The following is a 56756-nucleotide window of genomic DNA, read 5'->3' on the forward strand; positions in this document are numbered from 1 at the left end:
CGGTTTTGATGGCATTGTCCGGGCCTCCACCGCGATCGTGATGGAGAACCCCGTTCCGCTGCGGATCATCCCGCTGGTGGAACAGGCCGCCGAGGACGCACGGGAGTAGGACCCAGTCGATCCAGTCGATGTCGGGCGGTGAGCGCGTGTGAGCTTCTGGGAGTACCTGGACAGCCGTCACCAGCAGCTGCTCACCGATGCCTGGCAACACGCCAGCGTCGTCTTCCAGTGCATGGTCGTGGCGACCGTGGTGGGCGTGCTGATCGGGGCCGTCTCCTACCGCAGCGACTGGGGCGGCAACCTCGCCACCACCGCCACCTCCACGATCCTGACCGTCCCGTCGCTCGCCATGATCGGTCTGCTGATCCCGGTGGTGGGCCTGGGCGTGCCGCCGACGGTGATCGCGCTGACCCTGTACGGGCTGCTGCCGATCGTGCGGAACTCCATCGTCGGACTGCGCGGCGTCGACCCCGCCCTGGTGGACGCCGCGACGGGCATCGGGATGTCCCGGCTGACCCGGCTGGCACGGGTCGAGCTGCCGCTGGCCTGGCCGCCGATCCTGACCGGGATCCGGGTCTCCACCCAGATGCTGATGGGCATCGCCGCCATCGCCGCGTACGCCTCCGGGCCCGGCCTCGGCAACGAGATCTTCCGTGGTCTCGCCTCGCTGGGCAGCAAGAACGCGCTCAACCAGGTCCTCGCGGGCACGCTCGGGATCATCGCCCTGGCCCTGCTGTTCGACGCCGCGTACGTCCTGCTCGGACGGCTGACGATTCCCAGGGGGATCCGTGTCTGACGCCCGGTCCGCATCGCATGGCGCGTCGATCGAGCTGGAGAACCTCAGCAAGCGGTATCCCGGCAACCCCCACCCGTCCGTCGACAGCGTCAACATGGAGATCAAGGCCGGCGAGACGGTCGTCTTCGTCGGGCCGTCGGGGTGCGGGAAGTCGACCACCCTGAAGATGATCAACCGGCTGATCGAGCCGACCGGCGGGCGGATCCGGATCGGCGGCGAGGACGTCACCGACATCGACCCGGTGAAACTGCGCCGCAAGGTCGGCTACGCGATCCAGTCCTCCGGGCTCTTCCCGCACATGACGGTCGCGCAGAACATCGCCCTCGTGCCGAGGATGATCGGCTGGCCCAAGACCCGGATCCGGGACCGCGTGGAGGAGATGCTCGACCTGGTCGGGCTCGACCCCGGCGAGTTCCACGGCCGCTATCCGCGCCAGCTGTCCGGCGGGCAGCAGCAACGGGTGGGCGTGGCCCGGGCCCTGGCGGCGGATCCGCCGGTGCTGCTGATGGACGAGCCGTTCGGGGCCGTCGACCCGATCACCCGCGACCACCTCCAGGACGAGCTGATCCGGCTCCAGCACGAGCTGCACAAGACGATCGTGTTCGTCACCCATGACTTCGACGAGGCGATCAAGCTCGGCGACCGCATCGCGGTGCTGCGCGAACGCTCGCACATCGCCCAGTTCGACACCCCGGAGGCGATCCTCACCAACCCGGCGGACGACTTCGTCTCCGGGTTCGTGGGGGCGGGGGCCGCCCTGAAGCGGCTCAACCTCAGCCGGGTGCGGGACGTGGAGATCACCGACTACCCGACGGTGACCGTCGACGACCCGCTGCAGACCATCTTCAACCGGCTCCGCTCCAGCGGCACCAACGAGATCCTGCTCCTCGACAAACGGCGCCGGCCCTACAAGTGGCTGCGCCGCGGCGACCTGATGCGGGCCAGGGGCTCGCTGGCGCGGGCGGGAACCCTGGTCAGCGACACGGTGACCCGGGACGCCACCCTGCGCGACGCGCTGGAGGCGGTGCTGACGGACAACACCGGGCGCGTCGTGGTCACCGGGCGGCGCGGCGAGTACACCGGGGTCGTCGACATGGAGACGCTGATGAACTCCGTCCACGAACTGCTGGAGGCCGACCGGCTGGAGGCGCTGGAGGCGCAGGCCGAACTGGAGGAGGCCCGGGCCGCGCAGACGCACGCGGAACAGGAGGGCCCGGCCGGGGAGGCGAAGGCATGAGCACCCCGGAGCTGGACGAGACTCCCGGACCGGACGACGTGCTCGGACCGGACGGCGTGCTCGGGCCGGAGCAGGAGCAGACCGCGGTCCCGCCGCCCCCGCCTCCCCCTCCGCCGCCCCACCGACGCCTCACCTGGCAGCAGCTGACCCTCGTGCCCGCCTTCATCGTCGCCCTGATGCTCGCGACCTGGCTGTGGTTCGAGCAGGCGGACCTGGACGCGATCTCCAAGAACGCGCTGTCCGACGGGCAGGTGTCCAAGGCGCTGTGGCAGCACGTGGAGCTGACGGCGATCTCCACGTTCTTCGTCCTGATCATCGCCATCCCGCTGGGCGTCCTGCTGACCCGCCGGGCGTTCCGCAAGGCCACCCCGATCGTCATGACCGTCGCCAACATGGGCCAGGCCACCCCGGCGATCGGGCTGCTCGCCCTGCTGGTGATCTGGCTGGGCACCGGCATGAAGGCCGCCCTCATCGGCATCATCGCCTACGCCATCCTGCCCGTGCTCTCCAACACCGTCGCGGGACTGAAGGCCAACGACCCGACGCTGCTGGAGGCGGCCCGCGGGATCGGCATGTCCCCGACCGGCGTGCTCAGCAGGATCGAGATGCCGCTCGCCGTCCCGCTGATCCTGGCCGGCGTGCGCACGGCCCTCGTCCTGAACGTCGGCACGGCGACGCTCGCGACCTTCGGCGGGGGCGGCGGCCTGGGCGTGCTGATCACGACCGGCATCACCACCCAGCGCATGCCGGTGCTGGTACTGGGCTCGATCCTCACCGTCGCCCTGGCCCTGCTGGTCGACTGGCTCGCCTCACTGGCCGAACTGCTGCTGCGGCCACGGGGACTGGAGGTGGACCGGTGAAGCGCCCCACGGCCGTGGCGGCGCTGGCGCTGCTCACCGGCTGCGGGCTGACCAGCGGCTCGCCCATGGTCGACGACGTCTCGCCGGGCTCGATCGGCCGGGGCGAGCCGCTCAAGGGCGCCCATCTCACCGTGACGTCCAAGTCCTTCACCGAGAACCTCATCCTCGGCGCGATGATGGGCATCGCCTTCGAGGCGGCCGGCGCGGACGTCCTGGACCGCACCGGCATCCAGGGGTCCATCGGCTCGCGCGAGGCGGTCCGCAAGGGCGACGCCGACGGCATGTACGAGTACACGGGCACCGCCTGGATCACCTACCAGGGCAACAGCAAGCCCATCGCCGACCCCCAGGCGCAGTGGCAGGCCGTGCACGACGCCGACCTGAAGAACGGGGTGACCTGGCTGCCCCCGTCACGGCTGAACAACACCTACGCGCTGGCGATGAACCAGGACGCCTACCGCAAGTACGGCACGAAGACGCTGTCGGAGGTGGCCGCCCTCGCCAGGTCGGACCCCGGCGCGGTGACGCTGTGCGTGGAGAGCGAGTTCGCCAACCGGGCGGACGGGCTGCCGGGGATGCAGCAGGCGTACGGGATGAACGTGCCGGCGTCCCGGATCACGCAGATGGACACCGGGATCATCTACACCCAGGTGCAGAAGGGGAGTTGCACGTACGGGGAGGTGTTCACCACCGACGGGCGCATCAGGTCCATGAACCTGGTGGTGATGGCCGACGACAAGAAGTTCTTCCCCAACTACAACGCGGCCCCCGAGATCAACTCGAAGACCCTGAAGAAGTGGCCGGCGATCGCGGAGGTCCTCAACCCGATCACGAAGAAGCTGACCAACAAGGTGGCGCAGGAGCTGAACGCCAAGGTGGACGTCGACGGGGAGGACCCGCATCAGGTGGCGCTGGACTGGATGAAGAAGGAGGGGTTCGTGAAGTAGGCCCGCTGTCGGCCCGGTCAACAGGCGGGTACCGAGCCGGTCCCCTTCTCCAGCGCGACCAGCGAGCTCACCGCGCCCTCGAGCGTGGTGACCGGGATCAGCCGCAGCCCCTTGGGCAGCTCGGACTTGGCGTCGCCGCACTCGTCCTTCGGCACCAGGAAGACGGTCGCGCCGTCCCGCCGGGCGGCCTGCGTCTTCAGGGCGACGCCGCCGACCGCGCCCACCGTGCCGTCGGCCTCGATCGTCCCCGTGCCGGCGATCGACCGGCCGCCGGTGAGGTCGCCGCCGCTGCCGTCGCCGTCGAGCTTGTCGACGATGCCCAGCGAGAACAGCAGCCCGGCGCTCGGGCCGCCGACGTCGGACAGCTTCAGCGTGACCTTGACGTCGTCGTCGGAGAGCTTCAGATACTTCAGCGCGGCCTCGGTCGCGGCGTCCTGGGACTGCTCCATCTGCTCGGTGTTGTGCTGCTCGATCTCCTTCGTGCTCTCCCCGCTGGGGTAGACGGAGTCGCGCGGCATGATCGCCTGGTCGGCACGGAACCAGCCGTCGATCACATCGCCGAGGGTGACGTCCGTGTCGGGGCCGGTCGCCTCGATCGTCGTCATCCGCAGCTGCCCGCTGGTGTCCCGGGTGGGCGCGCCGGAGATCGTGATCACCTGGGCGCCCTGGTTCTCGCCGAGGACGTTCGCCGTCATGCCCGGCTGCGCCACCGCGAACGGCAGCGGCGCGAGCGCGGCCGTGGCGAGCAGCGCCACGACGGGCAGGGCGCAGACGACGAGGGCCTTGGGGCGTGAGAGGCGTGAGAGCACGGGGTCAATCTAACGTGGCCATGCGTGCGGGCCCGCGGCCGGATGTCGTCGTCGTCCGGCCGCGGGCCGCTGTGCATCTGCGACCGCGCTCAGCGCAGTGCCTCCGCCACCTCCCGTGCCGCGTCCACGACCCGCGGGCCCACACGCTCCGGGACCGCGTCGGCGAGCATGACCACGCCCACGCTGCCCTCGACGCCGGTCACGCCGAGCAGCGGGGCGGCCGCGCCGCTCGCGCCGGCCTCCAGCTCGCCGTGGGTCAGCGTGTAGCCGGGCTCGTTCGGCGGCGGCGCCGGCTTCTGCCGGGCGGAGAGGATCGCCCGGCCGGCGGCCCCCCGGTCCAACGGATGCCGGAACCCGGCCCGGTAGGCGACGTGGTAGTCCGTCCAGGTCGGCTCGACGACGGCGACGGCGAGCGCCTCCGTCCCGTCCACCAGTGTGAGATGCGCGGTCGCGCCTATGTCCTCGGCCAGTGAGCGCAGCGCGGGCAGGGCGGCCTCCCGCACCAGCGGATGCACCTGTCGGCCGAGCCTGAGCACTCCGAGACCGACCCTGGCTCGCCCGCCCAGGTCACGCCGTACGAGTGCGTGCTGCTCCAGGGTGGCGAGCAACCGGTACACGACGGTCCGGTTCACACCCAGTTTGTTGGAAAGTTCGGTGACGGTCAGCCCGTGGTCGGTGTCGGCCAGCAGCTTGAGGACCTTCAGTCCTCGATCGAGCGTCTGGGAGGTCTCCGCGGTCACGACTCCCACTCCTTAAGTGGTGAGGTCGGCAACCCCCGTCGCGGCGGATGCGTCACCGAGTCCCGTCAGTGACGCGCTTCAGAGGCCGCCGATCGACAGATGGGCCCGGCGTGTCCGGGCCCAGTCGCTTCACGGCTGCGCTCCGCGGCGGCGCTGCCACGGGGCGTGTGCGTAGCGGGACAGTAGCGAAGCAGGTTCGCTGAGCGGAAGGCTCCGTCCAGAATCCGGTCATTGGCCGGTATGGACTACTTGTATTTATCCCGATACGTACGGAGCGTGACCCCACTCCGAGCGCCCCCACAGAGGGGTCACTTCATCCGGGTGGCCCACTCCTGCACCTTGGCGATGCGCTGGCGCAGCTGGCCCCCCGTCGCCTCCGCGCTCGGCGGGCCGCCGCACACGCGCCGCAGCTCGGTGTGGATCACGCCGTGCGGCTTGCCGCTCTGGTGGACGTACGCGCCGACCATCGTGTTGAGCTGCTTGCGCAGCTCCATCAGCTCCTTGTGCGAGACGACCGGCCGCCGCTCGGCCGGCAGCTCCAGCAGATCGGCCTCGGCGTCCGGCCGCTTCTTGCTGTGCGCGATCTGCTTGGCCTGCCGCTTCTGCAGCAGCAGCTGGACCTGGTCGGGTTCGAGGAGCCCGGGGATGCCGAGGTAGTCCTGCTCCTCCTCGCTTCCCGGGTGGGCCTGCATGCCGAACTCGGCGCCGTTGTACATCACCCGGTCGAAGACGGCGTCGGACTCCAGCGCCTCGAAGGCGAACTGCTCCTGCTCGCCGGTGTCCTCGTCCTGCTCCTTGTTCGCCTCGTCCATCTCCTGCTCGGACTCGGCGTACGGATCCTCCTCGCCCTCCTTCTTCGGCTTGTCGAGGGCGTGGTCGCGCTCGACCTCCATCTCATTGGCGAAGGTGAGCAGGTCGGGCACGGTCGGCAGGAACACGGAAGCGGTCTCGCCGCGCCGCCGGGACCGCACGAAACGACCGACGGCCTGGGCGAAGAAGAGGGGGGTGGAGATGGTGGTGGCGTACACGCCGACGGCCAGCCGGGGCACGTCGACGCCCTCGGACACCATCCGCACCGCGACCATCCACCGGTCGTTGCCGGCGCTGAACTCGTCGATGCGGTTGGACGCGCCGGTGTCGTCGGACAGGACGACGGTCGCCTTCGACCCGGTGATCTCGCGGATCAGCTTGGCGTAGGCGCGGGCGGAGTCCTGGTCGGAGGCGATGACGAGCGCACCGGCGTCCGGAATGGCCTTCCTGACCTCGGTGAGCCGCTGATCGGCGGCGCGCAGCACGCTCGGCATCCACTCGCCGCGCGGGTCGAGGGCCGTCCGCCAGGCCTGGCTGATCGCGTCCTTGGTCATCGGCTCGCCGAGCCGGGCCGCGATCTCGTCGCCGGCCTTCGTCCGCCAGCGCATCTGGCCGCTGTAGGAGAGGAAGATGACCGGCCGCACGACGTTGTCGGCGAGCGCGGACCCGTACCCGTAGGTGTAGTCGGCGGAGGACCGCCGAATCCCGTCGTTGCCCTCCTCGTACGTCACGAAGGGAATGGGATTGGTGTCGGACCGGAACGGCGTACCGGTCAGCGCCAGCCGCCGGGTGGCGGGCTCGAAGGCCTCGAGACACGCCTCGCCCCACGACTTGCTGTCGCCGGCGTGGTGGATCTCGTCGAGGATGACCAGCGTCTTGCGCTGCTCGCTGCGGTTGCGGTGCAGCATCGGGCGGACGCCGACGCCCGCGTAGGTCACGGCGACGCCGTGGTAGTCCTTGCTGAGCGGTCCGGCGCTGTACTCGGGATCGAGCCGGATGCCTATCCGGGCCGCGGCCTCCGCCCACTGCTTCTTCAGGTGCTCGGTCGGCGCGACCACGGTCACCTGCTGCACGACATGGTGGTGCAGCAGCCAGGAGGCGAGGGTCAGCGCGAACGTCGTCTTGCCGGCGCCGGGGGTGGCGACGGCGAGAAAGTCGCGTGGCTGCTCCTGGAGATACCTCTCCATCGCCCCCTGCTGCCAGGCCCGCAGCTTGCCGGCGGTACCCCAGGGGGCCCGGCCGGGAAACGCGGGCGAGAGGTGATGGGAGTGGGCGGTGGAGGTGGCAGACATAGGTGTGAGCCCGGAGGGCACTCCGTTGAGGGTGGCGGCGGGTGACGGGCGGGCGGTAGTCACGGTCTCCGTGGGGTGGTCGAGCGGCTCGGCTACGTATGACAACCGGGCCACCCTACCGGCGGCCCGGCGTCGTCAACGCGTGAACGAGGCCGGGTCGTCGGTGGTTGGGACCCACGTCACAGCGCCCGCAGCCGCCGCGCGATCGCCGCGACCTCGGACTCCGCGCCGGACGCCACGTCGATGACCAGCTCATACGCCACGTCCTGGTCGCAGGCCGCCAGGTCCACGCCGTGCAGCCCGAGAAACGTCGCGGCGGCGAGCCACGCGGCACGCTTGTTGCCGTCGACGAGCGGGTGGTTCGCGGCGATCGCGTGCAGCAGGGCGGCGGCCTGCTCGTGGACGTCGTCGTAGGCGGCCGTGCCGAACATCCGCGCCCGGGGCCGGTGCACGGCGGAGGCGAGCAGCCCGGGCTCCCGCGCCTCGGGGGCCCGCCCACCGAACGCGATCCGCGCGATGTCGGTGACTTCGGCGACGGTGAGGTGCCGGCTCGGGGGGCCGGTCGGGGGGCCGGTCGGGGGGCCGGTCGGGTGGCCGGTCGGAGGGCTGGTCATTCCCCCAGCCTCCGCAACAGGTCGGCGTGGGCTCCGGCGAGCCGCTCGGCGGCGACCCGCACCCGAGCCTCCTCCTCCCGCAGACAGGTGCGGACGGCGTCCAGCGCGATGTCCTCCGGCGTACGACCGACGGCATCCGCGAGGTCGGCCAGGGCCTGGTGAAGGCCGGGGTCGAGGGGAAGGAGGAGGGGCTGTGGCATGCCGGTGAGGCTAGGGCCTGCTCGCTGCGAGGCCAACGCGTTTTATCGCGCCGGCTTGTGCGCCTGCTCATGCGCCGACTTGTGCGCCTACTTGTGCGTCTACTGCGTCTACTTGTGCGTCTACGTGGCCGACCGCTCCCGCAGCCGGGTCGTCACCCATGCCCCGAACAACGCCACGCCCGCCATCGGCAGGAAGACGGCGACGAACGCGGCCGGATGCGAGGACCCGGCGGCCGTCGTGGCCGTATGCGAGACGGCGCCTCCGCCGAGGGCCGCGAAGGCGGCTCCCCCGACGGCCAGCAGCAGCACATTGGACAGTCCGTCCGAGATCTGCAGCGCGGCGGAGTTGGCCCCCGCCTTCTCGGGAGCGGAGAGCTGCAGCAACAGCACGCTGGTGGAGGAGATGACGAGCCCCATCCCGAAGCACCCGACCCCCCAGGCGACGGCCACGATCCAGGCGGGCACGGAGTGGATCAGCACACTGGGAGCGGAGGCGATGGCGACCGCGGTCAGCACCATCCCGAGCGCCATGAGCCGCTCCCGGTACGGCTCCACCCGCGGCCGCGACTGCACCCACGACCCGAACGCCCAGGTCCCCCCGCCGGCGGCGAGCGAGAGCCCGGCAAGGGTCGGGCTCAGCCCCCGCTGCGTCACGAGCATCAACGGCACGAACGAATCGGCGGCGATGAAGGACCCGGCGGCCACCCCGCGCAACAGCACGACGGACGGCAGCCCCCGGGCGGCCCGCCAGGTACCGCGCGGAAGCAGCCCGAGCACGGCAGGCGCGAGCAGCGCGACACCGGCGGCGGCCGGGATCACCGAGACGGGCCTCAGATCCTGGGCGGCGTACTGCAGCAGCCCGGCCCCGAGAGAGATCCCGAGGGCGAGCCGGATCCGCCGCCGGTCGAAGCCCGCCCCGGACGCCCCCTCCACTGGCCCACCGGCCCGCCGCCGTATCTGAGGCAGCGCGAGCGCAAGCGGAAGCACGACGAGGACGGGTATCCCGAGAAACACCCACCGCCACCCGAGCTGCTCGGTCACCGTCCCGGCGGCAAGCGGCCCGACGACGGACGGCACGACCCAGGCGGCGGCGAACGCGGCCATGATCGCGGGCCGCAGCCGCTCCGGATAGGCGCGCCCGACGACGACGTACAACGCGACGACGACCAGCCCGCCCCCGAGCCCCTGCACGGCCCGCCCGAGAATGAACACCCACATGACCCCTGCGCTCCCGGACAGCAGCAGCCCGGCCCCGAAGGCGACGATCCCCCCGCCCAACGCCCCGAGCGGCCCCCGCCGATCCGACCACTGCCCGGCGAACACCATCCCGAACAGACTGGTCGTGAAATACCCGGAGAACGCGAACGCGTACAACGACACCCCGTCGAGCTCCCGCGCGGCGACGGGCATGGCCGTCCCCACCGCGGTGGCCTCGAACGCGATGAGCAACACGACGGAGACGATCCCGACGCTGAGGGCCCGATAGGACCGCCCGAGGACGGTCTCGGTCTCGGTCTCGGTCTCGGGGTGACTCTCCACTGCGGAGGAAACGGGGTCGTCTGCGACACCGGCGTCGCGGGGTTCGAGGGCAGCCATGGCCGCCAGCGTAAGGTCCACAACCGCCGTTGACCCCTGTCGGAAGACGGGACTCCGTCCGAGACCTTGGTCGTAGGCCCGCCTCACCGCTTCATGAACGGCGTATGGCAGTCCCATTGCAGCGCGCCCGCGCCCCTTGAGCGGCGTCCGGACCGGCCCGTACGGTCGACCTACCAAGTTCGGAACGGGGCCTCAACCCCCACCCCCGACCTGGCCGTGTGCCCGAGTGGCTTAGGGACTCGCCTGCAAAGCGAGTTACGTGGGTTCGATTCCCGCCACGGCCTCTGACCGGCCTGACCAGGCAGAACGAAAGGGCGGCACCCTTCCAAGGGTGCCGCCCTTTCGGTCGTCCGTCTCACTTGCCGTCTCACTTGCTAGCCCGCACCCCTGCCACTCAAGCCCGAACAGACTAGGCCTACGCCCTCACCTGACTGCTCCAGCGGAGGTATGTGTCGCGCGCCGAGACTGGCGATCCTCCCTAATGTGAGTCTATGCACGCCATCCAAGAGGCAGAGGCTTTCGCCACAGAGCAACACGAGATGGGAGCTGCCCTACTGCGGTCGATCCCTCCATCTCGGGCCTACTTCGTATGGTGCGGAGCCTTCACCCTTGCTGTCGCAGTGCTGATCACTCTTCTCGCTCTAATCGAACCCCCGCATACTCCTTGGGCCCGCTCGCTTTACCTCACCGGGTCACTGTCGCTTGCTTTTGGTTCACTGACGCTTCTGTTGAGCTGGGGAAGGCGGCGTCAATATGTGATGCACTTGCACGGCCTCGCCTTGGATGTGCAGGCACACCTGCATTCGCTGTGTACACAAGAAGAACAAATCACGAGTGCGCGCGAACAAACCATGCAGCGATTCGGACGCGCCTATCGGGGCGTACGGCTTAGCAGGCGATGGATAAAGCGCAACAAGCCGCGCAATACCATCGAACGCTATATCATCGAACGCAACGCCCTTGAAGAAGAGCGTGAGCGCGAAGAAGAAGTGCGTGAGCGCGAACGCCTCCACCCCACGAGACTCAGGAAACAGTTGCAGTCAATTGAATCGGTCCGAATGGTTCTTGTACGGGACCTTCTGCAGTACCGGGCCGCTCTAATTGCAGCGGGGGCACACAAGGAGGCTAAAGACCTAGATTCGACGCCGCCCCAGGGTTTGTGCGGGAAGGCAACATGACCCCGCCGTTCCTTCCACAGCCACCACCGTATCCACAAACACGCGGCCAGTGGGTATTCGCAACCACCATTAGCCCTTTAGCTACCATCTTGGCAGCAATCATGGCGACCGCAGCCGCCCTGCAACCTCAACAATCTGACGACCCAAACTGTCTTGCCGAGCTAAAGAATGCACTTTCTATCACTGAACAGTATCCACAGATGCAGGGGAACGTACCAATCACAGATGATGTTGAGCGTCAATGCAAGATCAGACACATCCTAGAACAGAGCCCGCCTAAACAGTTCCCTCCACAACCGTCACCCTCAAAGCCGTAAGAAAGGAAACACAATATCCACGGTGGATTCTACTAATCCACGACAACAGGCGACGGCCGGGATGCCGCAGCCACTGCGACACCCCGGCTTCTCAGGTCTAACTCCAAATTAGACCGTCGACCTGCTTTGCCACCTCGATCCGCACTGCGTCCACCATGTGCTGGTATCGAGCAGCCATAGCAGTGGTTGACCACCCCATAAGGCCCATGACGGCCCGCTCGGGTACGCCAAGGATCAGCAGTACAGTCGCGGCCGTATGGCGCGCGTCGTGCAAACGTCCGTCCCGGACGTTCGCCTCCGCCAGAAGGGACTTCCAATCGGCCCAGTCCCGGCGGTGGGACGGGCTACGTCCGTGTTCGTCCGGGAAGACCAACCCGTTCTCCTCCCAGCGCTTCCCGGCTGCTCCCCGCTCCCCTTCCTGCGCCATGAGGTGGGCACGGAGTAGGTCAACAAGCTGTTCGGGGAGACCGACCGCACGGCGGCCGGCGCGGGACTTGGTGGTGGACAACTCCGGGTTGGTTCGTCGCCTCTGCGGGCAGTACCCGGCCGCCTTGCGTCCGCAGGGCTCCGCGCACCCGTGGGCGTACTGCGGCCGGTGGCGACTACGGCGGACAACGAGGAACCCACCCTCAAGGTCCACGTCCTCCCACTTCAGCCCCAACACCTCGCCCTGGCGCAGTCCGAGGGCAAGGGCGACAGCCCACCGTGCGGAGTTGCGATGCTGGTCAGCGGCCTTGAGCAACCGCTGTACCTCTTGGACGCTGTAGGGCTCCACCTCGTACTCCCCCGTCTTCGGGGCCTTGGCCAACTGAACGGGGTTCTTGCCGAGGTGCCCTCGCCGTACGGCTTCATTGAGGGCGGTTCGGAAAGTGCGATGCACCTGGTGGGCGGTTCCGGGCTTGCTGCCGGTGGCCTGCATGTTCGCGTAGAACACCTCGATGTGCTCGGGCTTGAGCCTGTCGAGACGGTGAGCCCCCAAGCCGGGGATCAGGTGCTTCCGCACGGCGACGCGGTACCCGACCATGGTGTTGTCGTTGACGGCGAGGGGCGCAACGTTCTCGACCCAGTGCGTCAGCCATGTCTTGACCGTCCACGCCTTACCAGGCTTCCGCACGGTCTTGGCATCTCGCTGCTTCTCCAACTCGCGTACAGCGGCCGTCACTTCAGCGCGAGTCTTGCGTTCGACGTGGCGACGGTCCGGGGTGCCGTCGTCGCGAATGCCGACCGTGACGCGGCCGTGCCACTTGCCGTCTTTGCCCAGGTAGATAGAGCTACGGCCGTTGGGCTGTCGGGTGCGCTTCTGTTCCTCTGCCACAGGCAGACTCCTGATTCTCGATGTCGGGATGGGGACCGGGGCGGCGGGTTGTCCTGTCCGGGAGTGCCGCCGCCCCGGGCGTCGTCAAGCGGCGCGGTGGGCAGTGCGGAGACGGGTCACGTACGCGGCCGGCGCGTCGACCGGGACCCTGCGGAGACCGCCGACCATGACGGACTCCAGCTCTCCGGTGCGGATGAGCGCGAAGCACGTCGTCCGGCCGATGCGGAGTCTGCGGGCGGCCTCTTCGACCTTGAGGAGTACGAGGGTCGCGTCGTCGTCGGCGGGGGCGGGGAGGGTGGCGTGTTCGTCCAAGGCTCACTCCGTGGGGCTGAGTTCATGGGCAAGTGCCGTCGCACAAACCGCAATATCCGCAGAAAGGCCGGGGATGGTCTCTGACCTGCGGTGATGGGGTGTGCGGGCGTGATGGGCAGTGCTCCGCAGAAACCCGTGATATTCCGCAAAAATCAGGGGCGGCCGGTCGCCGGTCCCAGCGCGGGGGTGGTGCTCGGCTTTTTTGCGGAATATCGCGGGATTGTGCGGCGGGCCCCTCGCCGGTGTTGCGCGAGGGTCCCGCCGCAGGTCAGCGAGGGGTCCGGGTTTTTCTGCGGATTTTGCGGTTTGTGCGGGAGGGGTTGGGGGCGCGGCCGGTGGTCACCGGTCGCCGTCCCGCAGGCCCGGGTGGGCGAGTAGGCGCGGCGCGGGGGGCCTGCCGCGCTTGCCGGTGCGCTCGGGCTGGTAGGACCGCAGGTATCCGTGGTCTTCCAGCAGCGCGAGGGCGGGTTCGAGATCGGCGACGGTCGGCACCTCGCTGCGGGACAGGGCGGTGAAGACGTCCCGCCGGCTGACGTCCTCCCACCGGTTGTCCCTCAGCACGTCCAGCACACTGCGGGCCCGGCCGATGACCGGGTCCGCCCCCATGGCGTCGAACACAGCGAGGGCGTGAGCGGTGTAGTACTCCCCCAGCTCGATCGCCGCGCACATGGTGTCTTCGGTGACCGGGTGGGCGTAGCCGTTGCCACCGTGTTCGGCGAGGTGCAGCAGCGCGGCCATGCGGGCGGTCGCACCGGCGAGTTTCGCGGCCCAGTTGGTGATGTGGCCCAGCTTGCCGCCGCGCTTCTTGAGCTGCGGTTCGACGCGTTCCTGATAGGCGATCAGGGCCGCGTCCGCTTTCGGGCTGAGCTGGATCATGGCCGGGTCGGTCCATTCCGCGAGGGACAGGGTGAGGTCGATGACCCTCGCGGCGTAGGTGGCGGCCGTCTGCTCGGGGATGGGGTCGGTGACGACCTTCCGTTCGCCGACCATGGACTTGGGCAGGGAGAACAGGAAGCGGGCCAGGAAGCCGCGTCCGTCGAACCCCTTCACCTTGCCGATGTCCTGCAACACCTCGGGTTGCACGGCGAGTCCGATGGTCAGGGCGGGGGCGTCGATGTACTCACGGCGGGACTGCCGGTTGACCCTCAGCCGGTCCCCGGCATGCCCCTTGAGGAAGGCGTCCATGTTCGGGGCCCCGGAGTAGCGGCCCGCGATGATGTCGAAGATGCCGCCCTCCGCGCTCATGACCGACAGCCGGCCGCCCTGCTCTGCCATGAGCGAGGTGACCGTCTCGGGTGTCGAGTCGTCGGCCAGCAGCACCGGTTCGGCGGGGACGGTGAGAGTGCCGGCGGTCTGTGCGAGGCCGACCGCGGTGGCCACCATCTCTTCCCGCTTGTCGCCGTCGGCCGACGCGGCACGGGCGGCGGCCTTGTCGGCCGCTTCCTTCGCGAGTCGGGCGGTCACCTCCGCTTCGACGATGGCGGGCTGCATCGCGGCCTTGAGCTGTTTCTCCGCGTCGTAGAGGGGGTTGGTGAGCAGGGCGAACACAGCGGACTTGCGGTTGCCGGGCGGGAGCGCCACCACGGTGTAGAGGTTGGTGGGCTCGCGCCAGTTGCCGCGTACGTGGACCACGGACCGGCCGCCGGCGGCCGTGGCGAGCACAGCGAGGGCGATCGATCCGGCGAGGTCCACCGGGGTCTGCGTCTCTTCCGCGACGGCCGCCACGAACTCCCCCATCCATGCGGGGAAGACGTGGGCGGGGAACGGCGGAAGCTCGCGGCGGCCGGTGAGGGGAATGGGGTCCTCCCACACGTCCGGGGTCGCGTCGTCCTCGCCGGGCGGTTCTTCCAGGGTGGGCAGTCCCGCCCACAGTTCAGCGTTGTCCACAGGCTGTGTGTTCATGCGACACGCTCCGAGGCCGTCTCAAGGCCGTTGGCGACGGCGCGGCGGGCGTAGACCTCAGGAACCCCGACGGAGACGGCAGCGGCCACGATCTCTTCCCCGATCACGGCCAGTCCGCACGGGCCGGGACACCGGGCGTGCTGAGCGGCGAGGAACCGGGCGACGCCGAACGCCTGCGATCCGGCACCGGATTCGGTGCGGGCTCGTACGAGGGCGAGACCGCGTCCCAGACCGGCGCGGATGTAGCGCTCGGTGTGGCGGCATCCGGCGGCCACCGTCCGGTCCCAGGTGGCGCGTACTGGGAGGGAAGAGGCCACCTCGCTGCACGCGGGGGTGGTGTCTTCCTTCACCGCGAGGGCGCGCACGGCCGCCGGCAGGTCGACCACGCGGCCGGTGCCGGGCCCCAGCCAACGGGCGTACTGCATCAGGGACTTGACGTCCACGCCCGGCCGGACCGCGTTGGATGAGCGCATGGTGCCCCGATAGATCCAGTGCTCACCGCGTGTCGTGGGCACGATGCGGGTGGCGGGCAGTGTCTCGCGGGCCCATGCGACCGCCGCCGCGTTGTCCAGGTCCACCACGGTCACCCCCGCCCCACCGGGGTGGTAGGCGACGGCGACGGCCTGACGCCATGCCGGGGCCCATCCGGGCGAGGTGAGGACGTGCGGGTCAGTGGTGGCGGCAGCCCACCCGTGGCAGGGCCCAGAGCACCGGCACGGGCCCGCCGCTTTCATGTTGGGCCGGTCACCGCAGGCGCTGTCCTTGCAGGTGCGGCAGTTGCCGAACGGGGCCTTGCCCTGCCGCAACGGCAGCGCCGGGACACCGACCGCCGCGAGGGCGAGAGCCACGCGCAGGGGTTCGGGCGTCGTGCTCATGAGATCAGCCCCATCGGCAGGACTCGCACCGTTCGAGTGGCCCGGACCATGGGGCCCTCGCTGAAAGCACGCGGTTCGGTCATGCTGTAGGTCTCCTGTTCTGCTACGTCGGGATCGGAGACCGTGGGCGGCGGGCTGTCCTGTCCGGGAGTGCCGCCGCCCACGGGCGTAGCTACTGCTGGTCGGCGACCCAGTGGGCGTACTGCTGGCGGGTGTAGGCGCGCGGGTCGTAGACAGGGGCCGCGTTGTCGAGGCTCATCAGGCGGCATGCCACGTTCAGGGCCTGTTCCTCGGTGGCGATGCCGTCGGGGGTCAGTCCGCAGGCCATGCGGTCGGTGGCGGCGGCGCGGCGCAGCCACCACACGCGGTCGCGCTCGTGCGGCTCGCGCTCGGTCAGCCACGCCATCTCGCTGCGCAGCTTCGGGGCGTCGGTGTAGGCCTGCTCGGGGTCGGGCCAGATCTCGCGCGGTTCGGCGTCGAGGTAGACGCGGGCGCGCTTGCCGTCACGGGCGGGGTGGACAACGGCCCGCCCGGTGATGAACACGCCGCTCAGGGCGTTGGTCAGGCGGTCGACGTCGGTGTAGTCGCAGATGATCCGGATCTCGAACACAGTTCTCCTGTCAGCGCTTGGAGCCGAAGAGCTTGAGGCTGATGCCGCCCACGCTGATCGGGCCGGTGGCGGCGGCGATCTGGACGGCGGTGTGGACGGCGAAGTCGAGCAAGGCGAGGAAGGCGGCGACGGTGGCGAAGACGCCGACCGCGCCGGCACCGGCGACGGCGAGCGGGTACAGGTAGGCGGACAGGGGGCGGCCGTGGTGGTCGGTGGTGTGGACGACGATCACGACGGGTTGGCCGGTGGCCTGGGCGCGGCGGTAGGCGTCGGCGGGGATGTGCGGGGCGAGGTTGCCGGGCGGTTCGGAGCGGCGCATGGGTCCCCCTTTGAGGGCGCGCGACGGGATGGTGCCGGACGTATGCGGAATCCCTCCTGGCGGTCGACCAGGGAGGCAGGACCACCCCCTTCGGGAAGGCTTCAGGAGGGGGTTTCAGGGGTGCTGACCTGCGGGCCTCCCTGCCTCCCTGATGGATCATCAGTGCAGGTCAAGGCCAGGGAGGCGGGCCAGGGAGGGGTTCAGGGAGTTCTCCCTGCCTCCCTGGCCCGGGGAGGGTGCGCCTCCCTTCATTCGGAGGCAGAAGCGGAACCGTGGCCGTCGCGGTTGGCGAGGGCGCGGGCGAGGCGGTCGCGGCCGATGACCATGACCCCGTCGGACTTGTACGGCTCGGCTCCGGTGCCCTCCAGGACGCGGGTGAGGTCGGAGAACGACCACGTGCCGTAGGCGTCCTCGTTCAGCGTCGCGAGCCGCTTGATGACGTCCTGCGTGCGCACCCGCGCCGCCGTGCCGACCACGGACGCGATGTCGGCGAGCGGGTCGCGCTCCTCGCCCCGCTCGATCACGTGCAGGGTGGTGACGCCGTCGCGCAGGGCCTTGGCGCGGGCGGCGATGACCTTGGCGTCGTCGGTGCTGATGTAGTGCGTGCGCACGGTGATGGAGGTCTGGCCCTTGGGGATCTCGATGCCGTCGGAGGCGACGATCAGGGTTCCCTTGTCCAGTCCCTGGCGCAGCAGGTGCGGGGCGGCACCGCCGTTGACGGCCTTCTCTCCCAGCGCCATGACCGCCTGTGACTCGGTGCCCAGCGCGAGCGAGGCACGGGTGTGCGCGCCCTCCCGCACCAGCTTGGGGAGGTTCTGGTCGGTGGGGTCCTGGGTGCCCTGCCACAGCAGCACGTTCACGGCCCGCCCTTGGTTGTGAATCTTCCGCGCGGCCATGAAGTACCGGGAGGTGGAGGAGGAGCCGCCGTAGGGGCGCTTGTCCTCGTCCTTGACCGGGCACATGAACGCCACCTGTGCTTCGTCCACGATGACGATCAGCGGCGGGAACACGGTGCCGGGCGGGGCCTGGAGGCGGCGGTTCATCTCCTCCACCGCGTCTTCCGCCATCTCCGTGACCTGGATGACATGGTCGTCGGTCGGGCCCTGGATCAGCCGGGTCGCGATGCCGTCGAACATGTTCCAGTCGCCGGCACCCTTTAGGTCGCCCATCCAGAACTCCACCGACTTGTCCAGCGCGAGCCACAGGGCGAGGGAGCGCAGGGCGGCGGTCTTGCCCTGGTTGGACAGACCCGTGATCAGCAGGTGCCGCTGATACACGCTCAAGGCCGCAGCGTCGCCCCGCAGGTCCTGACCCCAGGGCGCGCGGCCCTTGGAGTAGTCGGCGGTCATCGTCTCGTCGGTGACCAGCGGGGACGGACCGATCGGCTCGTCCAGCGCACCCAAGTCGGCCACCCACAGCCGCACCGTCCGCGCCGCCTCCGGGAGCGTGATGAACACCTCGTGCTCATGCCGGGTCAGGTTCTCCGCGAGCTTGCGCCGCTTGCCCTGCACCTCGTTCGTGGCCACCCCGGATGGAAGCGTGACGTCGACCTCGACCCCGCATCCGGCGATCCGGATCGGACCGAGCATGCTCGCGCCGGCGTCGCCCATCTCCTTGATCGCCTTGCGCAGCGCGGGCACCCCCAGGTCGCGCAGGGCCTTGACCACGATGGACGGGGTGATCGGCTCCCCCTCACTGCTGCGGACGGTCGCGGGAAGAGCCCACTGCGGTGCGGCCTGCTGCTTGCTGCCGACCGCCCACAGCGCGAGCAGCGCGAGGAACGGACCCAGGGTGACGGCCGGCCCCCACACCACCTGCACGATGGTGATCAGCAGGTTGATGAACTCGATGACGGCCTGGATCGGGGTGACGACGTCCTTGACGTCCTTGTTCGCGATGGCCATGACGATCCCGAGGGCGACCAGCGCGCCTATGCCCATCCCGGTGCCCACGGCCATGCCCTTGGCGGCGTCCAGCGGGGAGTGGAGCAGGTCCATGCGGCGGCGGTGCCGGGCGTCGCGGAAGTGCTGCCCGCGCTCCTCCCACTCGGCTGCGGCCTCCATGTTCCCCGCGGCTTCCGCCGCGCGCATGAACCGCTCGTAGCGGGCGGCCGTCTTGCCGTCCCACGTCCGCCGGGCCACGATCCGAGCGCCGCCCACCACGTAGAGGCTGTGGCGGGCGACCGTGCGGGCGGCGGTCTTCGTGTTCTCGTGCGTGACCGCGTGCTTGACGGCGCGCCCGGAGCGCACCCACAGCGGGGTCGGTGCCGGCGGTGCCGGGGCGGGGACCACGGTCAGCGTGGTCACGGTGGCGGTGGCCGGTTCGGCGGGCGGGTCGGTGTCTTTGTGCAGGTGAACGACGTTCTCGGACATGCGGAAGTCTCCTCAACACCCCGATGGCGGGGGCGGGTAAGGGCATGCGGGAAGGGTGAGGGGCCGGGACGGCGAGGGCGGCCGTCCCGGCGGGTGGTTCACGTGGCGGGGGTGGGTGTCACCACCAGCTCGACTTCTTCTTGGGCACGATGTTGGGGCAGCCGTTGATCATGTGGTCCACGCACTGCGGGCAGTCCTCTCGGGGACCGAGGCGGCGGTGCACGCGCCGATCGTGGGCGTGCTGCCAGCACTGCGGGCACTCGCCCGGAGGCGTGGGCGTCGCGGGCATGCTCACCACCACCCCGACGACTTCTTGGCGGCCTTGGCGGCGGCGGCCTCGTTCACGATCCGCTGCCGCTCGACGTGCAGCGCGGTCAGTTCGGCGGTCAGGCGGGTCTCCACGGAACTGGCGAGGGAGTCCAGCCGGTTCTCCTGGCGGGCGGCGCTCCTGCCGCGCAGAACCCGGTACGAGCCGCCGGCCAGCGCGCCGATCACGGCGCGCCGCTCGGCACTGGTCAGGGGCCACGTCTCGCCCCGGCGGACGGCCTCCAGCTTGCGGTTCGTCTTCTGAATCTCGCGGTCGATGCGTCGGGTGTCGGGCTTGCCCATGGTCAACGGCTCCCAGGGGATTCGGAGGGTTCGGGGAAGGCGCAGGGAACGCACATGCCCAGCGACGGCGGGATGACGTATCCGGCATCGCGCCGGCACTGCGGGCAGGTGCGGCGGGCGGTGTTGGCCTTGGCCAGCGCCGCCCACCTGGCCGGGGTCATGGGACGTACCGGCTTGGCGAGGTCGACCCGGTAGAGGTAGGCGACGAGCGGGCCCCGGCGGCGGCGCGGTCGTTCGAGCTGGGCGGCGACGTCCTGCCCTCCGGGGCGCAGGTCGCGGGCCCTCAGTTGGCGGCGGGTGGCGTAGCCGTCCGGGGCGAGGTGCCACCGGAAGACGGGCAGGGTGCTCATGCCGCGCCGCGCCGTCCGGGACGGCGGCCGGCAACCGACCCGAGCAGACGACCGAGGCGGGCCCGCCGGGGCCCGGAGCGGCCGGACCGCTTCGCCGCGTACATGGCCTCATCAGCGCGGCGCAGCAGCGCGGACAGGTCCTCGCCCGGGTGGTCGACGGCCCGCACCCACCCCAGCGACACCGTGGTGTGCACGTCCGGGTTGGTGTCGACCGGGCGGGCGAGGACGCGGGCGAGGGTGTGCAGCCGGTCGGCCATCGTCCCGTCGCGGTCGACGACGACGGCCGCGAACTCATCCCCACCCAGCCGTCCCACGACCCCGCCCGGGGCGGTGCCATGGGCGAGACGCGCGGCGACCGCAGCGAGCAGCAGGTCACCGGCCGCGTGGCCGTGGGTGTCGTTGATCTGCTTGAAGCGGTCGACGTCCGCGAGCACGACCACGGCGCGGGGGTCGCGCAGCAGGCGGCGGGCCCGCCGGGTGAACGCGTCCCGCGTCCACAGCCCCGTCAGCGGATCGCGGCGGGCGGTCGTCAGCCGTGCGTGCAGCCACCAAGCGTGCACCGCCCACCCGAGGGCGGGCGGCAGGGCAGGTAAGAGCGCGGCGAGGGTACTCACGGCGTCACCGCCGTCGCGGCGCGTTCGGCGAGCAGGGCGTCACGCAGCATCCGGGCGTTCGCCGGCGAGGTACGCAGGGCCCGGCGGATGCCCTCAGCCGTGATCTGCGCGTCCGTCCAGCCGGCCGTCGCCTTCCGCGCCTCCGCCATGAGTTGGTCGGGGGTGCGGCGGGTACGGGTCGACTTGGCGGCGACCGGGACACGGCCCGTCGCACGACGCGATGAGGTCGACGCGGCTGGCAGCGACCGGGCCGATGCCGGGGCGATCGGCACCGGCTTCACCACCGGGACGACAGCTGGCATCGGCTTCATGCTGGTGCCGCTCTTGCCGAAGTCGACCGGCACCGGATCGGGCACCGAAAGCCGCGTCACCACGACCGTGGGCGTGCTCGATTCAGGCAGGTCAGCCATAGACCGTTCTCGACTACTTACAGTCGATTCCTCAGCATTTATGACCGGAGTGGAGTCGAGCACGGCGGGGGCGAACATCGACGCGAGCGCAGCGTCCGCACCGCCGGTGATCCGGTCGCGCTGGACGTCCAGCAGCCTCGATCCCAACGCCGTGTCCCCGACCCCGACCTTGCGGGCCAGACGCCACGACGCCCGATCCGAACGCTTCCGCACCCGACTGGTCGGGTGGTGAGCGGCGCGCGCCCGGTGATAGGCGAGGGCCTGCACGATGTCGGCGGTACGCCGCTCATTCTCCGCATCGCGGCCGTCGGTGTGGACCACGATCCGGCGGGCGAGGAACGCCATGCCCTCAGCCGAGACGGACATGCCCATCGGGGTCAGCGCGTAGACGACCGTGCGGCCCGGGTCCGGGGCGGCCATCGCGCCCATCACAGCGGCGGCGGCCGGCAACGCCCACAGTCCCGCCCGCACGACGCGGGGTGAGGACTGGCCCAGCATGGTCAGGCCCAGCAGGACCAGCGCGAGCACGGCCGTAGCGCCCTCGCCGGCACCGAGCGCACCGAGCGCGGTGCCCTTGCCGTAGGCGTGCCCAATGTTGCTGTACGTGCCGATGCCTCCGACCACGCCCGTGGCCAGCATCGGCACGAACGCAGCAGTCAGGACACCGACCTGAACCCGTGTCAGGGGCTTGCGGGTCTCGCTCATGCCGCTTCCCCCGCTCCCTCGCGGTGGCCGCGAGCGGCACGCAGGAAGGGCACCGTCCGGGTGAGCGCGTCGGCGTACAGGGCGTCCCAACCGGCGATCTCGTCACCGGCCTCCGCCTGCTCCCGCAGGTCGGCGAGGATGTCACGGGCCGCGTCCTCACGGGCGGCGCGCTCGTCGTCCGTCTCGGACTCCAGCGGCCCCCGGAACAGGTCGACGTCGACGCCGATCGCCAGTTCCGCGAACTCGGTGTCGCCGTGCGCTTCCTGGCCGGCGACGAAGTTGCGCATACGCATGGTGGATCTCTCCTCTTGCTACGTCGGGAGGGAGACCGGGCGGCGGGCTGTCCTGTCCGGGAGTGCCGCCACACCGGCTTGAGGGCCACTACCGCTCGTCGCGACGGGCCCAGCACCCCGGGCGAGATTCGATCCCGCGCCCTCACGGCTGCATGCCGGGGCCGACGGTCGTCACCCGGCCGTCACGGAGACGGGGTCAACCCCCGTCAAACAACACGCTGTTGAGTTCTCAATCAATGCGCGCTCACTTCGCACTCACCCCCTTGCGGGGGCTTTCCTCCGGGCGCATCCACAGACTGGACCGGTGGACCGGTCCAGTCAACCCCCAAGTTCGCATCCGGAGTGGCGAGTTGGCGATTTGCGCTGCTCAAGAAGGTTGCAGGGGAACCAAAAAAGCTGGACCGGCGGACCGGTCCAGCTCCCCTAAGAGACTCTCTGGCCTACATCGCATAGGTCTCCACCTGTTCGAAGTGAGGGTAGGGCGTGACCCCTTCCTCACACACAAGCGGGCGACCCTCTTGGTCGTAAGCGGTGTGCAGGATCACGGCAACTGCCGTCGGTTCAGACAGTCCAAGGTGGTGAGCTTCGGACTCATTGGCCAAGCGGACCGTAGTCACGTCCACCCCCTCGGCGGGGAAACGGCCAGTCTGCCGCCGCACGTACCGAGTCGTACCCTCCGGGATCGGTGCGGTCTGGGCGAGTCGCGGGGAGGCTTCTGCGATGTCTGGCGGGAACCACGCTTCCGCGTAGCTGTGCGGACTCCCGTCGGGAAGTTGGAGGATCCGAATGCGTCGCAGCGTAGAGACGCCCGGATCCATGCCGAGCACGGCCGCCACACGCGGGGGCGGTTCTGCCCAGTCAGGCTCACCCACACGCAGGAACGGCATGCCGCCGGCGATCCGGGCGGAACCTGCTCGCCGCGCCCCCGCAGGCCGCGCAACAGGCGTCTCCGTGACAACAAAGCCCGTCCCCTGCTTGGCGATGACAACGCCGTCGTTCCGCAGCACATCCAGGGCCTTGACGGTTGTCGCGCGCGACACCGACCACTGTTCGGCCAGGTCGCGCCCAGACGGCAGGGTCTCGCCGGGGCCGAACTCGCCAGCGGCGATTCGGGAGCGCAGCGACTCCGCGATCTCCTCATACTTCAGTAGCGCCATGGCTTCCCCTCTAGGGTGCTGGACTGGTCCACCGGTACACAGGATACTGCCGTTATGTCGAATCCTGAATTGGCACCCTCTGTCCTGCGCTTTTACAGCGAAACCGTGGATGAGAGCAGCCGTCTGCACCGCTCGGCAGACGGTCGCCTCGAGCTGGCACGAACCCAGGAATTGCTACGGCGCTTCTTGCCGCCAGCGCCCGCGCGCGTACTGGACGTGGGCGGCGGGGCCGGGGTGCACGCCGAATGGCTGGTCAAGGACGGGTATGCGGTCTCTCTCGTGGACCCCGTCGCTCGCCATGTCGAACAGGCATCAGCCATCTGCTCAGCGTCACTCGGAGACGCTCGCGCGCTGGACGCGGGTGACGGCAGTTACGACGTCGTCCAGCTACTCGGCCCGCTGTATCACCTTCCTGATGCTGCTGACCGTCGCAAGGCACTCTCGGAGGCCCGACGCGTCGTGAAGCCGGGCGGGCTCGTGGCCGCCGCAGCGATCAACCGTTACGCCTCGCTCTTCGAGCACGTCACATACGCCCACCTGCACACCGAGCGCATGCACGATGCGATCTCCAAGATTCTCCGTACAGCGGTGCACGACGGCCCACACTTCACCCTGGCGTACTTTCACCGGGCGGAAGAACTTGCCAACGAGCTGAGAGAGTCAGGGCTCACCGACGTTGAGGTCTTCGGCATCGAGGGCCCGGCGTGGTCGCTGGTCAAAGCTGTTGAACAACAGCCAGGCGAGGGGCCTACGGAAGACCTGATTGCCTCCGCCATGACGGCCGCGCGGATGGCTGAACCGTACCCAGAGCTACTAGCCGCTAGCTCGCACCTTCTTGCCGTCGGCCGGGCTCCCGCCAACCCCGCCGCTTAACTCGCTCCACTCCGTCTCGGTCAGCAGCCCTCGCCATCCTGGTCATGCGTATGGCCCACCTCCTATGAGATGGGCCACACTGTCACCTATTGTTTCTTGGACTCCTCCGTCTCGTTCCATGCTCGACGAAGGGACTTCCAAGCACGCAAGGTGCGCCCCGCTTCAGCGAATAGCGCTCGAAGGTTCACCAAGACAAGCGTGACAACTCCGAACACCGTGATGATCACTGTCGCTACGGTGGAACTATTCACTCAGCCTGACTTTCGTCTCAAGGCTCCCCCACGGCGGTCCCTACTGCTGAGACCTCCATCAACGTACCGGTTGCCTCCGCGTCCCGTACGGGACTTCCCGCAGCTCAGTGAGTTCGGCTCCGTCTCAGTTTCCGTCTCATTCATCGCCGTACGCGAAGGTCCGGGACCGTTCACGCAACCCCAACCGGCGCAGCATCCGTACAGGATTGAACGCCCCTGGACTCGTCGGGATCACGCTCTGACCAACACAGACAAACCTGCAAAGCGAGGTACGTGGGTTCAATTCCCGCCACGGCCTCTGACCGGCCTGACCAGGCAGAACGAAAGGGCGGCACCCCGCATGGGGTGCCGCCCTTTCGGCCGTCCGGCTCAGTGCTTGAACGTGATCGCGTGAGGCGTCCGCTGACCGGTTTTTGCGATGTCTCTTTGTTCTCCCCGCAGTTGGAGTTGCGCGGTGGGACTCTGTGGGCGCTTCTTCGGAATGGGCGGTGGGAGGGTCGATGGGGATCGTGGGGCCGAGCCGGGGTGCCGTGTGGGCCGCCGTGGGGGTGGCGGGGGTGGGGTCGGCAGGGCTGGTGTCGCTCGCCGTCCTGGGGGATCTGAATGCCGCGGGGCAGGTGGCGAGTGTCGTCGGCGCGGTGGTCGGGCTGGCCGGGGTGGTGATCTCCGTGCTCGCTCTGAACAGCGCTTCAGACGACGTAGGCCGCTCCCAGCGTCTCGTGCGGGCCGAGCGCGGTGGGGTCGCGGCCGGCGGGGACCTCATCGGGAACGCGATCGGGCACGGCGCCGTGGTTTCGGGGCCGCGCACGCCCCGGCGGCGGCCCGCCGGTCAGCCGGGCAGGGGTGAGGTTCGGGCCGGGCCGGACTCGGTGGCCGCCGTCGGGGACATCGTCGACAACGCCTTCGGGGACGACAGCCGCCGATGACCGCGCAGCCCTGGCCCCGCAGAAAACGCCCCGCCGAGACCGACCCCGTCCCCGCCTCCCCCGCCTCCCCTGCCGACGGCCCCCGCCGTCTGCACGTGGGCCCCGACGCCATCGGGGTCGGCGGCAGCGTCGAGAACTCCGCGTGCGCCCCGGACAGTCGGGTCACGAACATCGGTGAGCTGCACATCCACCACACGGCTGCCGGCGCCGAGCCGCGAGGGGGTTCGCTGCCGGAGCTCGAGTCGGCCCTCGCCGACCTCCAGGGGCACGCCGACCGACTCGCCACCCACGCCGAGCGACTCGCCGCACTCGAACGCAGGCCCGCCCCGCACGCGAACGCCGACCTCGCCGACCTCCGGCACTACGCGACCCAGGTCGACGCCTACGCCGACCGGCTTATCGCCGTCGAGCGCCAACTCGCCGACCTCCAGTCGCACGGGGTCCGACTCGCCGCCTACGCCGACCGGCTCGCCGCACTCGAAGGCCAACTCGCCGACTTCCAGCAGCGCCACGTCGACACGCTGGCCGCCAACGCGCGGCTGCAGGAACAGCGCGACGCCGCCTATGCCTCCGCCGCCGCCTCCGAGGCCGACCACCGTGCCGAACGCCGACGCCGTGAGGCCGCCGAAGCCGCCGGACAGCGCGCCGACCAGCAGGCGGCGGCCGAACGCGCCCGCGCCGACCAGTACGCCGCCGAACGCGACGACGCGCGCCGGCGGCCGCACCAGGAGGAGCGCGAGCCCGTCGCCGTGCTCAGCAGTCCGAGTCCGGCAACCACCGTCAACACCGCTGCCGCTGCCGCCGCCCCGGCAGGCACGACACGCACGGCAGGCACGACACGCCCGGAACATACGCACCAACAGGTGGTGCGGGCCGCCGGGGGCGAGATCGTCTTCGGCAGCTCTCCTTGTGACAAACGCTGGTGCCTGCGCCGCCGCCGACGCCTCGTGCATTTCTCGCGCTTCGGGCTGAAGCGCCCGCACGTCAAGTACCAGAGGGTCGGCGGGATGAAGCTGCCGCGCCTCGTGGGCAGTTGCTCGTCGCGCTGGTGCTCACACTGTTTCCGGCAAGACCACGGTGCAGGGCTCGCGACCGCCGTCGCCGTCCTCGGGATGGTCGCCTGTGTCGCGGCCGGAATCGGGCTCTACCGGGTCGACGCTCCCTGGTGGATCGGGTTCCCGGCCGTGCTCGGTCTGTTCTTCGCCATCCCGTTCGCGGTGGACCGGGTCGACCTGAGCCACCCTCAGCCGAGCCGGTTGGACCCATCCGGCAACGACGGCACCCCGATCGTTCCCAGCTGACTCCGGCTCGGCTCCGGCTCCGCTCCGCTCCGGCCGCGAGTCCGACACGCCCGGCTCAACTCACCTTCCCGTTCCCCGGATTTAACCTACGACCTCTTGGCGATCCCCTCTCTACGCGCGTAACTTGAGCCGACTCCCCCACACCACCATCGGCCGTACCCGACGACGTACGAGGAGATCGCCAGCGTGTCCAGATCTGTAGGTAACAGACCCCGCCGTACCGCCTACGCGCTCATATCCGTGGGTGTGGCGAGCGCGTTCGCCATCACCTCGCTGCCCGCGGCCTACGCGACGCCGTCCGCCTCCGCGGTGATCTCCGAGGTGTACGGCGGCGGCGGGAACTCGGGGGCGACCCTGACCCGGGACTTCGTCGAGCTCGGCAACGCGGGCACGGCGGCCTACGACCTGGCCGGGTTCAGCGTGCAGTACCTGCCCGGCTCGCCGTCCTCCTCCTCGACCTGGCAGGTCACCGCGCTCAGCGGCAGCGTCGCGCCCGGCGGGCGGTTCCTCGTCGGCGAGGGCGTCGGATCCGGGGGGACCGTCGCCCTGCCCGCCCTCGACGCCACCGGGTCCATCGCCATGAGCGCCACCACCGGCACCATCGCGCTCGTCTCCGGCACCTCCGCCCTGACCTGCAAGACCGCCGCCGACTGCGCCGCCGACAGCCGGATCGTCGACCTGGTCGGATACGGCAGCGCCGTCGTGCGGGAGGGCAGCGGGCCGGTCACCGGGGCTTCCAACACCGCCTCCGTCAGCCGCGCTGCCGCCCTCGCCGACACCGACGACAACGCCGTCGATCTCGCGTCCGGGACGCCGTCCCCCGTCAACTCCGCCGGGCAGACCCCGGATTCGGGCAGCGGGGACGGAGATGGGGACGGGGACGATTCGACGACCCCCGGTACCGTCCGCGTCCATGACATCCAGGGCGCCACCCGGCTCTCCCCGCTCGCCGGGCAGACCGTCACCCGGGTGCCGGGGATCGTCACCGGGGTGCGGACCTCCGGGTCCAAGGGGTACTGGATCCAGGATCCGGCGGCCGACGCCGACCCCAGGACCAGCGAAGGCGTCTTCGTGTACACCGGGTCCGCCGCGCCGACCGTGGCCGTCGGGGACTCCGTGCTGGTCAGCGGCAAGATCGCCGAGTACTACCCGAGCAGCACCAGCCAGTCCCTCACCGAGCTCACCGCGCCGACGGCGACCGTGCTGAGCAGCGGGAACGCCCTGCCCGCCGCCGTCACCGCCGACGCGAGCAGCGTTCCGGACGCCTACATTCCCACCGCCGGCGGCGCGAGCATCGAGTCGCTCCCGCTCGAACCCGCCGTCTACGCCCAGGACTTCTTCGAGGCCGCCGAGGGCATGCGCGTCTCGTTCTCGGACGCCCGTGTCGTCGGCGCGAGCAACGAGTACGGCGAGCTGTGGGTGACCGTCAAGCCGGAAGAGAGCGCCACGCCCCACGGCGGCACGCTGTACTCCTCCTACGACCAGCCCAACACCGGTCGGCTGAAGGTGATGTCGCTCGACACCGCCGCCGCCTTCCCGGTCGCCGACGTCGGCGACGAGCTGGCCGGCAGCACCACCGGGCCGCTCGACTACTCCACCTACGGCGGCTACAACGTCCAGGCCACGCAGCTGGGCACCCTGGTCGACAACGGGCTGAAGCCGGAGGTGACCCGCCGTCAGAGGGGCGACGAGCTCGCGGTCGCCACGTACAACGTGGAGAACCTGGACGCGCTGGACGACCAGGAGAAGATCGACCGGCTCGCCCAGGGCATCGCCGTCAACCTCAACTCCCCCGACGTCGTCGCCCTGGAGGAGATCCAGGACGACAACGGCGCGACGAACGACGGCACCGTCACCTCCGAGGCCACGCTGAAGCGGTTCACGGACGCCATCCGCGCGGCCGGCGGCCCCCGGTACCAGTGGCGTTACATCGCCCCGACGAACAACCAGGACGGCGGCGAGCCCGGCGGCAACATCCGTCAGGTGTTCCTGTTCAACCCCAAGCGGGTCTCGTTCACCGACCGGGCCGGTGGCGACGCCACCACCGCCACCGGCGTGGTGAAGACCCGCAAGGGCGCCCGTCTCACCTACTCCCCCGGGCGCATCGACCCGACCAGCGACGCCTGGGGCAGCAGCCGCAAGCCGCTGGTGGGCGAGTTCGTCTTCCACGGCGAGACCGTGTTCGTCATCGCCAACCACTTCACCTCCAAGGGCGGCGACCAGCCGCTGCACTCCCGCTACCAGCCGCCGGCCCGCAGCTCCGAGACACAGCGTCAGGCGCAGGCCGCCGAGGTGAACGCGTTCGTCAAGTCCCTGCTCGCGGCGGACAAGAACGCCAAGACCGTGGTGCTCGGGGACCTCAACGACTACGAGTTCTCGGGGACCGTCAGCACGCTGACGGACGGCAAGGTCCTCAAGCCGCTGATCACCACCCTGCCGGCCGACCAGCGCTACACCTACGTCTACGACGGCAACTCGCAGACCCTGGACCACATCCTGACCAGCCCGGCGGTCACGCACTTCGACTACGACGTGGTGCACATCAACGCCGAGTTCGCCGACCAGGCCAGCGACCACGACCCGCAGATCGTACGGATCGACGTCAGCCGGTGCCGCTAGGCGCTCCGCTGGATGTGCCGCGATGTGCCGTCGTTTTGCTGCGGCGCCATCGTGGCTGGTCGCGCAGTTCCCCGCGCCCCTTCGGGGCGCATCTCCAGGCGCCGCTAGGCATACAGCCCGCCGCCCGCCTCGTCCTCGAACATCCCCGGCCAGTAGCGCCAGCCGTCGTCCGCGGGGTTGTTCGGGGTCGGGTCGCAGGCGACCGGGTCGACCGCGGCCAGGGTGCGGGACATCGTCTCGGCGAGCTGGTCGTAGGCCTCGGTCAGCTCGTGCACCGCGTCCAGCGCCCGCTCGCGGCGTATCAGCCAGAGGGTGAACGCCAGGGTGGAGATGTCGGCGTTGAGCGGGCGCAGACCGAGGTCCGGTTCGCTCCAGCTCAGCACCGCGCCCGTGGCGCCGTCGACGACCAGGCTGGTGTCCTCCAGGAGGTGGCCGAGGCGGATCAGGCGGTCGGCGTTCGCCGGGAGCCGCTGCTCGGTGAGGACGCCGCCGCGGTCGTCCTCGCAGTACTCGGCGAGGGTCTGCAGCGGCATGTCGGTCTCCAGCGAGAACCAGACGACCTCCTCCGGCAGGCCCGTCTCGCGCAGGAAGCGGCGGGTCGGGGCGTGCGTGAGCGCGTTGGGGAAGTCCACGTCCTCGAAGCGGACGATCTCGCCGGAGCCGAACTCCTCGTCCAGCAGGCGGACCGGGAGGTCCAGCGCCAGGCCGGAGGCCGTGCCCGGGCCGGCCACCAGCGCCAGCGGGCGGATCACCGCGGCCAGCTTCCAGAAGAGGCCCGAGTCGCCCTCCCGGTCCGCCGCCGCGGTCTCCGCGCTCTCCGCGGCCTCCGCAGCCTCCTCGAAGACGGCGAGCAGCTGACGGGTCGCCTCCGCCACCGCCTTCGGTCCGAGGCGGCCCGCGTAGGAGGCGAACTGGCCGCGCAGGGCCGCCAGTTCGTCCACCGCGGTCGCGTAGCGGACCAGCTTCTCCAGGGAGGGGGCGAGCGGGCGGGTGTCCATCAGGCCGGGGCGGTCGTGCAGGAAGTACGTCGTCGAGATCTCGCCCGTCATCCCGTCGAGCAGGACCGACTCCGTCTCCCGGCCGTCGGCGCCCAGGATTCCGCCTATGACCAGCCGGTCGCGCAGCTCGGCCGCCAGGAGGCCTTCGGGGTCGCCCGTGGAGTCCGCGACCGTGCGCAGCCCGTCCGTGCGCAGTGCCTCGAACGTCATCAGAGCGCCGTCGCCGGGCAGGGCCGGCAGGCCGGGGCCGGTCAGCCAGCGGCGCGTCGGCGCGTGCGTGATGTACGGGTTCAGCTCGTCCTCGGTGAAGGTGATCGTCGTCATGGCGGTGGCCGTCGTCGTCCTGGCGATGGTGGTCCTGGTCGTGGCGGTGGTGGTCCTGGTCGTGCTCATCGGGTCCCCCGTGCGGAAAGTTGCGTGCGCCGTCCCACTGCTCCGCAGCCTACGCGGCACCACTGACAACGGCCCCGACCAGCGACAACACCCAGCACACGGGACGCCGGACGCCGGTCCCACACACTGACAGACGTCAGAACACCCTCACGCGTTCCCTCGGCGACTCAGGCAACGACTCAGGTGAGGTCTCAGATGACGTCTCAGGTCAGGTAGACGCCGCCGAGTACCACGACCACCGCCGCCACCACGAACAGCAGGATCCAGCCCAGCAACTTGCCCACGCTCGGCGGGGGCTCGTACTGCCGGGCGGCCGGATCCGACGCCGCCGGAACCGGAGCCGGATCCCGCTCGCTCACCGGTCCGTCACCACCGCGGCCTGGGGCCTTATCGGCAGCCGGTTCACCGGGCGGCCCGTCGCGGCCCGTACGGCGGAGGCGATCGCCGCCGGCGAGGTCACCACCGGGACCGCGCTGGCGGCCTTCGCCCCGAACGGCGCGACGACGTCCCGCTCCTCGACCAGTTTGACGATCTGGATGTCCGGGGCGTCCAGGGCCGTGGGCAGCGCGTAGCCGGTGAGGTCGGGGTGGCGGATCAGGCCTCTCGGGGTGCGGAGGTTCTCGGTGAGGGCGATGCCGACGCCCTGTGTCACGCCCGCCTCGATGCGGGCGGTGAGCTGCGCGGGGTTGAGGATCCGGCCGACGTCCTGGGCGACGGCGAGTTCCACGACGCGTACCGAGCCGAGCTCGATGTCGACGTCGACGACCGCGCGGATCGCGCAGAACGCGAGGCCGACGAAGGCGTCGCCCTGGCCGGCCGCGTCCAGTGGCTCGGTCGGGTGCGGGCGGCACTGTGCCGTCGCCCACAGCTCCTTGCCGTGCATCTCCTCCGTGACGGTCGTCGACAGGACGCCGTCGTACGAGGTGATCTTGCCGTCGGTGATCTGGAGCAGCTCCGTGGACATGCCGAACTTGTGCGCCAGGGGCTGCAGGAGCTGGGTGCGGACCATCTTCGCCGCACGTTCCACCGCGCCGCCGGAGACCCAGGTGTGGCGGCCGCGGCAGCCGGGGCCCGCGGGGGGCTGGTCGGTGTCCACGGGCGCCACGTGCACCTCGTCGACGCCGAGCGTCTCCTGGACGATCTGGCGGGCGAGCGTCGTGAAGCCCTGCCCCGTCTCGACCGCCGCGCACAGGACCGTGGCGATGCCGTCCTGGACCTTGACGGTCGCCGTGGAGACCTCGTCCGCGCCCTCCGCGCCCAGCATGTGCACCATGCCGAGGCCGTAGCCCACGCCCCGGCGCACCGCGCCCGGTTCGCCCGCGCCCTCGGGGCCGCCGGGCAGCAGCCAGTCGTCCTCGGGCGTGTCCTTGGGCAGTGCCGGGAGCGGGAACTCCTGGACGGCCTGGAGGAGTTCGGCGACGGGGGCCGGGCAGGTCACGGTCTGGCCGGTCGGCAGGACGTCGCCGGTGGCCATGACGTTGCGCAGCCGCAGCTCCGCCGGGTCGACGCCGAGCTTCTTCGCCAGCTTGTCCATCTGCGCCTCGTAGGCGGCGCACACCTGCATCGCGCCCTCGCCGCGCACATGGCCCGACGGCGGGTTGTTCGTACGGACCGCCCAGCCCTCGATGAAGGCGTTCGGGACGACATAGGGGCCGCAGGCGAAGGAGACGGCGGCGGCCAGGGCCTCGGCGGAGGTGTCGGCGTAGGCGCCCGCGTCCAGCAGGATCTGCGCCTCGACCTTCACCAGTCGGCCCTCGGCGTCCGCGTGGTGGCGGTAGCGCAGCAGGGTGGGATGCCGGTGGGCGTGGCCGAGGAACGACTCCTCGCGCGTGGCCGTCAGTTTCACCGGGCAGCCGGTCTTCAGGGCGAGCAGGCCGAGCGGGAGCTGGAAACCCTGGTCCTCGCGGTCGGCGGTGGCGCCGGGCACTCCGGTGACGACGATCTTCACTCGTTCGGGTTCGAGGCCGTAGCAGGCGGCGGCCGTGTCCCGGTCGGTGTGCGGGTCGGTGGAGGCCAGGTAGAGCTCCACGCCGCCGTCGGGACGGGGCACGGCGAGGCCGGCCTCGGCGCCGATCGGGGCGGGGTCGGCTCGGCCGATCCGGTACTGGCCCTCGACGATGATCTCGCCGGCCGCGGCCGGGTCGCCGTGGTGCAGCGGGATGTGCCGGATCAGGTTGCCGTCGGGGTGCAGGGGCTCCGCTTCGAAGGCCTGCTCTGGGTCGATCACCGGGTCGAGCACCTCGTACTCGACGATGACGGCCGCGGCGGCCATCCGCGCGGTGTCCGGGTGGTCGGCGGCGACGGCGGCGATGGGCTCGCCGTGGTGGCGTACGACCTCGGAGGCGAACACCGGCCGGTCGGCCTTGCCGCGACCGTGCAACGCGCGCCCGGGGACGTCCTCGTGGGTGATGACGGCCTGCACGCCGGGCATCTCACGCGCGTGGGACGTGTCGATGGACACGATGCGCGCGTGCGGGTGCGGTGAGCGCAGCACGGCCGCCCACAGCAGGCCCTCGGCCCACAGGTCGGCCGCGTAGGGGAAGGTGCCCTCCGTCTTGGCGCGCGCGTCGGCGGGCTGCAGGGACGCGCCGAGGCCGTGCGGGATCGACTCGGAGGCGGGGGCCGCCTCCGCGGGGGTCGTCGCGGTGGCTGCTTCGTTGCTCACGCCTGGCCTCCGTCCTGGCCCTGGCCCTGGCCGTATGCCGGGTCATGCGGGTGGGGCTGTGCCGGGTTCTCGAACGCCGACGCGTGGACGCCGCCCGCACCCGGTCCGGCCTGGTGGGGAATGCGGGCCTCGTCCCCGTTCGACTCGGCCTCGGCGTGCGCCTCGCGTTCGGCGACGACGTCCTTGACGGCCCGCAGGACGCCCCGGTAGCCGGAGCAGCGACACAGGTTGCCGCACAGGGCCTGGCGGGTCTCCAGCTCGGTCGGCGCCGGGTTGCCCTCGAGCAGGTCGTGCACGGTCATCGCCATGCCGGGCACGCAGAACCCGCACTGCACGGCCCCGCACTTGGCGAGGGCCCGCTGCACGTCCGAGGGCCGGCCGTCGACGGCCAGGCCCTCGACGGTGCGGATCTCGCTGCCGGCGGTGGTGACGGCCGGGACCAGGCAGGAGGCGACGAGCCGGCCGTCGACCTGGACGTTGCAGGCTCCGCACTCGCCCTGTGAGCAGCCGTCCTTGGCGCCGGCGAGGCCGAGGCGCTCGCGCAGGACGTAGAGCAGCGACTCGCCGATCCAGGCGTCGGTGACGGGGCGGTCGGAGCCGTTGACGCGCAGCACGTAGGCCGCGAGGGGGTGTTCCTCGTGGAACGGCGACGGGGCGTCGCCGGGCGTGTCGGCGGTCTCGGGGGCGTCCGCCTGATCCGCCTCCGCGTCCGCCTCGGGCGCCGTCCCGCCTTCGGACGGCTCGTCGTCGGGCGTGTCCGCCGGGTCTCGGAGGTCTCCGTGCGCGGCGGCGGGTTCGGCGGGCGGCCCAGCGGGGCCGTGGGCGGCCTCGTGGGCGCGCTCCGGGCCTCCGGGCCCCTCGGTCGCCCCGTCGGCCCCAGCGGCCCGCCGAGCGGCCTCCGCGGGGCTGTTCGGGGACACCGTGTACGCCTCGGCGGAGACCTCCGGGGCGGCCGGGCCGTCCGGGGCGAACGTCTCGCCGGGGTGGGCGTGGTGCTCGGGGTGGCCGGTGTAGTCGGGCGCGGGGTGGCGCCGGTCGTGGTCGGCGGCCGGCGTGTCGTGCTCCGGCGCGTAGCCCGTCCCGTGCGCGGGCGTGTGCTGGGGCGCGAGTCCGTACGGGGGCGTGTCCGTCGCCGGTCGCGCCGCCATGTCGGTCTGGTCCGTGGGCCGGCCCCATGCCTGGTTCGCCGTGCCGGTCGTGTCGGTCGTGCCCGTGGCCCAGGGCGCGGGCGCGCCGCCGGGCAGGGTGGCCGGGGGCGTGCCGCCCCACTGTTCGACCAGGGCCGATGTGGTGAACTCGCCCGATTCGTCCGGAAGGTCGCCGCCCGCGACGGGGATCGACCACTGGCCGGTCACATCGTGGCCGGGGGCGGGCTGCGGTGCGCCCTGGACCGCCGAGTTGTCGTCGAAGGACCACTGGCCGGTCGAGCCCGGGTGGTACGAGAACCGGTCGTCGCCCACCGTCTGCGGGGTGCCCTGCGGGGCGGGCCAGTCGGTGCCGCCGGGCGGGGCCGCCCAGGTCGTGGCGTCGTCCGTCGGGGGCGCGACCGCTATCTGCGGCGGCACGTACCCGTGGCCCGGCGCGGCGAGCGGGTCGGCGCCGCGGGCGGCCAGCAGGGCGTCGATGCCGCCTTCGGGGAGCTTCACGAAGGCGGTCGCGCCGTCGTCGTAGTCCCCTTGGGGCAGCGGGTCCCAGCGGCCGCCGCCCTGCGGAGCGCCCTGCTCCTGCCCGGTGTCCTGTCCGTGTCCGGGTCCGTGCTGGTCGTCGGTCACGACAGCGCCCTCCCCAGTGCTCGTCGGGCCAGCGCGGCGACGGTGCGCCGCAGGTGCAGTACGGCAGGCGGAAGTTCCGGTACGGAGCCGTCCACGCCCGGCACCGGGTCGGGGATGCAGGCGGCTGCGACGTACTCCCCGAAGGCGGTCAGCGCCTCCGGGACGATCGTGCGGTTGTTGTCCCAGTCGATCAGCCGGGCGACCCACTGCTCGGCCTCCAGGGGCCGCAGCGGCATCGGCGCTATGGCTCCGACGGCGCATCTCACGCCGCGCCGGGCGGGGTCGAGGACCAGCGCCACGGAGGCCACCGCACGGCCCGGTCCGGTGCGGCCGGTGGCCTTCAGGAAGACCTGCGGGGCGTGCAGCAGCGGCACGCGCACGTACCCGATGAGTTCGCCGCCGCGCAGCATCTCCATGCCGGCCAGCAGGTGCGACACCGGGATCTCCCGGCGGGCTCCGCCCTGGCCCGCGATGATCAGGGTGGCCTCCAGCGCGGCCAGCACGGGCAGCGCGTCGCCCGTGGGAGCCGCCGAGGCGATGTTGCCGCCCAGGGTGCCCGCGTTGCGGATCTGCGGCGGGCCCGCGGCGCGCGCGGCGGCGGCGAGCGCCGGGATGAGCGCGGCGAAGTCGGGGCGGCCCATGCGCGCGTGGGTGAGTCCGGCGCCGAGCAGCGCGTGGCCGTCCTGGTACTGCCAGCCGCGGATCTCGCTGATCCGGCCGAGGCCGACCAGCCCGGCGGGCCTGAGCTGCCCGGAGTTGACGGCGGCCATCAGGTCCGTGCCGCCGGCCACCGGCACGGCTGCGGGCATGGCCGCGAGCGCCGCCACGGCCTCGTCCAGCGACGTGGGCAGCGTGACGGCCTGCGCCGCCTGCGGTGCGTGCGTGCTCAAAACCGGCTGCCCCTTCCCGCTGCCCCACCTGGTCCCACCTGTGTTGCCGTACGGTACGTGCTGACAGGGCGGACGTGGCAACTCTGGCACATCTTCGCAACACCCGAACGCGGGGGTCCGCTAGGAGGCATTCGCCCACCTCACCGTGGAGATGGTCCGTTTTCGCACGGCATCACCGGTGCGCGTGAATTGCCACTCTTCGGTGATCCTGCCGGGGTTTTTCCGTGACGCGCGGTATCACCGGTTCGGGGGCGGACCGTCGATCGGACGCCCGAGGACACCGGGCCGCCGCTGCCACGGCCGGGGCCCGGCCGGCGGACGGTAGCCGACGCCCGACGCGTCAAGTCGCCCGTAGTGCGCCTCCATCCGTCGCTCGAAGTCGGCGAAGTCCCGGTCCCGCCCGGCCGGCAGGGAACTCCAGGCGACCTCGGCGAAGGCGGCGAGCCGCGGGAAGGCCTGGTAGTCCACGCGCGCGGGGTCCTCCATCACCTCGGTCCACAGGTTGGCCTGCGCGCCGAGCACGTGCCGCGCCTCCTCCGACGTCAACTCCGCGGGAACGGGCTCGAACCGGTAGACGTCCTCCAGGGTGCGCACGAAGCCGATCGGCACGGGCTCGTCCTCGCCGGGCGCCTGCCGGTGGTCCAGGTAGACCTGCTGCTCGGGGCACATCACGACGTCGTGCCCGGCCCGCGCGGCGGCGATCCCGCCCGCGTACCCACGCCAGGACGACACGGCCGCGCCCTCCGCGAGCCCGCCCTCCAGGATCTCGTCCCAGCCGATGAGCCTGCGCCCGCGCGCGGAGAGCCACTTGTCGAAGTGGCCGATGAACCAGGACTGCAGCTGGTCCTCGTCCGCGAGTCCGAGTTCCCTGATGCGCGCCTGCGCGGTCGGCGACTGCCGCCACTGGTCCTTGGGACATTCGTCACCCCCGACATGAATGAACTCCGAGGGGAACAGCTCCAGCAGTTCCTCGAAGACCCCCTCGTAGAAGCGCAGGGTGTTGTCGGTGGGGGCGAGTACGTTGGGATTGATCCCCCAGGTGTCCCACACGGAGAGGACCGAGGTGTCGATGACGTCGGTGTTGCCGAGTTCCGGGTACGCGGCGATCGCGGCCTGCGAGTGGCCGGGCAGATCGATTTCGGGGACGACGGCGATATGCCGCTCGGCGGCGTAGGCGACGATCTCCCGGATGTCGTCCTGCGTGTAGTAGCCACCGTGCGGCTTCTCGTCCCACAGCGGTGAGGCGCGATGGCCGAATTTCGTGCGCGCCCGCCAGGAACCGACCTCGGTCAGCCGGGGGTGCCTCTTGATCTCGATCCGCCAGCCCTGATCGTCCGTCAGATGGAAGTGGAAGACGTTGAGTTTGTGCGCCGCCATCAGATCCAGGTAGCGCAGAACGCCTTCCTTGGGCATGAAGTGCCGGGCCACGTCGAGCATGAGGCCGCGCCAGCCGAAACGGGGCGTGTCCTCGACGAAGGTCCCGGGCACGAGCCACTGCCTGCCGGGGGCCACGGGGGCACGCCGGAAGGCGTCGGGGCCGAGCAGTTGACGGAGCGTCTGGGCGGCCCAGAACACCCCTGCGGGGCCGCCCCCGTGCAGGGTGATGTCGTCGCCGTTGACATACAGCTTGTAGCCCTCCGGGCCGAGGTGGCCGGCGTCCTCCGGCTGGATCCGCAGCCGGACGGTCTCGCCGTCGTCCCCCGCGCCCGGTGGCAGCGCGAGGCCCGTCGCCGCGCCGAGGGCGCCGCGCAGCCAGCTGGCGGTCGCCTCCGTGCCGGGCCCGGCGTCGATCACCGTGGTCTCGTCGAGCACGAAGCCGCCCACGGAGGGCAGGTCCCGCAGTGTCGCGGGCGCCGGAATCAGTCCGGTCGTCGAAGTCACGTCAGTCCTTAACCGCTCCGCCCAGCCCGGAGACCAGTCGTCGCTGTACGAGTACGAAGAACACCAGCACCGGAATCGTCATCACCGTGGAGCCGGCCATCACACCGCCCCAGTCGGGATCGTCCGGCTTGTAGAAGACCAGCAGGGCCATCGGCAGCGTCGACTGCGAGGTGTCGCTGATGATGAAGGACTTGGCGAAGAGGAAGTCGTTCCACGCGGAGATGAAGGAAAACACGCTCGTGGCCACCAGCCCCGGCAGGACGAGCGGAAAAAGGATCTGCCACAGAAAGCGGGTACGGCTCGCCCCGTCGAGGTACGCGGCCTCCTCCAGCGCCTCCGGAACCGCTTTCACGAACCCCCTCAGCATCCAGATCGCGAAGGGCAGCGAGAAGGCGATGTGCGGCAGGATCAGCGACCCCAGGGTGTTCAACTGGCCGAAGTCCCGCATGAGGAAGAACAAGGGGATCGTCAGCGCCTCCACGGGCACCATCTGGGCCACCAGGAACATGATCAGCAAGGTGGTCCGGAAGCGGAACCGGAATCGGGTCACGGCGGTCGCGGCGAGAAACGCGATCACCCCGGAGACGATCACCACCACGCACGCCACGACAAGGCTGTTGAGGAAGTAGCGACCGAATTCCTGCTGTCCGAACACGCGCCGGAAAGAATCCAGAGAGGGCGTCAGGGTCCATGGCCGGGGCTCGCTGGACTCGATCTCCCCGGCCGGTTTGAAGGCGCTCAGCACCATCCAGTAGAGCGGGAAGGCGACCACGACGGCGACGAGCAGCGCCGCCGCGTCGGAGAGCCATCGCCGGGAACGGGTCACAGTTCCTCCCCCTGCCGCCGCAGCAGCCGCAGGTAGATCAGGGTGACGGCGAGCAGGATCAGCAGCATCACGACGCCGATCGCCGCGCCGAGGCCGTACTGCGAGGACGCGAAGGCCTGTTGGTAGGCGTAGACGTTCAGGACGAGGTTCTGCCCGGCGATGCCGCCGCCGTTCGTCATCACATAGATCTGGGTGAAGACCTTGAAGTCCCAGATGACCGACTGGATGGTGACGACCACGAGGATCGGCCGGAGCATCGGGGCCAGCACGGACCGCCAGACCCGCCACTGCGAGGCGCCGTCCAGCTCGGCGGCCTCCAGCACCTCCGACGGGACGGCGCGGATCCCGGCGTAGACCGTGACCATCACGAACGGAAAGGAGCACCACACCACTTCGAGGAGCACCAGGAGGAAGGCGCTGTAGCGACCGTACGTCCAGGAGTGGTCACCGAGCCCCAACAGCCGGTTGACCGGGCCGAAGTCGGGGTCGAACAGCAGCAGCCACACCGTGGAGCCGGTGACCGCCGGCGTCGCCCAGGCGCCCAGCGCGGCCAGCATCAGCGCGAGCCGGGGCACGGCACGCACGCGCGTGAGCAGCACGGCGAGCGCGCAGCCGACGGCGAGCGTGGAGACGACGCAGGCGGCCGCGAACCCGACCGTCGAGAGAAGCACCTGCCAGAACTGATCGTCCGAGAACACGTCGGCGTAGTTCCCGAACCCCCGGAACACGGTCGGCTGCCCACCGCTGACCTGCGCCTGGGTGTAACGGAAGAGGGAGATCAGCCCGAGCTGATAGACGGGATAGGCGAGAAGCGCGGCAAGGACGACAAGAGCGGGGGCCAGATAGAGCCAAGGAGTGCTGGAGCCTGCCAAGGGGCGCGGGGCTGTACTGAATTTGCGGCTACCGCCGCGTGGGCGCGACCAGCCACGGCCGGCCCGCAGTCGCCCACGCGCCGCAAGCCCCGAGTCAAGAGGCGTCACCCGATGGAGCCGAACGCCGCGTCCATCTTCTTCGCCGCCTCCGTCGAAGCCCCCGCCACGTCCTTCTTGCCGCTGATGACCTCCTGGAACATGGTCGGCACGACCAGCTGGGAGTCGATCTGCGACCAAGCGGGCGACGCGGGCACGAACTTGGTGCCGGCGGCCAGCGTCTGCACGAACGGCTTCACGAACGGCTCCTTCGCGGCGGCGGCGTCCCGGACGTCCGTGAAGGTGGGCAGGAAGCCCATCGCGTCGAACAGCGAGGCCTGCGTCTTCTTGCCGGCGAGGGCCTCCATCAGCTGGACGGCGAGCGTGCGGTGGGTCGTGCTCTTCAGCACGCCGATGTTGTTGCCGCCCGCGAACGCCGGAGCGATCGAGCCGGACGTCACACCCGGCAGCGGCACGACGGCGTACTTGCCCTTCACCGCGCCCGCCTCCACGGCCGTGTGGCTGAAGTCGCCGCCGATGACCATGCCCGCCTTGCCGGCCGCGAACGCGGTGACGCTGTCGTTGCCGCCCATGCCCGCGCACTTGGCGGCGGGGCAGTTGTCGTCGGAGAAGAGCGAGGTGTACGCGGTGATGCCCTTCTGGGCGGCCGCGCTGTCGATGGCGGAGGCGTACGAGCCGCTCTTGCCGTTGGCGAGCTCGCCGCCGTTGGCCCAGACGAAGGGCATCGCGCCGTAGGTGTAGGCCCCGCCGACGACCAGTCCGTACAGGTCGGGCTTGGCGGCGCGGATCCTGCGGGCGGTCGTCGCCAGCTCGGCCATGGTCTTCGGGACCGTCAGACCGAGTTCCTCGAAGACGTCCGTGCGGTAGTAGAGGGCGCGGACGCCGACGTAGAAGGGGGCGCCGTAGAGCTTGCCGTCGACGGTGACGGACTGTTTGGCGGTGGGGTCGGTGTCCTTGGTCTCGCTCCAGTCGCCGAAGTCCTTCGTGACGTCGAGGAGTCCGCCGTCATGGACGTATCCGGCCGTGTCGGTGTTGCCGTACTCCATGACGTCGGGGGCCGACTTCGGGTCGTTGAAGGCAGCCTTGACGCGCTGGGCGCGGGTGTCGATCGGGATGTACTCGACGGCGACCTTCGTGCCCTTGTGGGCCTTCTCGAAGGCGGTGACGACGGAGTCGACGACCTGTTCCTTCGGCTTGTTGCCGACCTCCTGGAAGAGCCAGACACGCAGGGTGCCCGTCTTCGCGTCGGTGTCGGAAGAGGAGTTGTCGGACGTCTGGGGGGCACATGCGGTGGCGACCAGGGCGGCGGCCGCGAGCACGGCCAGTCTGGTGGGGAGCTTCATGGAGCGATCCTCCGAGCGTTGCAACATATGCAATGGCTGTTTTGCTCTGCACAACACACCGGAATCTAGGGACTACATGAACACGTCGACAAGAGGTCTCAACCACTCTGTGACCACTTGACGCATCCCGTGCAACGGCAAGCGCCCCACCAAACACGCCAAAGGCCCCCGAAGCGCGCCGAAACGCGCCCCGAGGGCCTTCGGAAAGGTAAGCCGAGGCAGCCGTGGCAGCCGAGGTGAGCCGACTGCTTCAGGCCGACTACTTCTTGTCGCCGCCCTTGCCCTTGTCGTCGCCGCCGCCGGCCATGGACTCGAAGATCTCCTTGCACATGGGGCACACGGGGTACTTCTTCGGGTCGCGGCCGGGCACCCAGACCTTGCCGCACAGCGCCACGACGGGCGTCCCGTCGAGGGCGCTCGCCATGATCTTGTCCTTCTGGACGTAGTGGGCGTAGCGCTCATGGTCCCCGTCGCCGTGCGACACCTGCGGCGTCGGCTCTACGAGGGTCCCCGTACCAGTCCCGCGCTCGGGCTCAAGAGTGCTCATACCGCCAAGGGTACTGAAGCCGAGCAGCGAAGCTCACGCGCATCACACGTGCGTCAGTTGAGCGAGGCGTCGTCCGGATATGTCGCCACCATCGCCAGCTCGCTGCGCTGGCGGCGCAGCACCTCCCGCCAGAGTCTCTCCGGGGACGGCGAGGAGACGTCGCCCGGCTCGGACTCCACGACGTACCAGGCGCCCTCCACCAGCTCGTCCTCCAGCTGGCCGGGCCCCCAGCCGGCGTACCCGGCGAAGATCCGCAGGGAGCCGAGGGCCGAGGCGAGGAGTTCCGGCGGGGCCTCCAGGTCGACGAGCCCGATGGCGCCGTGCACCCGGCGCCAGCCGAGCGGAGCGCCGTCGACGCCCGTGCCGCCCGGAATGACGGCGACCCCGAGGGCGGAGTCGAGGGACACCGGGCCGCCCTGGAAGACGACGCCGGGCTCACCGGTGAGGTCCGCCCAGCCCTCCAGGATGTCGCTCACGCCCACCGGGGTGGGCCGGTTGAGGACGACACCTAGGGAGCCCTCCTCGTCGTGGTCGAGAAGGAGCACCACCGCACGGTCGAAGTTCGGGTCCGCCAGGGCGGGCGTTGCCACGAGCAGCCGCCCTGTGAGCGAGGACACCTCGGTCATGCCAGACATGATCCCGCATCTTCCCGTGAATGGGGGAGGCAATCGGGGCTCCGGGAGCAGGGGCAGGTCGGGCGCACGGACGCGGTCCGGGCGCACGAACGAAACGGGCCCGTGACGGTGACCCCATGTGCCCGCCGGGAAACCGTTCGTGTTGTGACACAGCTATGACGTTGCTGGGTGGTCCTTGGGCTTACGGGACAGGGGTCGACGGCGATTACTCTGTCTCCTCTGGCCCCTTGCCCCGACCCGATGGCCGCTGTCCCCACCCAATCCACCATCCATGGAACGCGAGATACATGACCGTCAACGGCTCTGACGACGTACTGCTTGTCCACGGCGGAACCCCGCTCGAGGGCGAGATCCGTGTCCGCGGTGCGAAGAACCTCGTACCCAAGGCCATGGTCGCCGCCCTGCTGGGCAGTGAGCCGAGTCGACTGCGCAACGTTCCGGACATCCGAGACGTGCGGGTCGTACGCGGCCTGCTGCAACTGCACGGGGTGACGGTCCGTCCGGGCGAGGAGCCGGGCGAGCTGGTGCTCGACCCGACCTACGTCGAGAGCGCCAACGTCGCCGACATCGACGCCCACGCGGGCTCGAGCCGGATCCCGATCCTGCTGTGCGGTCCGCTGCTGCACCGTCTCGGCCACGCCTTCATCCCCGGCCTCGGCGGCTGCGACATCGGCGGCCGGCCCATCGACTTCCACTTCGAGGTGCTGCGGCAGTTCGGCGCGACGATCGAGAAGCGGGCGGACGGGCAGTACCTGGAGGCGCCGCGGCGGCTGCGCGGCACGAAGATCCGGCTGCCGTACCCGTCCGTCGGCGCGACCGAGCAGGTGCTGCTGACGGCGGTCCTGGCGGAGGGCGTCACCGAGCTCTCGAACGCGGCCGTGGAGCCGGAGATCGAGGACCTCATCTGCGTGCTGCAGAAGATGGGCGCCATCATCGCGATGGACACCGACCGCACGATCCGCGTCACCGGTGTGGACAAGCTCGGCGGTTACAACCACGCGGCCCTGTCGGACCGTCTGGAGGCCGCCTCCTGGGCGAGCGCGGCGCTGGCGACGGAAGGCAACATCTACGTCCGCGGCGCCCAGCAGCGCTCGATGATGACGTTCCTGAACACCTACCGCAAGGTGGGCGGCGCGTTCGAGATCGACGACGAGGGCATCCGCTTCTGGCACCCGGGCGGCCAGTTGAAGTCCATCGCCCTCGAAACGGACGTGCACCCCGGTTTCCAGACGGACTGGCAGCAGCCGCTGGTCGTCGCCCTCACACAGGCCACGGGCCTGTCGATCGTCCACGAGACGGTCTACGAGTCCCGGCTGGGCTTCACCTCGGCGCTCAACCAGATGGGCGCGCACATCCAGCTCTACCGCGAGTGCCTCGGCAGCTCCGACTGCCGCTTCGGACAGCGCAACTTCCTGCACTCCGCGGTCGTGTCGGGCCCCACCAAGCTCCAGGGCGCGGATCTGGTCATCCCCGACCTCCGCGGCGGCTTCTCGTACCTGATCGCCGCCCTCGCGGCCCAGGGCACCTCCCGTGTCCACGGCATCGACCTCATCAACCGCGGCTACGAGAACTTCATGGAGAAGCTCGTGGAACTGGGCGCAAAGGTCGAACTCCCGGGCAAGGCACTCGGGTAGTACCCCTCAGCCCAGGCCGGCAAAATCCAGCCCGGCCGGCGTTTGAGGCCGTCCTTGACCGCAACCACGAGGGGGGCGGCACCCGGAATCCGGGTGCCGCCCCCCTCGCATTGCTCACCGCGTTCTCAGCGGAGCGCTTACTTACCCTTGGCCGCTTCCTTGAGCTTCGAGCCCGCGGAGACCTTCACGCTGTAGCCGGCCGGGATCTGGATCGGGTCGCCGGTCTGCGGGTTGCGCGCGGTGCGAGCGGCACGGTGGGTGCGCTCGAAGGTCAGGAAGCCGGGGATGGTGACCTTCTCGTCGCCCTTGGAGACGATGTCGCCGACGACCTCGGCGAACGCGGCCAGCACTGCGTCGGCGTCCTTGCGGGTCACCTCGGCGCGGTCGGCCAGCGCGGCCACCAGCTCACTGCGGTTCATGTTGTTACTCCCGTGTTCTTCTTGCCGTTGAGGCGTGCCACGCGGCGGAGCCGCATGTGGGGCACAGCGAAGTCGTTGTGCTCGCGCCCAGAGACGCATCCTGCCCCTACCTGCGGCGGGAAAGCCAATCCGGCACCCGCACGGAGGCGTGAGACAACCCATGTGTGTCACATGGGTGCCACACGAAGGACGCTTAGCTCGGCGCAACCCTAGAGGGCCGCGATCGGCACGAGGTTCCGCGACGCGCCGTTGCGGGGGCCACCGTGGCGATCCTCACAGCCGCACAGCCCCCGCACCTTACGCGACAGAGCCTACGAGGCCGACGCGCCCGCCGCCTTCGCGGCGTCCCGCACCGCACCCGCCACCGCGCCCGCGACCTTGTCGTTGAAGACGCTCGGGATGATGTAGTTCGGGTTGAGCTCGTCGTCGCTCACGACCTCCGCGAGGGCCTTCGCGGCCGCGAGCATCATCTCGGTGTTGACCGTGCGGGACTGCGCGTCCAGCAGGCCGCGGAAGACACCCGGGAAGACCAGCACGTTGTTGATCTGGTTGGGGAAGTCGGAGCGGCCGGTGGCCACGACGGCGGCCGTCTGACGGGCGATCGTCGGGTCCACCTCGGGGTCCGGGTTCGCGAGCGCGAACACGATCGCGTCCTCGGCCATCGCGGCCACGTCGGTGCCGTCGAGCACGTTCGGGGCGGAGACGCCGATGAAGACGTCGGCGCCGCGCACGGCCTCCTTCAGGGTGCCGGTGAGGCCCTCGGGGTTGGTGTTGTCGGCGATCCAGCGCAGCGCCGAGTCCTGGGCCGCGTCGACGAGGTCGGCGCGGTCCGCGTGGACGACGCCGTGGATGTCGGCGACGACCGCGTTCTTCACGCCGGCCGCGAGCAGCAGCTTGAGGATGGCCGTGCCGGCGGCGCCGGCGCCGGACATGACGACCCGTACGTCCCCTATGCCCTTGCCCACGACACGCAGGGCGTTCGTGAGGGAGGCGAGGACGACGATCGCGGTGCCGTGCTGGTCGTCGTGGAAGACCGGGATGTCGAGGGCCTCGCGCAGCCGGGCCTCGATCTCGAAGCAGCGGGGGGCGGAGATGTCCTCGAGGTTGATGCCCGCGAAGCCGGGGGCGATGGCCTTGACGATCTCGACGATCGCGTCGGTGTCCTGGGTGTCCAGGCACAGCGGCCAGGCGTCGATGCCGGCGAACCGCTTGAAGAGGGCCGCCTTGCCCTCCATGACCGGCAGCGCGGCCTTCGGGCCGATGTTGCCGAGGCCCAGCACGGCCGAGCCGTCCGTCACGACCGCAACGGAGTTGCGCTTGATGGTGAGGCGGCGGGCGTCCTCGGGGTTCTCGGCGATCGCCATGCAGACCCGGGCCACACCGGGGGTGTAGATCATCGAGAGGTCGTCACGGTTGCGGATGGGGTGCTTGGACTGCATCTCGATCTTGCCGCCGAGGTGCATCAGGAACGTACGGTCGGAGACCTTGCCGAGGGTGACGCCCTCGATGCCGCGCAGCTGCTCGACGATCTCGTCGGCGTGCGCGGTGGAGGTGGCGGCGATGGTGACGTCGATGCGGAGCTTCTCGTGGCCGGACGCGGTGACGTCGAGGCCGGTCACCGAGCCTCCGTGGGACTCCACGGCCGTGGTGATCTGGGAGACCGCCGTTCCGCTGGCGGGCACCTCCAGACGGACCGTGATCGAGTAGGAGACGCTGGGCGCCGTTGCCATGGCCGACTTCCTCTGCACTGCTGGGTCGCGGGTTTGCGGTCCGATCGTCGCACCTACCGACGAGTACGTGAAAGCCGTCCCGGATTGCGATCGTTTTGTTCTCGATGACTTCATGGGAGAGGCCCACATCACTGGGTGATGTGGGCCTCTCCGACGTTCATGACACCGACCCGCCATGCTCGCCTCGCGGCAAGTGGTCGCTCGTAGCGACGAAGGTTGGGCCCGGGGGCTTGGATCGAGCCGGTGTCACGACCAGGCTAACAAACGGATGCCCGAACACCATTCCCGTCCGGGGAGTTCACAGGAATCAGTCTCTGAGAAGGTCGGGCACTCCGTTCGCGTCCGGGTCGTCGCGGTCCGCCGAGACCACCGTCAGCTGCTGCGTGGCCCGGGTCAGGGCCACGTACAGCACGCGCAGCCCGGCCGGGGACTCGTCCGCGATCTCCGCCGGGGAGACGACGACCGTCGCGTCGTACTCCAGGCCCTTGGCCTCCAGGCTGCCGAGGGCCACCACGCGGTCGCCGAGGCCGGTGAGCCAGCGGCGGGCCTCCTCGCGGCGGTTCATGGCGACGACGACGCCGACGGTGCCGTCGACCCGCTGCAGCAGCCGCTCGGCCTCCGCGCGGACGGTCGCGCCCAGGGTGCCGTGCAGGGCGGTGAAGCGCGGGACGACGCCCGTGGATCGGACCGCCGACGGGGACTCGGCGCCGGGCATGGCCAGCGCCAGCACCTTGGCGGCCAGCTCGGCGATCTCGGCCGGGTTGCGGTAGTTCACGGTCAGCTGGAAGCGGCGGCGGGGGCGGCTGCCGAGAGCCTCGTCACGGGCCTCGGCCGCCTCGTCGGGGTCGGACCAGGAGGACTGGGCCGGGTCGCCGACCACCGTCCAGGTGGCGTGCCGGCCGCGGCGGCCGACCATCCGCCACTGCATCGGCGTGAGGTCCTGGGCCTCGTCCACGATGACGTGCGCGTACTCGACGCGCTCCTGGGCGAGCCGCTCGGCGCGCTCGCGCTGGGACTCCTCGCGCACCGGCATCAGCTCCTCCAGGCCGGTGAGCTGGTCCAGCGGGTCCAGCTCGCGCCGCTTGCGCGGGCGGGCCGGGGTGCCGACGATCGCCTGGAGCTCGTCGAGCATGGCGATGTCGTGCACGGAGCAGCCGTCCCGCTTGAGGGAGCGGGCGACCCGGCGGACCTCGCCGGGGTTGAGGATCCGCCGGGCCCAGCGGCCGAGCCGCCGCTCGTCGGCCATGGCGGTGAGGACGGCCTGCGGGGTCAGCTCGGGCCACCAGGCGTCGAGGAAGGCGATGAACGCGTCCTCGGTGGTCACGTCCTCGTCGAAGGACGAGCGCAGTTCGGCGGCCAGCTCGGGGTCGGAGTGCCGGCCCGCCGCGCCGGAGCGGTCCCACAGGGCGTCCAGGAGGAGCTTGCGGGCGCGGGGGCGCAGCAGGTTGACGGGGGCGGTGCCGCTGAGGGCGCTCTGCCGGACGCGGTCCAGGTCGGCGGCCTCCAGCTCCAGCCGACGGCCGAAGGCGACGACCCGCAGCCGGGTGGGGGTGCCGACCGGGGCGACGGGCTCGTCGGGCTCGCCGAAGGACAGCTGACCGTGACCACCGCCCCTACCACTGCCGCTGCCGCCGGACTCCAGCGCGCCGCGCGCGGCCTTCCGCAGCACCTTCAGCATCCGGTACGAGCCCTTGGCCCGGGCCACCGCCGGGGAGTCGTACAGGGTGGCCTCGGCGCCGTCGACGAGGGAGCCGATGGCGCGGATGGCGACCTGGCCCTCCTCGCCGAGGGAGGGCAGCACGCCCTCGGTGTAGGCGACCAGCAGGGGCGTGGGCGAGACGATCAGGATGCCGCCCGCGTACCGGCGTCGGTCCTGGTAGAGCAGATAGGCGGCCCGGTGCAGGGCGACGGCGGTCTTCCCGGTGCCCGGGCCGCCCTCGACGTAGGTGACGGAGGCGGCGGGGGCCCGGATGACCAGGTCCTGCTCGGCCTGGATGGAGGCGACGATGTCGCGCATGGTGTGGCTGCGGGCCTGCCCGAGGGCGGCCATGAGAGCGCCGTCGCCGATGACGGCCAGTTCCTCGCCGTCGAGGAGGGCCGTCAGCTCGGGGCGCATCAGGTCGTCCTCGACGCCGAGGACGCGACGCCCCTTGGAGCGGATCACCCGACGGCGCACCACGCGCCCCGGGTCGACCGGGGTGGAGCGGTAGAAGGGCGCGGCGGCGGGCGCCCGCCAGTCGATGACGAGCGGGGCGTACTCGGAGTCGAGGACGCCGATGCGGCCGATGTGGAGGGTTTCGGCGATGTCGGCGGTGTTGTCGGGCCTGACGGTCCCCTCCGCGGGCTCCACGGCGGTGTAGGCGCCGTCCGGGCCCTTCTTGCCGTCCTTCCCGAGGAGGAGGTCGATCCGCCCGAACAAGAAGTCCTCGAACTCGTTGTTGAGCCGGTTGAGGTGGACTCCTGCGCGGAAGACCTGCGCGTCCCGTTCGGCGAGCGCGCCGGGTGTGCCGACCTGGCCACGCTTGGCCGCGTCGTTCATGAGGAACTCGGCCTCGTGGATCTTCTCCTCGAGACGCCGGTACACCTGATCCAGGTGTTCCTGTTCGACGCTGATCTCGCGCTCTCGGACCGAGTCGGACGCGGCGCCGACCGCGGATTCCTGCTGAGCCTGTACGGCCACCGGGCCCCCTTCTGACGTGCTGGGCAGCCGTCAACCGTACGCGAAGGGGACCCGGCAAAGCTACGTACGCTACGCCTCGATCTGGACGAGCTTCTTGCCGTCGAAGGTCATGACCTCGAAGTGATCGATCTCATTGGCGCTGAATGCGGCGCCGCCGACGACGTAGAGCGGGTTCTTGGCCTGCTCGGTTTTGGCGTTGGCGATGCCGTAGCCCCACTCCGGAACGGACCAGGAGGAGACCGTCTCGCGCTCGCCGTTCTTGCCGACGGCGATGAGCGAGCACTTCTCCGGACCGGTCACGTTCTTCAGTTCGACGCCGATCTCCGTGCCCCACGCCTTCTCGCCCATGGCGACGGTCGCCGTGACCTTGGAGGCGGAGTCGGTCGCGGAGACCCGGTCGGTGAGGGTCGCGAAGGTGTCCTTGGCGGAGTTGGCCGACTTGGTGGCGCTCGCCTCGGTGCCCTTGGTGCCGTTGTCGCCGCCGGTCGCCGCCAGCACGGTGAGCGGGCCGCCGATGATCAGTGCGGCCGCGGCCGCGACCAGGAAGAAGGAGCGGCGACGTTTCTGCGCGCGGCGGTCCGACACCTCGTCGACCAGCCGTTCCGCGAGGCGCGGGCTGGGACGGGCGGACAGGGACTCGCCGATCGCGGGCGTGCCGGTGCCCGGCAGGTCCGCGAGGGCGGCCAGCATGGGCTCCATGCCGGCGAGCTCGTCGAGTTGCTGAGCGCACCACTCGCAGCCGGCGAGGTGCATCTCGAAGGCGGTCGCCTCGGCGTCGTCGAGGATGCCGAGGGCGTAGGCGCCGACGGTCTCGTGCTCGCTCGGGCTCGGAGATCCCATTGATCCCTGCATGGGGCCAGACATACCCGAACCACCTGCTCCGAATCCCCCGTATACGCTCATCACGCCGTCACCCCCCGCTCCTCCAGAGCCAGCTTCATCGACCGCAGGGCGTAGAACACCCGTGAGCGCACGGTGCCGCTGGGTATGCCCAGCGTCTCGGCCGCCTCGTTGACGGTACGCCCCTTGAAGTACGTCTCGACGAGCACCTCCCGGTGGGCCGGGGTCAGGTCGTCGAGCGCGTCGGACAGCGTCATCAGCCACAGCGCCTTGTCGATCTCGTCCTCCGCAGGAATGACCTCCAGCGGCGACGGGTCGACCTCCTGCGGCCGGGCCTGCCGGCTGCGGTGGCCGTCGATGACGATGCGACGTGCGACCGTCACCAGCCAGGGGCGTACCGATCCGGTCGCTCGATTGAGCTGACCGGCGTTCTTCCAGGCACGGATGAGCGTCTCCTGCACGACGTCCTCGGCACGCTGCCGATCTCCGGCAACCAGGCGCAGGACATACGCAAGCAGGGGTCCGGCATGCTCCCGATACAGAGCACGCATCAGCTCCTCGTCAGGTTCCGAGGGCTGGGACATGCGATGTCGGGCCCTCGATCCACGTTCATTGGCCACGGCCGCATCCTTGCGCACGCCCACCTCCGGTGTCCGGGGGTTCCCCCAGTCGGTCGCTCGACGACGGGTACGCAAGCGGGGTGTTGAGTGTTCAAACCATGGGGACACTTTTCTTCCGGGTGTCATGACGAGGGGGACATGGGGGCACATTCCCACCTCGTTTTCTTTACATTTCCGCCACACCGGCAAGATCACGGCGACTGCCCGACGGCCGACACGAGTAAACGATGTGTAATCGAAATCACTTCGACGCCCGCTCCACAGAAGGGACATAACGCCCCCTCACCTGTGTGTGAGCGCCGCCCGCCGCCGGTGCCGAGCCACCCTTTCCCGGTTTCCGCAGACCTCGCTGGAGCACCAGCGTCGACGACGTCCCCGGGAGGTGTCCAGGTACACGATCGGGCAGTTGTCCCCCGCGCACTGCCTCAGGTCCGCCCGGGCGACGGGATCCGTGAGCAGCTCCACCGTGTCCCGCGCGACGGCCGCAAGCAAGGCGGCGCACCCGGGCGGACGGTCCAAAGCCCGCACGAGCGCCCCGTCTTCGCCGCGCACGGCACGGGGGGTCGGGGGCGCGACCCGGGCGAGGTCGTTGATCCGGGCCAGCGCGAGGTCATAGGGCCCGACGGCGTGGTGCACGACCCACCCGTGCACCAATTGCCCGATGTTGCGCCGCAGTTCCCGAAACGCCACGGGCCACGCCCCGTCGGCGTGCCCGAGCGGGGTGTCCGGCGGCACCAGCCCGGACCCACGGATCCAGGCGCACAACGGCGCTACGGCGTCCAGGTGTTCATGGGGATGACTGGTCGCCAGCAGGTCGAGACAACTCCGCCCGGCATCGAACCGCAGCTCATGGAACTCCATACGCCACCACCTCGGGCGTCGTCCGGGAGAACAGTTCCCTTCACAGTGCCAGCGCAGGTGGGTGATTCATAGCCCGTCCGGCGCTTGAGGACGAGGCCCTTTCGGGGCGAACGGGGGTCTGGGGGCAGAGCCCCCAGCAACGGGACGACAAGAGGCGGGACGGCAAGCGGCGGGACGGCAAGCGGCGGCGAGGCCAGAACCCGCCTAACCGTCGGAGTACTTCGCATCGGCCGCCGGATCCAACGCCAGCCGATACCCCCGCTTGACCACCGTCTGGATCAGCTTCGGCGCGCCAAGAGCCGTCCGCAGCCGGGCCATCGCCGTCTCGACGGCATGCTCGTCCCGCCCGGCCCCCGGCAGCGCCCGCAGCAGATCGGACCGCGGCACCACCCACCCCGGCCGCCGCGACAACGCCCGCAGCAACGACATCCCCGCCGGAGGCACCGGCTTCAGACAGCCGTCCACCAGCACCGCATGCCCCCGGATCTCCACCCGGTGCCCGGCGACCGGCAGCGCCCGGGCCCGCCCCGGCAGCTCCTTGCACAGCAACTGCACGAGCGGCCCGAGCCGGAACCGCTCCGGCTGGACGGTGTCCACGCCCCGCGCCTGCAGCGGCAGCGCGGTGACCGGGCCGACGCAGGCCGGCACGACGTCATGGTGCAGGGCGGCGAGCAGCTCGGACAGCAGCCCGCGCTCCTCCGCCCGGGACAGGAGCGAGGCGGCCGCGGGCGCGCTGGTGAAGGTGATCGCGTCCAGTCCGCGGGTGACGGCGGCGTCGAGGAGCCGGTCGAGCGGCGCGATGTCCTCCGGCGGCATCCACCGGTAGACGGGCACCCCGACGACCTCCGCGCCGGCGGCCCTGAGCGACTCCACGAACCCCGGCAGCGGCTCGCCGTGCAGCTGGACGGCGACCCGGCGCCCGTCGACGCCCTCCTCGAGGAGCCGGTCGAGCACCTCGGCCATGGACTCACTGGACGGCGACCACTCCTCCGTCAGCCCGGCGGCCCGCACCGCGCCCTTGACCTTGGGGCCGCGGGCCAGCAGCTCGACGCCGCCGAGCCGGGCGAGCAGCTGTTCGCCGAGCCCCCAGCCGTCGGCGGCCTCGACCCAGCCGCGGAAGCCGATGGCGGTGGTGGCGACCACGACGTCCGGAGCCTGGTCGATGAGGTCCTTGGTGGCGGCGAGCAGCTCACCGTCGTCCGCGAGCGGCACGATCCGCAGGGCGGGCGCGTGCAGCACCGCCGCCCCGCGCCGCTGGAGCAGCACGCCGAGCTCCTCGGCCCGGCGCGCGGCCGTCACGCCCACGGTGAAGCCCGCGAGGGGCCCGTGCTCGACGACGCCCTGGGGGCTGACGGCCGGTTGTTGCTGTTCCTCGTACATAGCTCTCGTTCCGCATTCGAGTCGCATTAACACCTACATGCCGACGAGCCTGTCAACGGTCCGTGACAGGCTCGGTTCGGCTTCATGTCGCCAGTGTTACGTCACACCTCGGCATAGCTGAGCTGCGGCTTCGCCTCGGAGGAGGAATTCGATGCCGTCACTCGTCCCGCCGGGCGGCGAAGGTATACGGCCCAGGTGACCGCGAAGCAGGCCGCGTAGAAGGCGAGGAAGGCGACGAACGCACCGGTTCCGGAGCCGTAGGAGAGGAAGGACTGCCGGAAGGCCAGGTTGATGCCGACGCCGCCGAGCGCGCCGACCGCCCCGATGAGCCCCATGGAGGCCCCGGAGAGCCGCCGCCCGTAGGCGGCCGCTTCCTCGCCCTCCAGACCCTTGGCGACGGCCTTCGCCTGGAAGATGCCGGGGATCATCTTGTACGTCGACCCGTTGCCGAGGCCGGTGAGCACGAACAGCACCACGAAGACGGAGACGAACAGCGGCAGCGACTTCTGCATGCTGGCGAAGACCAGGACCGCGGTGGCGGCGGCCATGCCGACGTAGTTGTAGAGCGTGATGCGGGCGCCGCCGTAGCGGTCGGCCAGCCAGCCGCCGACGGGGCGGATCAGCGAGCCGAGCAGCGGGCCGATGAAGGTGAGGTAGGCCGCCTGGAGGGGCGTCCGGCCGAACTGGTTCGTCAGGACCTGCCCGAAGGCGAAGCTGTAGCCGATGAACGACCCGAACGTGCCGATGTAGAGGAAGGACATGATCCAGGTGTGGGCGTCCTTCGCGGAGTCGATCGCCGCGCCGGTGTCGTTCTTCACGGACGTCAGGTTGTCCATGAACAGCGCGGCGAGGGTCGCGGCGATCACGATCAGCGGAATGTAGAGCCCGAGCAGCACGCGCGGACCGCCGCTGGCGCCGATGACGCCGAGGCCGGCGAGCTGGAGGACCGGCACGCCGATGTTGCCGCCGCCCGCGTTCAGGCCGAGCGCCCAGCCCTTCTTACGGAGGGGGAAGAAGGCGTTGATGTTGGTCATGGAGGAGGCGAAGTTGCCGCCGCCGATGCCCGCGAGCAGGCCGACCAGCAGGAACGTGTTGAAGGAGGTGCCCGGCTCCATCACCGTGAACGCGGCGATCGTGGGGACCAGCAGCAGCGCTGCCGAGACGATCGTCCAGTTCCGGCCGCCGAAGACCGCGACGGCGAAGGTGTACGGCACCCGGACGACCGCTCCGACCAACGTCACCATCGACGTCAGCAGGAACTTGTCGGCCGGGGTGAGGCCGTACTCCGGGCCCATGAAGAGCACCAGCACGGACCACATGGTCCAGATCGAGAATCCGATGTGCTCGGAGAGGACGGAGAAGACGAGGTTACGACGGGCGATCTTCTCGCCCTTCTCGTTCCAGAAGGCCTCGTTCTCCGGGTCCCACTCCTCGATCCAGCGGCTCCCCTTTTTCGTCGGGGACGACGCGGGTGCGGGGGCTGTACTCGGGGCTGTCATGACGCCTCCACGGTGCTCCGGGGCTCGGGTGGTTCGGGGGGATGAGCGGTGATGAGTCCCGAAGGTAGGGAGGGCGCGTTTCCGGGCTGTGGCTGTGGGTGACCGGAAAGGAACGTTGCTCTCACCTTGCGTGGACGCCCGGTGAGAGGTTTTGGGGAGAGCTCAGCGCCGAGGCGCCTGGCCGTACGGGTTGGGGGGCTGCGGCGGGTACTGGGCCGGGGGCTGCTGAGGATACGGCTGAGCCTGCGGTTGAGGGTACTGCTGGGGATACGCCTGGGGCTGAGCGTACGGCCCGGGCTGGCCGTACGGTCCGGGCTGGTGGGGCTGGTGGGGCTGGGGCTGCGGGTGTCCGTAGCCGCCGGGGCCCGTGGGGGCAGCGCCGTACGGTCCGTACGGGCCCGCGGCCTGCCCCGGGAGACCGCCACCGTAGGCGCTCGCACCCGGCGGCAGATACCGCAGCCGGCCCGTCTCGTCCGTCATCGGGGTGAACCCGGCGGCCTGGAGACGGGCGGCGAACTTGGCGTTGCGGTGCCGGGTGACGACGAGGCCGATGCCGAGAGCGCCCATGAGGACGGCCCAGATGACACCGGCGATGACGAAGTCCGTTCCGGTGGCGCCGAGCCGGATGCCGATGATCGCGCAGCCCGCGGTGGCGCCCAGCGCGCCGTACCCCATCCTCTTCTCGGCGTGTCTGCCGGTGAGGTCGAAGTTGATCCGGGCCTTGAGGAGCTCGAAGGCGTCCGGCACGACGGGCGGCAGCGAGACGCCGTCGGAGGCGTTCGGATACTGCGCCCAGTTCTGCGCGGCACGCGCGCGTGCCTGCGGACTCGGGTCCGGGAGGATCAGCATCACCAGCGCGGTGTTGCGTCCGCCGCCCTGCCGTACGTCCGCGTACTCGTACCCGAACTGCTGGGCCACGAAGGCCAGGCGGGCCAGCTTCTTCACCGAGGCCATGGGGCTGGTGAGCTCGACGGGCTCGCCTCCCGCCATCAGCCGAAGCATCTTCTGTATCTGCCGCTTGCTCACCGGCACTCACTCCCCCGTCGCCCGTCGCCCGTCGGCCGGACCACTGTTCACTTACGCAACGCGAGGCAGTCTTCCACACGCCCCCGGCGCCGGGAATCGACGTCCGACCCGCTTTGACCTGCCCTTTACGGGTGTCACCTCGGGCAGGTCGGGCGCTTCGGGCAGGTCAGGGGCATCAGGCGCTTCGGGCGCTGCGGGCTCGGTGCGAGGCCTTCGTCGCTCGTCCGTCCGGCCACAGGCGGGGCTTGCGGCGGGCCGCCAGGTCCTCCACCCAGCCGAAGCAGACGACGCAGGCCGCCGTGAGCAGCCAGATCGCCGGCAGTTGCGGCCACGGGCTCTCCAGGAGCCAAAGAGCGTCGGCTTCCAGCCACGCGATGTTCCACAGGTGGTCCCACAGGGCCGACACGACTCCGATGCACACGCTGTGCCACAGGTAGATCGTCACGGCACGGGAGTTGAGCAGGGTGATCAGCCGGTCCCAGCGGCGCAGCCGGGCGGGCCACTCGGTCCAGGACGGGCTGATGTGCAGGAGCAGCAGGACCGCCGCGAAGGACCACAGGGACTGGGCGAACGGCATGTCGTCCAGGTCGTGGCCCTCCCGCAGGTTCTGGCCCAGCGCGTACCAGAGACCGATCCCGGCGACCGCCGGGGCCAGCGACGGGACGATGTAGCGGGGCAGCCGGCGCAGGATGCCCTCCTGGTGCGCCATGCCCAGCAGCCAGCACGCGCCGAACGCGCCGAAGTCGACGACGCCGGACTCCAGCCGCCAGCCCGGCACCGACAGCGCGCCGAACTCCAGGGCGGCGGACAGCGCGATCGGCGCGAGGATCGTCGGCCAGGGCAGCCGGCGCAGGGCGCGCAGCAGGAGCGGGGAGAGCAGGACGAACCAGAGGTAGGCGCGGAGGTACCAGAGGGGCACGCCCATGTCGGCGGCCCAGTCGTCGCCGATCAGCCCGTGCACGCCGGGCACGCTGTCGCCGTAGGGCGGGTCGCCCAGCGGCACGATCCAGAAGCCGAGCTGGAGCCACCACCACGCGGAGTTCCCGTCGTCGTCCGGGCCCCAGCCCCCGGCCAGCATGCCCGTGAGTCCGACGGCGCCCAGCAGCCACAGCGGGGGCAGCAGCCGACGCAGCCGTCCTCGGGCGACTTCCAGCGCGGGGCGTCTGGCCAGCGAGCGGGCCATGAGGTTGCCGGCGAGCGCGAACATCACGCCCATGGAGGGGAAGACGACGGGGAGCCAGGCCCAGCCCATCAGGTGGTAGAAGACGACGCGGAAGAGGGCGATCGCACGGAGCAGATCGAAGTAGCGGTCACGCCCACCGCCCTTCTTCGCCCCCTCCTTACCCGCGCTCCCGTTCCCCGCGCTCCCCTTCTCCGCGCTCCCCTTACCCGCGGCCTCCTTCCCCGTGGCCTCCTTTTCGAGGCCGGTCAAGTCGAGGCGGGCCGTCGTCTCCGTCGGCTCCGTCGCGTCTGTCGTTTCCGCCGTTTCCGTCGTGTCCGTCGTTTCCGTCGGCCCGGTGCTCTGGGTGCTCATCAGGCCGCGCCTCCGTCCGCACTCGCCGCTGCCGGTGCGCCCGGCGGCGCCGCCACCTGCCCCTTGCGGCGCAGCTTCTGCCAGCGCAGGCGGCCGCCGGTGAGGGCGGTGATCCAGGACTGGAGCAGGACCATGTACATCAACTGTCGGTAGAGGAGTTGCTGGAGCGGGAGCGAGATGAGCGGGGTGAGGCGTTCGCGGTCCAGGACGAAGGCGTAGGCCGCGCAGCCCGCCTGGACGGCCAGGACGCCGAACCAGGCCGCGATCGTCTTGCCGGTCGGGCCGAAGAGCAGGCCGTAGACGAGGAAGAGGTCGATGAGCGGGGCGAGGAGCGGCGCGACGACCATGAAGAGGGAGACGAGAGGCAGCCCGACGCGGCCGAAGCGCCCGGAGGGACCGCTCTCGACCAGCGCCCGGCGGTGCTTCCAGATCGCCTGCATGGTGC

General features: G+C 70.6%; 53 protein-coding genes and 1 tRNA gene (2 of these 54 running past the window's edge). 12 read left to right on the plus strand and 42 right to left on the minus strand.

Going from position 1 to position 56756, the window contains the following annotated elements; translation table 11 throughout:
* From ABZ725_RS27530 to ABZ725_RS27550, 5 genes are all read left to right on the plus strand, one after another.
* On the plus strand, positions 1 to 109 hold the 3' portion of the coding sequence (locus ABZ725_RS27530) for an Lrp/AsnC family transcriptional regulator (RefSeq protein ID WP_351911772.1). 368 nt of this gene lie to the left of the window's left edge; only the last 109 of its 477 coding nucleotides appear in the window; its start codon lies off the left edge, out of view; the stop codon is at positions 107 to 109.
* Between the two features lie 39 nt (positions 110 to 148).
* A complete protein-coding gene (locus ABZ725_RS27535; protein WP_358805227.1) occupies positions 149 to 796 on the plus strand; it encodes an ABC transporter permease in 648 nt (215 codons plus the stop codon).
* The gene (locus ABZ725_RS27540; RefSeq protein ID WP_358805228.1) at positions 789 to 2033 is read left to right on the plus strand and encodes a betaine/proline/choline family ABC transporter ATP-binding protein; all 1245 of its coding nucleotides are present in this window, start codon (positions 789 to 791) and stop codon (positions 2031 to 2033) included. The genes ABZ725_RS27535 and ABZ725_RS27540 overlap by 8 nt, the downstream gene beginning before the upstream one ends.
* A complete protein-coding gene (locus tag ABZ725_RS27545) occupies positions 2030 to 2893 on the plus strand; it encodes an ABC transporter permease (RefSeq protein ID WP_358805229.1) in 864 nt (287 codons plus the stop codon). Before ABZ725_RS27540 ends, ABZ725_RS27545 begins: the two co-directional genes overlap by 4 nt.
* A gap of 65 nt (positions 2894 to 2958) precedes the next feature.
* Entirely contained in the window at positions 2959 to 3840 is an 882-nt protein-coding gene (locus tag ABZ725_RS27550) for a glycine betaine ABC transporter substrate-binding protein (RefSeq protein WP_358805313.1), read from the plus strand.
* A 17-nt stretch (positions 3841 to 3857) separates the two neighbouring features.
* Here ABZ725_RS27550 and ABZ725_RS27555 read toward each other — a convergent pair whose 3' ends face one another.
* The 6 genes from ABZ725_RS27555 to ABZ725_RS27580 form a co-directional block, all read right to left on the minus strand.
* A complete protein-coding gene (locus ABZ725_RS27555) occupies positions 3858 to 4649 on the minus strand; it encodes a S16 family serine protease (RefSeq protein WP_358805230.1) in 792 nt (263 codons plus the stop codon).
* Positions 4650 to 4738: 89 nt separating this feature from the next.
* Positions 4739 to 5389 (minus strand): helix-turn-helix domain-containing protein, encoded by a 651-nt coding sequence (locus ABZ725_RS27560; protein WP_351911782.1) that lies wholly within the window; start codon positions 5387 to 5389, stop codon positions 4739 to 4741.
* A gap of 308 nt (positions 5390 to 5697) precedes the next feature.
* On the minus strand, positions 5698 to 7491 hold the full coding sequence (locus ABZ725_RS27565) for a DEAD/DEAH box helicase (protein ID WP_351911784.1): 1794 nt from the start codon (positions 7489 to 7491) through the stop codon (positions 5698 to 5700).
* A gap of 179 nt (positions 7492 to 7670) precedes the next feature.
* Positions 7671 to 8105, minus strand: coding sequence for a type II toxin-antitoxin system death-on-curing family toxin (locus tag ABZ725_RS27570; RefSeq protein WP_358805231.1), 435 nt, complete (start codon positions 8103 to 8105; stop codon positions 7671 to 7673).
* On the minus strand, positions 8102 to 8305 hold the full coding sequence (locus tag ABZ725_RS27575) for a hypothetical protein (protein ID WP_358805232.1): 204 nt from the start codon (positions 8303 to 8305) through the stop codon (positions 8102 to 8104). Before ABZ725_RS27575 ends, ABZ725_RS27570 begins: the two co-directional genes overlap by 4 nt.
* A gap of 120 nt (positions 8306 to 8425) precedes the next feature.
* Positions 8426 to 9901 (minus strand): MFS transporter, encoded by a 1476-nt coding sequence (locus ABZ725_RS27580; protein ID WP_358805233.1) that lies wholly within the window; start codon positions 9899 to 9901, stop codon positions 8426 to 8428.
* 212 nt (positions 9902 to 10113) lie between these two features.
* On the opposite strand from ABZ725_RS27580, the gene ABZ725_RS27585 reads away from it, so the two are divergent.
* Positions 10114 to 10185 (plus strand) — tRNA-Cys (locus ABZ725_RS27585).
* A 207-nt stretch (positions 10186 to 10392) separates the two neighbouring features.
* Positions 10393 to 11079 (plus strand): hypothetical protein, encoded by a 687-nt coding sequence (locus ABZ725_RS27590; RefSeq protein ID WP_358805234.1) that lies wholly within the window; start codon positions 10393 to 10395, stop codon positions 11077 to 11079.
* Between the two features lie 414 nt (positions 11080 to 11493).
* On the opposite strand, the gene ABZ725_RS27595 is transcribed toward ABZ725_RS27590, so the two are convergent.
* From ABZ725_RS27595 to ABZ725_RS27660, 14 genes are all read right to left on the minus strand, one after another.
* Positions 11494 to 12711, minus strand: coding sequence for a site-specific integrase (locus ABZ725_RS27595; RefSeq protein WP_358805235.1), 1218 nt, complete (start codon positions 12709 to 12711; stop codon positions 11494 to 11496).
* Between the two features lie 84 nt (positions 12712 to 12795).
* Entirely contained in the window at positions 12796 to 13023 is a 228-nt protein-coding gene (locus ABZ725_RS27600; RefSeq protein ID WP_205070345.1) for an excisionase family DNA-binding protein, read from the minus strand.
* A gap of 339 nt (positions 13024 to 13362) precedes the next feature.
* Positions 13363 to 14910, minus strand: a complete 1548-nt coding sequence (locus tag ABZ725_RS27605) for a YfjI family protein (protein ID WP_358805314.1) — start codon at positions 14908 to 14910, stop codon at positions 13363 to 13365.
* A gap of 11 nt (positions 14911 to 14921) precedes the next feature.
* Positions 14922 to 15800: a DNA primase gene (locus ABZ725_RS27610; protein WP_358805236.1), complete on the minus strand. Its 879-nt coding sequence runs from the start codon at positions 15798 to 15800 to the stop codon at positions 14922 to 14924.
* A gap of 172 nt (positions 15801 to 15972) precedes the next feature.
* Positions 15973 to 16410: a hypothetical protein gene (locus ABZ725_RS27615; protein WP_358805237.1), complete on the minus strand. Its 438-nt coding sequence runs from the start codon at positions 16408 to 16410 to the stop codon at positions 15973 to 15975.
* Positions 16411 to 16420: 10 nt separating this feature from the next.
* Positions 16421 to 16729: a hypothetical protein gene (locus tag ABZ725_RS27620; RefSeq protein ID WP_358805238.1), complete on the minus strand. Its 309-nt coding sequence runs from the start codon at positions 16727 to 16729 to the stop codon at positions 16421 to 16423.
* 248 nt (positions 16730 to 16977) lie between these two features.
* Positions 16978 to 19101 carry an ATP-binding protein gene (locus tag ABZ725_RS27625; protein WP_358805239.1) on the minus strand — a complete coding sequence of 708 codons (2124 nt, stop codon included), beginning with the start codon at positions 19099 to 19101 and terminating at the stop codon, positions 16978 to 16980.
* Positions 19102 to 19219: 118 nt separating this feature from the next.
* Complete coding sequence (locus ABZ725_RS27630) at positions 19220 to 19390, minus strand: pRL2-8 (RefSeq protein WP_358805240.1); 171 nt, start codon at positions 19388 to 19390, stop codon at positions 19220 to 19222.
* 2 nt (positions 19391 to 19392) lie between these two features.
* A complete protein-coding gene (locus tag ABZ725_RS27635; RefSeq protein ID WP_358805241.1) occupies positions 19393 to 19710 on the minus strand; it encodes a hypothetical protein in 318 nt (105 codons plus the stop codon).
* A gap of 2 nt (positions 19711 to 19712) precedes the next feature.
* Complete coding sequence (locus ABZ725_RS27640) at positions 19713 to 20060, minus strand: RRQRL motif-containing zinc-binding protein (protein ID WP_358805242.1); 348 nt, start codon at positions 20058 to 20060, stop codon at positions 19713 to 19715.
* Positions 20057 to 20674, minus strand: a complete 618-nt coding sequence (locus ABZ725_RS27645) for a GGDEF domain-containing protein (protein ID WP_358805243.1) — start codon at positions 20672 to 20674, stop codon at positions 20057 to 20059. Before ABZ725_RS27645 ends, ABZ725_RS27640 begins: the two co-directional genes overlap by 4 nt.
* Positions 20671 to 21789, minus strand: coding sequence for a conjugal transfer protein (locus ABZ725_RS27650; protein ID WP_358805244.1), 1119 nt, complete (start codon positions 21787 to 21789; stop codon positions 20671 to 20673). The genes ABZ725_RS27645 and ABZ725_RS27650 overlap by 4 nt, the downstream gene beginning before the upstream one ends.
* Positions 21786 to 22076: a hypothetical protein gene (locus ABZ725_RS27655; protein ID WP_358805315.1), complete on the minus strand. Its 291-nt coding sequence runs from the start codon at positions 22074 to 22076 to the stop codon at positions 21786 to 21788. Before ABZ725_RS27655 ends, ABZ725_RS27650 begins: the two co-directional genes overlap by 4 nt.
* 446 nt (positions 22077 to 22522) lie before the next feature.
* Positions 22523 to 23239: a GntR family transcriptional regulator gene (locus tag ABZ725_RS27660; protein ID WP_358805245.1), complete on the minus strand. Its 717-nt coding sequence runs from the start codon at positions 23237 to 23239 to the stop codon at positions 22523 to 22525.
* A 54-nt stretch (positions 23240 to 23293) separates the two neighbouring features.
* On the opposite strand from ABZ725_RS27660, the gene ABZ725_RS27665 reads away from it, so the two are divergent.
* From ABZ725_RS27665 to ABZ725_RS27680, 4 genes are all read left to right on the plus strand, one after another.
* Positions 23294 to 24112, plus strand: coding sequence for a methyltransferase domain-containing protein (locus ABZ725_RS27665; RefSeq protein ID WP_358805246.1), 819 nt, complete (start codon positions 23294 to 23296; stop codon positions 24110 to 24112).
* A gap of 751 nt (positions 24113 to 24863) precedes the next feature.
* Positions 24864 to 25289, plus strand: a complete 426-nt coding sequence (locus ABZ725_RS27670) for a hypothetical protein (protein WP_358805247.1) — start codon at positions 24864 to 24866, stop codon at positions 25287 to 25289.
* Entirely contained in the window at positions 25286 to 26590 is a 1305-nt protein-coding gene (locus tag ABZ725_RS27675; protein ID WP_358805248.1) for a hypothetical protein, read from the plus strand. Before ABZ725_RS27670 ends, ABZ725_RS27675 begins: the two co-directional genes overlap by 4 nt.
* Before the next feature lie 186 nt (positions 26591 to 26776).
* On the plus strand, positions 26777 to 29209 hold the full coding sequence (locus ABZ725_RS27680; RefSeq protein WP_358805249.1) for an endonuclease/exonuclease/phosphatase family protein: 2433 nt from the start codon (positions 26777 to 26779) through the stop codon (positions 29207 to 29209).
* Between the two features lie 104 nt (positions 29210 to 29313).
* Here ABZ725_RS27680 and ABZ725_RS27685 read toward each other — a convergent pair whose 3' ends face one another.
* From ABZ725_RS27685 to ABZ725_RS27735, 11 genes are all read right to left on the minus strand, one after another.
* Complete coding sequence (locus ABZ725_RS27685) at positions 29314 to 30531, minus strand: SUKH-4 family immunity protein (protein ID WP_358805316.1); 1218 nt, start codon at positions 30529 to 30531, stop codon at positions 29314 to 29316.
* 272 nt (positions 30532 to 30803) lie between these two features.
* Positions 30804 to 30959, minus strand: coding sequence for a hypothetical protein (locus tag ABZ725_RS27690; RefSeq protein ID WP_358805250.1), 156 nt, complete (start codon positions 30957 to 30959; stop codon positions 30804 to 30806).
* Positions 30956 to 33265, minus strand: coding sequence for a molybdopterin cofactor-binding domain-containing protein (locus tag ABZ725_RS27695; RefSeq protein WP_358805251.1), 2310 nt, complete (start codon positions 33263 to 33265; stop codon positions 30956 to 30958). Before ABZ725_RS27695 ends, ABZ725_RS27690 begins: the two co-directional genes overlap by 4 nt.
* On the minus strand, positions 33262 to 35037 hold the full coding sequence (locus tag ABZ725_RS27700; RefSeq protein WP_358805252.1) for a 2Fe-2S iron-sulfur cluster-binding protein: 1776 nt from the start codon (positions 35035 to 35037) through the stop codon (positions 33262 to 33264). Before ABZ725_RS27700 ends, ABZ725_RS27695 begins: the two co-directional genes overlap by 4 nt.
* Positions 35034 to 35927 carry an FAD binding domain-containing protein gene (locus ABZ725_RS27705; protein WP_358805253.1) on the minus strand — a complete coding sequence of 298 codons (894 nt, stop codon included), beginning with the start codon at positions 35925 to 35927 and terminating at the stop codon, positions 35034 to 35036. The genes ABZ725_RS27700 and ABZ725_RS27705 overlap by 4 nt, the downstream gene beginning before the upstream one ends.
* A 237-nt stretch (positions 35928 to 36164) precedes the next feature.
* A complete protein-coding gene (locus tag ABZ725_RS27710) occupies positions 36165 to 37808 on the minus strand; it encodes a beta-N-acetylhexosaminidase (protein WP_358805254.1) in 1644 nt (547 codons plus the stop codon).
* Position 37809: 1 nt separating this feature from the next.
* A complete protein-coding gene (locus ABZ725_RS27715; protein ID WP_358805255.1) occupies positions 37810 to 38634 on the minus strand; it encodes a carbohydrate ABC transporter permease in 825 nt (274 codons plus the stop codon).
* Positions 38631 to 39575: a sugar ABC transporter permease gene (locus ABZ725_RS27720; RefSeq protein ID WP_358805317.1), complete on the minus strand. Its 945-nt coding sequence runs from the start codon at positions 39573 to 39575 to the stop codon at positions 38631 to 38633. The genes ABZ725_RS27715 and ABZ725_RS27720 overlap by 4 nt, the downstream gene beginning before the upstream one ends.
* A 35-nt stretch (positions 39576 to 39610) precedes the next feature.
* Entirely contained in the window at positions 39611 to 40906 is a 1296-nt protein-coding gene (locus ABZ725_RS27725; RefSeq protein WP_358805256.1) for an extracellular solute-binding protein, read from the minus strand.
* Positions 40907 to 41165: 259 nt separating this feature from the next.
* The gene (locus ABZ725_RS27730) at positions 41166 to 41453 is read right to left on the minus strand and encodes a DUF3039 domain-containing protein (RefSeq protein ID WP_351911809.1); all 288 of its coding nucleotides are present in this window, start codon (positions 41451 to 41453) and stop codon (positions 41166 to 41168) included.
* 53 nt (positions 41454 to 41506) lie between these two features.
* Entirely contained in the window at positions 41507 to 42079 is a 573-nt protein-coding gene (locus tag ABZ725_RS27735) for a YqgE/AlgH family protein (RefSeq protein WP_358805257.1), read from the minus strand.
* 296 nt (positions 42080 to 42375) lie between these two features.
* Between ABZ725_RS27735 and murA the strand changes: the two genes are divergently transcribed.
* On the plus strand, positions 42376 to 43722 hold the full coding sequence (murA, locus tag ABZ725_RS27740) for a UDP-N-acetylglucosamine 1-carboxyvinyltransferase (protein ID WP_351911813.1): 1347 nt from the start codon (positions 42376 to 42378) through the stop codon (positions 43720 to 43722).
* Between the two features lie 137 nt (positions 43723 to 43859).
* Here the strand turns inward: murA and ABZ725_RS27745 are convergent, their stop codons facing one another.
* From ABZ725_RS27745 to ABZ725_RS27795, 11 genes are all read right to left on the minus strand, one after another.
* Positions 43860 to 44141, minus strand: coding sequence for an HU family DNA-binding protein (locus ABZ725_RS27745; RefSeq protein ID WP_004000874.1), 282 nt, complete (start codon positions 44139 to 44141; stop codon positions 43860 to 43862).
* Between the two features lie 311 nt (positions 44142 to 44452).
* Positions 44453 to 45871, minus strand: a complete 1419-nt coding sequence (locus tag ABZ725_RS27750; protein ID WP_358805258.1) for an NAD-dependent malic enzyme — start codon at positions 45869 to 45871, stop codon at positions 44453 to 44455.
* 307 nt (positions 45872 to 46178) lie between these two features.
* The gene (locus ABZ725_RS27755) at positions 46179 to 48551 is read right to left on the minus strand and encodes a UvrD-helicase domain-containing protein (RefSeq protein WP_358805259.1); all 2373 of its coding nucleotides are present in this window, start codon (positions 48549 to 48551) and stop codon (positions 46179 to 46181) included.
* Between the two features lie 69 nt (positions 48552 to 48620).
* On the minus strand, positions 48621 to 49403 hold the full coding sequence (locus ABZ725_RS27760; protein ID WP_358805318.1) for a zf-HC2 domain-containing protein: 783 nt from the start codon (positions 49401 to 49403) through the stop codon (positions 48621 to 48623).
* 50 nt (positions 49404 to 49453) lie between these two features.
* On the minus strand, positions 49454 to 49975 hold the full coding sequence (locus tag ABZ725_RS27765) for a sigma-70 family RNA polymerase sigma factor (protein WP_010039908.1): 522 nt from the start codon (positions 49973 to 49975) through the stop codon (positions 49454 to 49456).
* A gap of 318 nt (positions 49976 to 50293) precedes the next feature.
* Positions 50294 to 50872, minus strand: coding sequence for an ABATE domain-containing protein (locus tag ABZ725_RS27770; RefSeq protein WP_358805260.1), 579 nt, complete (start codon positions 50870 to 50872; stop codon positions 50294 to 50296).
* Between the two features lie 204 nt (positions 50873 to 51076).
* The gene (locus ABZ725_RS27775; RefSeq protein ID WP_358805261.1) at positions 51077 to 52252 is read right to left on the minus strand and encodes a uroporphyrinogen-III synthase; all 1176 of its coding nucleotides are present in this window, start codon (positions 52250 to 52252) and stop codon (positions 51077 to 51079) included.
* A gap of 101 nt (positions 52253 to 52353) precedes the next feature.
* The gene (locus tag ABZ725_RS27780) at positions 52354 to 53751 is read right to left on the minus strand and encodes a nitrate/nitrite transporter (protein ID WP_358805262.1); all 1398 of its coding nucleotides are present in this window, start codon (positions 53749 to 53751) and stop codon (positions 52354 to 52356) included.
* A 162-nt stretch (positions 53752 to 53913) separates the two neighbouring features.
* Positions 53914 to 54777 carry a hypothetical protein gene (locus tag ABZ725_RS27785; protein WP_358805263.1) on the minus strand — a complete coding sequence of 288 codons (864 nt, stop codon included), beginning with the start codon at positions 54775 to 54777 and terminating at the stop codon, positions 53914 to 53916.
* Between the two features lie 175 nt (positions 54778 to 54952).
* Positions 54953 to 56311 carry an acyltransferase family protein gene (locus ABZ725_RS27790; RefSeq protein WP_358805264.1) on the minus strand — a complete coding sequence of 453 codons (1359 nt, stop codon included), beginning with the start codon at positions 56309 to 56311 and terminating at the stop codon, positions 54953 to 54955.
* Positions 56311 to 56756, minus strand: partial view of a bifunctional polysaccharide deacetylase/glycosyltransferase family 2 protein gene (locus ABZ725_RS27795; RefSeq protein ID WP_351917119.1) — the final stretch only. The gene runs 1684 nt beyond the window's last position; 446 of the gene's 2130 nt are visible here — the last part of the coding sequence; its start codon lies beyond the right edge, outside the window; it ends in the stop codon at positions 56311 to 56313. The genes ABZ725_RS27790 and ABZ725_RS27795 overlap by 1 nt, the downstream gene beginning before the upstream one ends.

This window comes from Streptomyces sp. NPDC006872 (assembly GCF_040635845.1).
Classification (GTDB): Bacteria; Actinomycetota; Actinomycetes; order Streptomycetales; family Streptomycetaceae; genus Streptomyces.

Excerpts from the sequence above, each read along its gene's own strand:
- ABZ725_RS27545 (WP_358805229.1), top strand. The coding sequence starts at position 2,030 with ATGAGCACCCCGGAGCTGGACGAGACTCCCGGACCGGACGACGTGCTC.
- ABZ725_RS27550 (WP_358805313.1), top strand. The coding sequence starts at position 2,959 with ATGGTCGACGACGTCTCGCCGGGCTCGATCGGCCGGGGCGAGCCGCTC.
- ABZ725_RS27565 (WP_351911784.1), bottom strand. The coding sequence starts at position 7,491 with ATGTCTGCCACCTCCACCGCCCACTCCCATCACCTCTCGCCCGCGTTT.
- ABZ725_RS27570 (WP_358805231.1), bottom strand. The coding sequence starts at position 8,105 with ATGACCAGCCCTCCGACCGGCCACCCGACCGGCCCCCCGACCGGCCCC.
- ABZ725_RS27575 (WP_358805232.1), bottom strand. The coding sequence starts at position 8,305 with ATGCCACAGCCCCTCCTCCTTCCCCTCGACCCCGGCCTTCACCAGGCC.
- ABZ725_RS27580 (WP_358805233.1), bottom strand. The coding sequence starts at position 9,901 with ATGGCTGCCCTCGAACCCCGCGACGCCGGTGTCGCAGACGACCCCGTT.
- ABZ725_RS27590 (WP_358805234.1), top strand. The coding sequence starts at position 10,393 with ATGCACGCCATCCAAGAGGCAGAGGCTTTCGCCACAGAGCAACACGAG.
- ABZ725_RS27610 (WP_358805236.1), bottom strand. The coding sequence starts at position 15,800 with ATGAGCACGACGCCCGAACCCCTGCGCGTGGCTCTCGCCCTCGCGGCG.
- ABZ725_RS27620 (WP_358805238.1), bottom strand. The coding sequence starts at position 16,729 with ATGCGCCGCTCCGAACCGCCCGGCAACCTCGCCCCGCACATCCCCGCC.
- ABZ725_RS27625 (WP_358805239.1), bottom strand. The coding sequence starts at position 19,101 with ATGTCCGAGAACGTCGTTCACCTGCACAAAGACACCGACCCGCCCGCC.
- ABZ725_RS27630 (WP_358805240.1), bottom strand. The coding sequence starts at position 19,390 with ATGCCCGCGACGCCCACGCCTCCGGGCGAGTGCCCGCAGTGCTGGCAG.
- ABZ725_RS27635 (WP_358805241.1), bottom strand. The coding sequence starts at position 19,710 with ATGGGCAAGCCCGACACCCGACGCATCGACCGCGAGATTCAGAAGACG.
- ABZ725_RS27640 (WP_358805242.1), bottom strand. The coding sequence starts at position 20,060 with ATGAGCACCCTGCCCGTCTTCCGGTGGCACCTCGCCCCGGACGGCTAC.
- ABZ725_RS27650 (WP_358805244.1), bottom strand. The coding sequence starts at position 21,789 with ATGAGCGAGACCCGCAAGCCCCTGACACGGGTTCAGGTCGGTGTCCTG.
- ABZ725_RS27655 (WP_358805315.1), bottom strand. The coding sequence starts at position 22,076 with ATGCGCAACTTCGTCGCCGGCCAGGAAGCGCACGGCGACACCGAGTTC.
- ABZ725_RS27660 (WP_358805245.1), bottom strand. The coding sequence starts at position 23,239 with ATGGCGCTACTGAAGTATGAGGAGATCGCGGAGTCGCTGCGCTCCCGA.
- ABZ725_RS27665 (WP_358805246.1), top strand. The coding sequence starts at position 23,294 with ATGTCGAATCCTGAATTGGCACCCTCTGTCCTGCGCTTTTACAGCGAA.
- ABZ725_RS27670 (WP_358805247.1), top strand. The coding sequence starts at position 24,864 with ATGGGGATCGTGGGGCCGAGCCGGGGTGCCGTGTGGGCCGCCGTGGGG.
- ABZ725_RS27675 (WP_358805248.1), top strand. The coding sequence starts at position 25,286 with ATGACCGCGCAGCCCTGGCCCCGCAGAAAACGCCCCGCCGAGACCGAC.
- ABZ725_RS27685 (WP_358805316.1), bottom strand. The coding sequence starts at position 30,531 with ATGACGACGATCACCTTCACCGAGGACGAGCTGAACCCGTACATCACG.
- ABZ725_RS27725 (WP_358805256.1), bottom strand. The coding sequence starts at position 40,906 with ATGAAGCTCCCCACCAGACTGGCCGTGCTCGCGGCCGCCGCCCTGGTC.
- ABZ725_RS27730 (WP_351911809.1), bottom strand. The coding sequence starts at position 41,453 with ATGAGCACTCTTGAGCCCGAGCGCGGGACTGGTACGGGGACCCTCGTA.
- ABZ725_RS27735 (WP_358805257.1), bottom strand. The coding sequence starts at position 42,079 with ATGACCGAGGTGTCCTCGCTCACAGGGCGGCTGCTCGTGGCAACGCCC.
- murA (WP_351911813.1), top strand. The coding sequence starts at position 42,376 with ATGACCGTCAACGGCTCTGACGACGTACTGCTTGTCCACGGCGGAACC.
- ABZ725_RS27745 (WP_004000874.1), bottom strand. The coding sequence starts at position 44,141 with ATGAACCGCAGTGAGCTGGTGGCCGCGCTGGCCGACCGCGCCGAGGTG.
- ABZ725_RS27750 (WP_358805258.1), bottom strand. The coding sequence starts at position 45,871 with ATGGCAACGGCGCCCAGCGTCTCCTACTCGATCACGGTCCGTCTGGAG.
- ABZ725_RS27760 (WP_358805318.1), bottom strand. The coding sequence starts at position 49,403 with ATGCAGGGATCAATGGGATCTCCGAGCCCGAGCGAGCACGAGACCGTC.
- ABZ725_RS27765 (WP_010039908.1), bottom strand. The coding sequence starts at position 49,975 with ATGTCCCAGCCCTCGGAACCTGACGAGGAGCTGATGCGTGCTCTGTAT.
- ABZ725_RS27770 (WP_358805260.1), bottom strand. The coding sequence starts at position 50,872 with ATGGAGTTCCATGAGCTGCGGTTCGATGCCGGGCGGAGTTGTCTCGAC.
- ABZ725_RS27775 (WP_358805261.1), bottom strand. The coding sequence starts at position 52,252 with ATGTACGAGGAACAGCAACAACCGGCCGTCAGCCCCCAGGGCGTCGTC.
- ABZ725_RS27780 (WP_358805262.1), bottom strand. The coding sequence starts at position 53,751 with ATGACAGCCCCGAGTACAGCCCCCGCACCCGCGTCGTCCCCGACGAAA.
- ABZ725_RS27790 (WP_358805264.1), bottom strand. The coding sequence starts at position 56,311 with ATGAGCACCCAGAGCACCGGGCCGACGGAAACGACGGACACGACGGAA.